51 protein-coding genes, 1 pseudogene and 1 riboswitch (1 of these 53 running past the window's edge) are annotated in these 57,671 nt (G+C 40.8%); of the genes and pseudogenes, 15 read left to right on the top strand and 37 right to left on the bottom strand.

All coding sequences use genetic code 11. The annotated features are described in order from the left end of the window. Positions 1 to 456: the start of a TRAP transporter permease gene (locus tag L2D08_RS13425; RefSeq protein ID WP_242234359.1), read on the bottom strand. The gene continues 1,545 nt to the left of window position 1, outside the view; 456 of the gene's 2,001 nt are visible here — the first part of the coding sequence; its start codon is at positions 454 to 456; the stop codon falls past the left edge of the window. A gap of 337 nt (positions 457 to 793) precedes the next feature. Here L2D08_RS13425 and L2D08_RS13420 point away from each other — a divergent pair. Beyond that, positions 794 to 987 (top strand): annotated as a pseudogene (locus L2D08_RS13420) (MFS transporter); the annotation flags it as partial. A 240-nt stretch (positions 988 to 1,227) separates the two neighbouring features. Here L2D08_RS13420 and L2D08_RS13415 read toward each other — a convergent pair. From L2D08_RS13415 to L2D08_RS13400, 4 genes are all read right to left on the bottom strand, one after another. Further along, the gene (locus tag L2D08_RS13415; protein ID WP_242234358.1) at positions 1,228 to 2,187 is read right to left on the bottom strand and encodes an aldolase catalytic domain-containing protein; all 960 of its coding nucleotides are present in this window, start codon (positions 2,185 to 2,187) and stop codon (positions 1,228 to 1,230) included. Positions 2,188 to 2,708: 521 nt separating this feature from the next. Further along, complete coding sequence (locus tag L2D08_RS13410; protein WP_242234357.1) at positions 2,709 to 3,350, bottom strand: NAD(P)-dependent oxidoreductase; 642 nt, start codon at positions 3,348 to 3,350, stop codon at positions 2,709 to 2,711. Between the two features lie 372 nt (positions 3,351 to 3,722). After that, positions 3,723 to 5,171 (bottom strand): DHA2 family efflux MFS transporter permease subunit, encoded by a 1,449-nt coding sequence (locus tag L2D08_RS13405; protein WP_242234356.1) that lies wholly within the window; start codon positions 5,169 to 5,171, stop codon positions 3,723 to 3,725. Between the two features lie 36 nt (positions 5,172 to 5,207). Next, entirely contained in the window at positions 5,208 to 5,786 is a 579-nt protein-coding gene (locus tag L2D08_RS13400) for a TetR/AcrR family transcriptional regulator (protein WP_242234355.1), read from the bottom strand. A 446-nt stretch (positions 5,787 to 6,232) separates the two neighbouring features. On the opposite strand from L2D08_RS13400, the gene L2D08_RS13395 reads away from it, so the two are divergent. Next, on the top strand, positions 6,233 to 8,620 hold the full coding sequence (locus tag L2D08_RS13395; RefSeq protein WP_242234354.1) for a glycoside hydrolase family 3 N-terminal domain-containing protein: 2,388 nt from the start codon (positions 6,233 to 6,235) through the stop codon (positions 8,618 to 8,620). 88 nt (positions 8,621 to 8,708) lie between these two features. Continuing rightward, a complete protein-coding gene (locus tag L2D08_RS13390) occupies positions 8,709 to 10,040 on the top strand; it encodes a prolyl oligopeptidase family serine peptidase (RefSeq protein ID WP_242234353.1) in 1,332 nt (443 codons plus the stop codon). A 662-nt stretch (positions 10,041 to 10,702) separates the two neighbouring features. Here the strand turns inward: L2D08_RS13390 and L2D08_RS13385 are convergent. From L2D08_RS13385 to L2D08_RS13345, 9 genes are all read right to left on the bottom strand, one after another. After that, on the bottom strand, positions 10,703 to 11,524 hold the full coding sequence (locus L2D08_RS13385) for a carbohydrate ABC transporter permease (RefSeq protein WP_242234352.1): 822 nt from the start codon (positions 11,522 to 11,524) through the stop codon (positions 10,703 to 10,705). Position 11,525: 1 nt separating this feature from the next. Further along, on the bottom strand, positions 11,526 to 12,410 hold the full coding sequence (locus L2D08_RS13380) for a carbohydrate ABC transporter permease (RefSeq protein ID WP_375337586.1): 885 nt from the start codon (positions 12,408 to 12,410) through the stop codon (positions 11,526 to 11,528). Between the two features lie 121 nt (positions 12,411 to 12,531). Next, positions 12,532 to 13,824 (bottom strand): ABC transporter substrate-binding protein, encoded by a 1,293-nt coding sequence (locus L2D08_RS13375; RefSeq protein ID WP_242234350.1) that lies wholly within the window; start codon positions 13,822 to 13,824, stop codon positions 12,532 to 12,534. Positions 13,825 to 13,956: 132 nt separating this feature from the next. Further along, the gene (locus tag L2D08_RS13370; protein ID WP_242234349.1) at positions 13,957 to 15,324 is read right to left on the bottom strand and encodes a response regulator transcription factor; all 1,368 of its coding nucleotides are present in this window, start codon (positions 15,322 to 15,324) and stop codon (positions 13,957 to 13,959) included. After that, positions 15,321 to 16,754: a sensor histidine kinase gene (locus L2D08_RS13365; protein WP_242234348.1), complete on the bottom strand. Its 1,434-nt coding sequence runs from the start codon at positions 16,752 to 16,754 to the stop codon at positions 15,321 to 15,323. The genes L2D08_RS13370 and L2D08_RS13365 overlap by 4 nt, the downstream gene beginning before the upstream one ends. After that, entirely contained in the window at positions 16,751 to 17,725 is a 975-nt protein-coding gene (locus tag L2D08_RS13360) for a sugar-binding protein (RefSeq protein ID WP_242234347.1), read from the bottom strand. Before L2D08_RS13360 ends, L2D08_RS13365 begins: the two co-directional genes overlap by 4 nt. Before the next feature lie 278 nt (positions 17,726 to 18,003). Further along, the gene (locus L2D08_RS13355; RefSeq protein WP_242234346.1) at positions 18,004 to 19,308 is read right to left on the bottom strand and encodes a CitMHS family transporter; all 1,305 of its coding nucleotides are present in this window, start codon (positions 19,306 to 19,308) and stop codon (positions 18,004 to 18,006) included. 168 nt (positions 19,309 to 19,476) lie between these two features. After that, entirely contained in the window at positions 19,477 to 20,166 is a 690-nt protein-coding gene (locus tag L2D08_RS13350; protein ID WP_242234345.1) for a response regulator, read from the bottom strand. Beyond that, positions 20,153 to 21,763, bottom strand: coding sequence for an ATP-binding protein (locus L2D08_RS13345; RefSeq protein WP_242234344.1), 1,611 nt, complete (start codon positions 21,761 to 21,763; stop codon positions 20,153 to 20,155). The genes L2D08_RS13350 and L2D08_RS13345 overlap by 14 nt, the downstream gene beginning before the upstream one ends. 500 nt (positions 21,764 to 22,263) lie before the next feature. Here L2D08_RS13345 and gntK point away from each other — a divergent pair, with 500 nt between their 5' ends. Next, positions 22,264 to 23,808, top strand: a complete 1,545-nt coding sequence (gene gntK / locus L2D08_RS13340; RefSeq protein WP_242234343.1) for a gluconokinase — start codon at positions 22,264 to 22,266, stop codon at positions 23,806 to 23,808. A 73-nt stretch (positions 23,809 to 23,881) separates the two neighbouring features. On the opposite strand, the gene tatC is transcribed toward gntK, so the two are convergent. The 5 genes from tatC to gnd form a co-directional block, all read right to left on the bottom strand. Next, positions 23,882 to 24,607, bottom strand: a complete 726-nt coding sequence (tatC, locus tag L2D08_RS13335) for a twin-arginine translocase subunit TatC (RefSeq protein ID WP_242234342.1) — start codon at positions 24,605 to 24,607, stop codon at positions 23,882 to 23,884. Positions 24,608 to 24,669: 62 nt separating this feature from the next. Continuing rightward, positions 24,670 to 24,882 carry a twin-arginine translocase TatA/TatE family subunit gene (locus L2D08_RS13330; RefSeq protein WP_050183140.1) on the bottom strand — a complete coding sequence of 71 codons (213 nt, stop codon included), beginning with the start codon at positions 24,880 to 24,882 and terminating at the stop codon, positions 24,670 to 24,672. Between the two features lie 28 nt (positions 24,883 to 24,910). Next, positions 24,911 to 25,453, bottom strand: a complete 543-nt coding sequence (locus L2D08_RS13325; protein WP_242234341.1) for a RidA family protein — start codon at positions 25,451 to 25,453, stop codon at positions 24,911 to 24,913. A 47-nt stretch (positions 25,454 to 25,500) separates the two neighbouring features. Then, entirely contained in the window at positions 25,501 to 27,123 is a 1,623-nt protein-coding gene (locus L2D08_RS13320) for a flavin monoamine oxidase family protein (protein WP_309241347.1), read from the bottom strand. Positions 27,124 to 27,387: 264 nt separating this feature from the next. After that, positions 27,388 to 28,287 (bottom strand): phosphogluconate dehydrogenase (NAD(+)-dependent, decarboxylating), encoded by a 900-nt coding sequence (gene gnd, locus L2D08_RS13315; protein WP_242234340.1) that lies wholly within the window; start codon positions 28,285 to 28,287, stop codon positions 27,388 to 27,390. 149 nt (positions 28,288 to 28,436) lie between these two features. Here gnd and L2D08_RS13310 point away from each other — a divergent pair, with 149 nt between their 5' ends. Both L2D08_RS13310 and L2D08_RS13305 read left to right on the top strand, forming a co-directional pair. After that, the gene (locus L2D08_RS13310; protein ID WP_242234339.1) at positions 28,437 to 29,282 is read left to right on the top strand and encodes a MurR/RpiR family transcriptional regulator; all 846 of its coding nucleotides are present in this window, start codon (positions 28,437 to 28,439) and stop codon (positions 29,280 to 29,282) included. A 332-nt stretch (positions 29,283 to 29,614) separates the two neighbouring features. Continuing rightward, entirely contained in the window at positions 29,615 to 30,166 is a 552-nt protein-coding gene (locus L2D08_RS13305) for a ClpX C4-type zinc finger protein (RefSeq protein WP_242234338.1), read from the top strand. Positions 30,167 to 30,248: 82 nt separating this feature from the next. On the opposite strand, the gene L2D08_RS13300 is transcribed toward L2D08_RS13305, so the two are convergent. The 3 genes from L2D08_RS13300 to L2D08_RS13290 all read right to left on the bottom strand — a co-directional run bounded on the left by L2D08_RS13300 (position 30,249) and on the right by L2D08_RS13290 (position 32,655). Then, a complete protein-coding gene (locus tag L2D08_RS13300; RefSeq protein WP_242234337.1) occupies positions 30,249 to 31,577 on the bottom strand; it encodes a GntT/GntP/DsdX family permease in 1,329 nt (442 codons plus the stop codon). A 493-nt stretch (positions 31,578 to 32,070) separates the two neighbouring features. After that, positions 32,071 to 32,352, bottom strand: coding sequence for an alpha/beta fold hydrolase (locus L2D08_RS13295; RefSeq protein WP_242234336.1), 282 nt, complete (start codon positions 32,350 to 32,352; stop codon positions 32,071 to 32,073). A gap of 30 nt (positions 32,353 to 32,382) precedes the next feature. Next, on the bottom strand, positions 32,383 to 32,655 hold the full coding sequence (locus L2D08_RS13290; protein WP_242234335.1) for a hypothetical protein: 273 nt from the start codon (positions 32,653 to 32,655) through the stop codon (positions 32,383 to 32,385). A 492-nt stretch (positions 32,656 to 33,147) separates the two neighbouring features. Continuing rightward, a riboswitch (cyclic di-GMP riboswitch) is annotated at positions 33,148 to 33,232 on the top strand. Positions 33,233 to 33,257: 25 nt separating this feature from the next. Here L2D08_RS13290 and sda point away from each other — a divergent pair. Further along, a complete protein-coding gene (gene sda / locus L2D08_RS13285) occupies positions 33,258 to 33,431 on the top strand; it encodes a sporulation histidine kinase inhibitor Sda (protein ID WP_255821954.1) in 174 nt (57 codons plus the stop codon). 1,184 nt (positions 33,432 to 34,615) lie between these two features. Here sda and L2D08_RS13280 read toward each other — a convergent pair. The 12 genes from L2D08_RS13280 to L2D08_RS13225 all read right to left on the bottom strand — a co-directional run bounded on the left by L2D08_RS13280 (position 34,616) and on the right by L2D08_RS13225 (position 46,257). After that, positions 34,616 to 34,816 carry a hypothetical protein gene (locus tag L2D08_RS13280; protein ID WP_242234334.1) on the bottom strand — a complete coding sequence of 67 codons (201 nt, stop codon included), beginning with the start codon at positions 34,814 to 34,816 and terminating at the stop codon, positions 34,616 to 34,618. Between the two features lie 289 nt (positions 34,817 to 35,105). Then, complete coding sequence (locus tag L2D08_RS13275) at positions 35,106 to 35,837, bottom strand: GntR family transcriptional regulator (protein ID WP_242234333.1); 732 nt, start codon at positions 35,835 to 35,837, stop codon at positions 35,106 to 35,108. Between the two features lie 182 nt (positions 35,838 to 36,019). After that, a complete protein-coding gene (locus tag L2D08_RS13270) occupies positions 36,020 to 36,802 on the bottom strand; it encodes a YitT family protein (protein WP_309241355.1) in 783 nt (260 codons plus the stop codon). A gap of 112 nt (positions 36,803 to 36,914) precedes the next feature. Continuing rightward, positions 36,915 to 37,643: a GntR family transcriptional regulator gene (locus L2D08_RS13265; RefSeq protein WP_242234331.1), complete on the bottom strand. Its 729-nt coding sequence runs from the start codon at positions 37,641 to 37,643 to the stop codon at positions 36,915 to 36,917. Positions 37,644 to 37,699: 56 nt separating this feature from the next. Then, a complete protein-coding gene (locus L2D08_RS13260) occupies positions 37,700 to 38,536 on the bottom strand; it encodes a PfkB family carbohydrate kinase (RefSeq protein WP_242234330.1) in 837 nt (278 codons plus the stop codon). A 47-nt stretch (positions 38,537 to 38,583) separates the two neighbouring features. Beyond that, the gene (locus tag L2D08_RS13255; RefSeq protein ID WP_242234329.1) at positions 38,584 to 39,351 is read right to left on the bottom strand and encodes an amino acid ABC transporter ATP-binding protein; all 768 of its coding nucleotides are present in this window, start codon (positions 39,349 to 39,351) and stop codon (positions 38,584 to 38,586) included. After that, complete coding sequence (locus L2D08_RS13250) at positions 39,329 to 40,003, bottom strand: amino acid ABC transporter permease (RefSeq protein WP_242234328.1); 675 nt, start codon at positions 40,001 to 40,003, stop codon at positions 39,329 to 39,331. The genes L2D08_RS13255 and L2D08_RS13250 overlap by 23 nt, the downstream gene beginning before the upstream one ends. 89 nt (positions 40,004 to 40,092) lie before the next feature. Further along, positions 40,093 to 40,887, bottom strand: coding sequence for a substrate-binding periplasmic protein (locus L2D08_RS13245; protein ID WP_242234327.1), 795 nt, complete (start codon positions 40,885 to 40,887; stop codon positions 40,093 to 40,095). A gap of 60 nt (positions 40,888 to 40,947) precedes the next feature. After that, positions 40,948 to 41,961 (bottom strand): SIS domain-containing protein, encoded by a 1,014-nt coding sequence (locus L2D08_RS13240; RefSeq protein ID WP_242234326.1) that lies wholly within the window; start codon positions 41,959 to 41,961, stop codon positions 40,948 to 40,950. 1,443 nt (positions 41,962 to 43,404) lie between these two features. Continuing rightward, the gene (locus L2D08_RS13235) at positions 43,405 to 44,400 is read right to left on the bottom strand and encodes a helix-turn-helix domain-containing protein (RefSeq protein ID WP_242234325.1); all 996 of its coding nucleotides are present in this window, start codon (positions 44,398 to 44,400) and stop codon (positions 43,405 to 43,407) included. A gap of 677 nt (positions 44,401 to 45,077) precedes the next feature. Next, positions 45,078 to 45,437, bottom strand: coding sequence for a DUF5388 domain-containing protein (locus L2D08_RS13230; RefSeq protein ID WP_242234324.1), 360 nt, complete (start codon positions 45,435 to 45,437; stop codon positions 45,078 to 45,080). Then, on the bottom strand, positions 45,430 to 46,257 hold the full coding sequence (locus tag L2D08_RS13225) for a ParA family protein (protein ID WP_242234322.1): 828 nt from the start codon (positions 46,255 to 46,257) through the stop codon (positions 45,430 to 45,432). Before L2D08_RS13225 ends, L2D08_RS13230 begins: the two co-directional genes overlap by 8 nt. Positions 46,258 to 48,453: 2,196 nt before the next feature. Here L2D08_RS13225 and L2D08_RS13220 point away from each other — a divergent pair. Further along, the gene (locus L2D08_RS13220) at positions 48,454 to 48,597 is read left to right on the top strand and encodes a hypothetical protein (RefSeq protein ID WP_242234321.1); all 144 of its coding nucleotides are present in this window, start codon (positions 48,454 to 48,456) and stop codon (positions 48,595 to 48,597) included. Positions 48,598 to 48,774: 177 nt separating this feature from the next. Here the strand turns inward: L2D08_RS13220 and L2D08_RS13215 are convergent, their stop codons facing one another. Both L2D08_RS13215 and L2D08_RS13210 read right to left on the bottom strand, forming a co-directional pair. Next, entirely contained in the window at positions 48,775 to 48,930 is a 156-nt protein-coding gene (locus L2D08_RS13215; RefSeq protein ID WP_242234319.1) for a hypothetical protein, read from the bottom strand. Positions 48,931 to 48,965: 35 nt separating this feature from the next. Further along, positions 48,966 to 49,193 (bottom strand): helix-turn-helix domain-containing protein, encoded by a 228-nt coding sequence (locus L2D08_RS13210; protein ID WP_242234416.1) that lies wholly within the window; start codon positions 49,191 to 49,193, stop codon positions 48,966 to 48,968. 1,272 nt (positions 49,194 to 50,465) lie between these two features. On the opposite strand from L2D08_RS13210, the gene L2D08_RS13205 reads away from it, so the two are divergent. The 7 genes from L2D08_RS13205 (at position 50,466) to L2D08_RS13180 (ending at position 56,653) form a co-directional block, all read left to right on the top strand. Next, a complete protein-coding gene (locus L2D08_RS13205) occupies positions 50,466 to 51,254 on the top strand; it encodes a ParA family protein (protein ID WP_242234317.1) in 789 nt (262 codons plus the stop codon). Beyond that, complete coding sequence (locus tag L2D08_RS13200; protein ID WP_242234315.1) at positions 51,238 to 51,585, top strand: hypothetical protein; 348 nt, start codon at positions 51,238 to 51,240, stop codon at positions 51,583 to 51,585. Before L2D08_RS13205 ends, L2D08_RS13200 begins: the two co-directional genes overlap by 17 nt. Before the next feature lie 286 nt (positions 51,586 to 51,871). Then, complete coding sequence (locus tag L2D08_RS13195) at positions 51,872 to 53,314, top strand: MBOAT family O-acyltransferase (RefSeq protein WP_242234313.1); 1,443 nt, start codon at positions 51,872 to 51,874, stop codon at positions 53,312 to 53,314. Positions 53,315 to 53,697: 383 nt separating this feature from the next. After that, the gene (locus L2D08_RS24480; protein WP_375337585.1) at positions 53,698 to 53,895 is read left to right on the top strand and encodes a hypothetical protein; all 198 of its coding nucleotides are present in this window, start codon (positions 53,698 to 53,700) and stop codon (positions 53,893 to 53,895) included. Then, positions 53,892 to 54,572: a GntR family transcriptional regulator gene (locus L2D08_RS13190; RefSeq protein ID WP_242234312.1), complete on the top strand. Its 681-nt coding sequence runs from the start codon at positions 53,892 to 53,894 to the stop codon at positions 54,570 to 54,572. Before L2D08_RS24480 ends, L2D08_RS13190 begins: the two co-directional genes overlap by 4 nt. Before the next feature lie 158 nt (positions 54,573 to 54,730). Then, positions 54,731 to 55,804 (top strand): tartrate dehydrogenase, encoded by a 1,074-nt coding sequence (locus tag L2D08_RS13185; protein ID WP_242234311.1) that lies wholly within the window; start codon positions 54,731 to 54,733, stop codon positions 55,802 to 55,804. 627 nt (positions 55,805 to 56,431) lie between these two features. Beyond that, positions 56,432 to 56,653: a hypothetical protein gene (locus L2D08_RS13180; RefSeq protein WP_242234310.1), complete on the top strand. Its 222-nt coding sequence runs from the start codon at positions 56,432 to 56,434 to the stop codon at positions 56,651 to 56,653. A gap of 256 nt (positions 56,654 to 56,909) precedes the next feature. Here the strand turns inward: L2D08_RS13180 and L2D08_RS13175 are convergent, their stop codons facing one another. After that, on the bottom strand, positions 56,910 to 57,596 hold the full coding sequence (locus L2D08_RS13175) for a C40 family peptidase (RefSeq protein WP_242234309.1): 687 nt from the start codon (positions 57,594 to 57,596) through the stop codon (positions 56,910 to 56,912). Positions 57,597 to 57,671 lie beyond the last annotated feature (75 nt).

Genomic DNA, 57,671 nt, shown 5'->3' with positions numbered 1-57,671 from the left:
AGGCAGACCAACCGTTCTCCTAGTTGCTTCCAATACAAGCACAATCGCTGTCACACCAACCGCAAAATCCAGCGGCTCGAGACGGCCGACACTCATGACCAGCTCTTCAAAACGGAGCGGCCAATACGCACCTACACCGATGCTTAGGATAGAGAAAATCAAGTCGTACCAAGCTACCTGAAGCTTTCCTTTTTGCCTCTTTTTTCGATTAGCCGGAAATAGAAGGAAAATCAAGGAAAGAGCAAAGCCTAAATGCACGGTGCGCTGAATTTGAGCCGTGAAAACACCAAAAACCGCTGTATAAAGCTGAAATAGGGAAAAAGCCAAAAGGCCAAAAAAAGCAATGTACCCTATCAGGCCGGTTAATTTTCGCGTTCCTGCTTCTGGATCATATTTTTCGAGCAGCTTCTGTTGTTCTTCTTCTGATAAATAGCTAGCTTCATGCTTGGTTGTCAATCCACATCTTCTCCTTTCATTCGTTTCACTATGAAACTTTTTAGTTGAAGTTCTTTGAAAAACAAAACATTTTTTACAATTTTAACTATAGATGAACCAAAATGCCCAAAGCCTTTTTTTGTAAGATTTTCTTCCATACTTTATAAAAAATGTTATTTATTTTATGCGCTTGTCCATCTAAATATTCCTCTGGCTTTTCATGTACGGAGTGAAGATGCCGTGCTGCTAAATGGAATTTTTCCAGAACATAAGAATGCTGCCTATCACTGTTGACTCTCCTCCTGGGGGAGGCTTTATAGTATGAATGTACAATTCTTGATAGAAAGGGCAGAATGAAATGCGAAGTTATGGAATGGTGTTAACCATTTTATTGATGAATTTGTTTATTGTGTTTTTGGGATCGGTCTTGTGGTGCCGGTAACGCCTCCTATTATGAAAGAGCTGAATATAAACGGAGCGATCGTCGGTTGTATGGTTGCTGCGTTCGCAGTAACACAGCTTATAGCCCCTCCTCCAGCAGGAAAGTGTGTGCTTATTGCTTACGAGTTTGATCCAGAAACGTATTGGGAAAGTTATCGTAAACTCGTGAAGAGGATCATTCAACAGCAATTTACCATCTTAAGCGATGTGTATGAGCTGTTTATGCCTATCCATTATTCACCACGGCGGTCCGAGGCTTATTTAGTAGAAATGAAAATTCGTATTTTAAATTAAAAAGCAAAAAGGCCGGGAAGCATTCTGCTTCCCGGCCTTTTTTATAACGTATAAAGATTATTTTGATGTCGGCGCAAGGCTCGCTTCCGGAGACGTGACATTATCGTAGAACTGAACATATTTATCACGGTCTTCACTGTTACGGTATGCCATTGCCACACGTGGATGTTCGTTTAAAACGCCTGAGATCATGTAAGGAATAATGTAGCCCCACTCCCATTTCTGGCGCATGTCAAGCATGTGGTCTTCAATCACTTTTAGGACAGGCTTCATTTCGTAGCTTGGTTTTTGAATATGGCTCACAAGAAGTTCTGTATTGCAGTTTCCTGCTGCGCGTCCCATGCCGTATACAGAAGAATCAAGGAACGTTACACCATTGCGCAGAGCTGTTAGCGTGTTAGCAAATGCCAGCTGCATGTTATTGTGAGTATGAATGCCAAGCTGTTTGTTTGGAATCATTGATTTGAATTTTTTTACCTGATGCTCAATGTCAGCAGGGTCAAGGCTTCCGAATGAGTCTACAATATATACTACATCAACCGGGCTTTCTTTCACCATTTCAAAGGCTTCGATTAGTTGATGTTCAGGCACACTTGATAGTGCCATAATATTCAAAGATGTTTCGTAGCCTAAATCATGGAACATTTGTACAAGCTCTAAGCCTTTATCTACTTCACGGATGTAGCAGGCTACCCGGATCATATCCAGAGGGCTTTCTTCGCGCGGAAGAATGTCATTCGGATCGACACGGCCAATGTCAACTAGCGCAGACAGCTTCGTGAATTTTTTCTCCGGTAGAATTTCTTTTAAAAAGTTATCATCAAGAAATCTCCATGGATTAGGTTCAGTCGCATTTAAAAGTCTCGCGGAATTTTTATATCCGATTTCCATATATTCAACACCTGCTTCGCTCAAACCATTGTATAGATCTTGAACAAATTCAATGCTGAAATCCCAGTTATTAACTAAACCGCCGTCACGAATTGTACAGTCGATAATCTTGCTGCGTTGTTCCATAGTCGTCGTTCCTCCTGTTTCTTCTGTTAAAGCATATTCGCTTTCGCGCTTTTATGCTTTTATGCTTTTATGTGATAAAGTATCTTGTTATGTTTATACCATGTTTTCCATTAGACTGTCAATGCTTTTTTCAACATTTGATACTTTTCGTCAAAAATCATCTGTTTTTTTCCTTTTTCCCCGTTTGTTTCTGCTATTGTATCCCAAGGGCGTTCTTCTGTACATAGAAAACGGGGAATTAATGGAACGAATTCTTTATCGCTGCCTCACCCTATGCTTTTAACTTCTCCAGCGATGTCCCAAAATAATCTGTGATGATATACTCCTTCAACAGCTGTAGATGGATGAGGACGTTCAGGCAGCCATTTCCTTTTTACTTCTGCTGTCTAACTCACTTTCGTCCCCATAGAAAAAGCACCTTCAAGTTGTTTCAGGGATTCCACACCTGTTTTCAACTTAAAGGTGCTCATTTTTTCTGCTTTGCAGAATGATCAGCTAAATGATGTTATTTAAAAAAGCGATTATTCGGATTCCCCTACAACAGAGAAACGTGCATTTACATGCTCTGGATTTTCTATTTCATCTAATACAGCAATCGCATAGTCTGCATAGCTAATGTAGCTTTCACCTTTTGCATTTAAAATCAGATTGTCCTGACCTTTTTGGTACGTGCCTGTACGCTTGCCTGCTGGGTCAAAGAATCCAGCCGGGCTGATGTATGTCCATGTAATACCGCCTGTGCGTTCCAGTTCAGCCAGGTTTTTTCCCATATTCACCGCTGTTGGAAGATAGGCTTCTGGAAAATCAGGTGTTTCGAATACCCGAACTGTTTTTGCTTCATTTACGAATAAGCTGCCGGCACCTCCTACGACAACTAATTTCGTTTTCGGCGCGCCTTTTAGCGCTTCAATCAGTACCTGGCCCGCTTCTACATGCAGATGTTCTTCGCCTGGAGCGGCATTAAAGGCATTCACTACTACATCAAATACCTTCACATCCTCTGCTTTCAAACTAAAAATGTCTTTTTCGATGACGGCTGCTTTTTCATCTTGTACGTTTGAAGCGCTGCGGACAATGGCGGTTACTTCATGTCCTCTTGAGACCGCTTCTTTTAAAATGAAACTTCCCGCTTTCCCACTTGCACCAATTACGCCAATTTTCATCTTTTTTCCTCCTGAGCTCATTGTAGTATTTGTAACAATCATTGTTACATTTAAGTTAAAAAAGAAACTGCATAACGCAGTGATTCATTCTATTTGTAACTATAAATGTTACAAGTTAAAAAGTCAACTCCTGCTCTTTCTTTTTTACATACAAATAAAATCATTTTACTTCTTCACATGTAAGGAGTACGGCTGTTTTGAGAAAAATCGCTCCATTCCTATCGGTTCTTTTTAAGAAGCGATATTTTCCGAAAAGTCTCCTGCCCGTTTTGGACAGTGAAAGCTCTTATAAAAAAAGACTGACGATTTTATCGTCAGTCTCAAAACGGTCAAACGGCCGCTTTTTGCGCTTTAGGAAGATTCATAAAGCATTTATTTGTTTGATTCTGCCTGCTTAAAGCCAGCAGTCTTAAGGAAGAAAGCAAGAACCAAACCAATAACAGCCAGGATCCAGCCGAAAGTAAAAGCATTCTGCACGCCTGCGGTTAACGCTTCTCCAATCACAGACGGATCCGTTGGGTCTTTTACATTCTTCATGAAATCAAGCTGTGCCGAAGACATAATCGTAATTGCCACAGCCGTACCGATCGCTCCAGACACCTGCTGTAACGTGTTCATCAGTGCGGTTCCATCCGGATACAGGTTTTTTGGCAGCTGGTTTAAGCCGTTTGTCTGGGCCGGCATCATGATCAAGGAAATGCCGATCATGAGAAGAGAATGCATTACGATAACCGCTAACATAGATGTTTCCGTTGTCACACGGGATAGGCTCCATAAGGTAACAATGACAAGAATAAACCCGGGAATCACTAATCCCTTTGGTCCGTATTTATCAAAAATACGACCTGTCAGCGGAGACATTAAACCGTTCAGCACTCCGCCCGGCAAAAGAACAAGACCGGCTGTAAAAGCTGCTAATCCCAGTCCTGTCTGCAAGTATAAAGGCAGCAGAATCGCGGAAGACAAAATCACCATAAAAGCGATAAAAACAATGAAAAGCCCAAGCGTAAACATCGGGTATTTAAACACACGTAAATCAATCATTGGCCGCTCCATCTTAAATTGTCTAAGAGAAAATAAAACAAGCGCCACACATCCAACCGCAAGAGCGATCATTACGATAGAACTCGACCATCCGTCTTCGCCGGCTGTACTGAAGCCATAAACAATGCCTCCAAAACCAAGAGAGGATAAAACAACAGAAATGGCGTCAATTTTCGGCTTTGTAATCGTGGATACGTTTTGCATGTACACCATGCCAAAAAACAGCGCAAACACTAAAAACGGCAAAGACAGCCAGAAAATCCAGTGCCAGGTCAAGTTTTCAATCAATAAACCAGAGATCGTAGGCCCGATCGCCGGAGCGAACATAATTACTAAGCCCATCAGCCCCATAATGGCGCCTCTTCGATGAATAGGGAAAATCAATAAAATCGTGTTAAACATGAGCGGCAGAAGCAGGCCTGTTCCAAGCGCCTGAACGACCCGTGCCACCATCAGTATGCTAAAGCTGGGTGCTAATGCCGCTATGAGCGTTCCAATAATCGAAAAAAGCAAAGCTGCCATAAACAGCTGCCTTGTGCTGTACCATTGCAGCAAAAGGCCCGTCACTGGAACTAATATCCCCAGTGTTAATAAGTAGCCCGTAGTCAGCCACTGGATCGTGGCAGATCCTACATTGAACTGCTGAATCAAATCTCCAAGCGCCATATTAAGCGCTGTTTCACTAAATAACCCAATAAATCCCGCGATTAGGAAGGAAATTAAAATAGGGGTCGTTTTCACATTTTCTTGTTGCTTTGCTGCAGTACTTGCTGCCATCTATCCATTCCTCCCTTTAAAGGCTAGGCCTCCAAATTACCCGCTTTTCTTAGCCAGTAACATCGGTATCTGCTCCGCGATCACACGAAGAGGCTTATCACTCTTGGCTGTAAGAGAAAGAAGAATGCCTCCTTCTATGACGGCAAGAATGATGATACCAAGATCCTCTGCCTGCTTTTCACTGTAGCCCGCCCTTATAAACTTTCTAGAATACGTTTCCTTCCACTCTTCAAATGCTGAATGACAGGCTTTTCGAATAGGCTCGCTGGTCGAATGTTTTTCAGATGCAATTGCTCCGATCGGAAATCCAACTGGCTCTTTTTCATCCCGCATTACCTCGACCAATTCGCAAATATGGTTCTGAACAGCTTTGATTGGATCTTCAGTTCGCTCGAACACTTCTTCAATAAAACCAATCACTACGCCCTTTGTGTGACGAATGGCTTCAACAGCCAGCCCTTCTTTTCCCTCAGGAAAATAGTGATAAAGCGATCCTTTTGGAATCCCGCTTTCTTTCAAAATGTCATTAAGGCCAACTCCGTCATATCCACGCATACGAAACAGCCTGGAAGCTGTTTCAATCAGCATCCCTTTCGTATTGAGCTTTTTGGTCATAGTTCACCTCTTCACGTATTAAACCGACCGGTCTAATATAATGCACTATTTTACATTTGTCAACGTGGAAAACTTCATTAACTTACTTATTACCTAAATGCTCAAGTCGGAGACAAACCGTTTATTTAAAATGCAGAAGAGGAATTTTATTCAAAGCTTTGTACATATTTGTTTGGAATGGCTGCTGTTTAACATGGAGTCACAAAACTCTTTAATCGGTTAACAGTTTATGAAGCATATAGCGAGCCTGCCCGTTCGAAACAACTAGAACAAAGCGGAAAAGCAGGCAATATATCCACTTCTTTTTTCCTAGCAGCTTAAAAAATTGCAGATAATCATAAGAAAGTTTAGAAAGGCTTCCTGTTTTAAAGCGCTACACTGAGAAAAAGCCAAGTTATCTTATCCAAGAAAGCGCTTCAAATAATAAAAATTGAGGGGGATAAATGGTGAAAAAACGTTCAAAGAAAGACACAGGTAATAAATTAGTAGTTGCTGTACTTGCAAGCGGGCTTCTTCTTTCTGGTACTAATCTTTATGTGTCCGCCTCTGAAACAATCTCTACTGATCAAATACAGCAAAAAGAAGGGTTTGTTAAAGCCGCAAATACGGTTCCAAAACTGGTTAATGCAGAGTCAATCGATGCGGTTATAAACGCTATGACCCTGCAAGAAAAAGCCTTTTTATTGGTAGGCGGCAATAAAGGAGGATTAACTTCTGAAAATGGAGAAGTAATCGGCGGCCAATCAACTAAAGTTCCGGGTGCTGCCGGCCAAACACAGGCCATTCCGCGTTTAGGCATTCCAGCTATCGTATTGGCAGACGGCCCAATGGGTGTACGGATTAGTCCAACGAGAGAAAATGATGCAAAAACATACTACGCAACAAAGTTTCCTTCCCCAACGGTTCTCGCCTCTACCTGGGATGCTGATTTGGTAAAAGAAGTCGGAGACGCGACTAGTGAAGAAATGAAGGCTTATGGGATCGACCTCCTTCTTGCTCCTGGCATGAATATTCAAAGTTATCTACTTAATGGAAGGAATTTTGAATATTTTTCAGAGGATCCGGTTGTTACAGGTAAATTAGCCACAGCCTTCGTTAATGGTGTAGAAGAAAATGGTGTTGGCACAACCATTAAACATTTTGCGGCTTTCAATCAGCGGACAAACAATAATGGAAATATGATCGTCAGTCAAAGAGCATTACGGGAAATTTACTTAAAAGGCTTTGAAATGACGGTAAAAGAAGCGAAGCCTTGGTCGATAATGGACTCCTACAACAAAATTAACGGCACATACGCAACCGAAAACAAAGAATTATTAACAGATGTATTACGAAATGATTTTGGCTTTACTGGATTTGCGATGACAGACTGGGAGTTTGCCGGCCGGAACATCGTCAAGCAAATGGAAGCAGGTACAAACTTGTTAATGCCAGGAAGAGCAGCGCAATCAGAAGCTATTATCGCTGCAGTTGAAAGCGGGCTTTTAGATGAAAAAATTCTAGACCGAAATGTTAAAGAAATTCTTCAAATTGTTGTGCAGTCTCCTACCTTCAAAGGAGCAGAGCCAACAAACTCACCAGACCTTGCAGCGGGAGCAAAAGTAGCAAGAACGGCAGCTGCCCAGGGAATGGTGCTTCTGCAAAACAAAAATCAGGCTCTGCCTATCAAAAATAATGTAAGCGCTTCTTTGTTTGGTGTCCCCGTTAGTGAAATCAACACAGGCGGAAGAGGAAGTGCTCTCGTTTATGCGCCTTATCAGCTTGGCATTGCAGAAGGACTGCGAAATGCCGGCCTCACATTGAATGAATCTCTGCTTACAAAATACAACCAATATGTAGCAGACTTACGGAGCCAGGATGCGTACAAAGGAACACCGGGCACTTTCGGTTCTGTTGGACCGAAGCTTCCTGAGATGGACATTACCACGGATGTACAAACAGCAGCAGCCAACACGGATATTGGAATTGTTGTAATTGGCACTGCCCCTGGTTCTTATGCTGTCGATCGCGCCAAAGAAGATTTTTATTTGTCTCCTTCACAAAAAGAAATGGTAGAAAAAGTGTCCAAAGCGTACCGCGATCAAGGCAAGAAAGTGATTGCCGTCTTGAATGTAGAAGGTCCTGTTGAAGTGGAAAGCTGGAAAGAAAAAGTAGATGGTATCCTTCTCTCCTGGCAGCCGGGACAAGAGCTTGGAAACGCTGTTGCAGACGTTTTGACCGGAAAGGTAAATCCATCTGGTAAACTAGCTCAAACTTTCCCTGTTGATTATACGGATCTTCCGTATGCGGACCGTTATCCTGGCTCACCGGATGGCTTTCCTTATGAAGAGGATATTTATGTTGGTTACCGCTACAATACTACCTTTAATGTAAAACCTTCTTATGAATTTGGCTATGGCTTGTCTTACACCACATTTGAATACGACAAAGTGAAAGCCACAAAGAAATTTAAAGGCACACTATCTATTAGTACGAGCGTAAAAAACACCGGAAAAGTACCCGGAAGAGAAGTGGTCCAGGTATATGTGTCTGCGCCTGACGGAAAATTGGAGAAGCCTTCTCTAGAGCTGAAAGCATTCACTAAAACGGCCGAACTGAAGCCAGGAAAAAAAGAAAAAGTAACGTTTGAATTGGGTGCAAAAGATTTAGCATCGTTTAGTGAAGAGATTTCTGCCTGGGTGCTTGAAAAAGGCACGTATACCATTCAAGTGGGCGCTTCTTCGGAGGATATTAAGGACACGGCCACTTTTACAGTTGCAGAAGACATCATTGTTGAAAAGGTCAGTGATGTACTGGATCCCGGAACAGCCATTGACCGTCTTTCAAAAAGGTAACGATTTTTTATAAAAGTAAGTAATCATTAGCAGCAGAATTTTCTAAAAATGCTTTCAAAATCGATACGAATAAAGGTGGCTAAAGGATATGTTAAAAAAGATGAAAACACAAGCAAAAACAGCTATGATCTCTACGTTAGCAGCAGGAGCACTGCTTTCTTACAGTACGGGAGCAGCGGCTCAAGAAGTAAAAACACAGCCGGCTTCTTACCAGACTGTTACAGAAATCAAAGATTGGGGAGCAGTCAACACAAAACTGATTGTAGATTTAGGAAGACCTGTTCCAAAAGGTTCTATCACACCTGATACATTTTCCGTGCATGTAAAGAGAAGCGATCACCGCTTAAAAACACCGTTTTTAGAGGAAGGCAGCCGGAAGATTACCAATGTTTACGTTTCAGATAAAAAAGGCAACCCTGCCGTTAAAACAGGCAGATATGCCGTTCTGGAAATGGAGGTAAGTCCAGCAAGCTCCTTGAGTTCTGCCCTAAACTACGATGCAGCCGGAACAGGGTTTAATGACTGGACAGAAAATAAATACACGGTTATGCAGCAAAAAGATATCCAAACAAGCGCTGGAGTTATTTCAGGCTTGGTTATTAACCAATTTGCGGGAGAAACAAAAGAGCTTGTAGAGGATTTCTCTACCGGCCAATCCACATACAATCATATAACCCTATCCTATGCGAACTATGCTCCTGAGAAAGACAAAGAGAAAAATCCGCTCATTATTTGGCTGCATGGCGGCGGTGAAGGCGGCACAGATGCTACGATTCCGCTGTCTGCAAATAAAGCAGTTAACTTCGCCACAGAAGATATTCAAGACCATTTTGACGGAGCATATATTTTAGCACCGCAGGCACCGACTTACTGGATGGATGGAATCACCAGCAGAGCAGATGGAACCTCCAAATATGAGGAAGCGTTGATGGCGTTAATTCAAGAACAGGTTGCTGCTAATCCAGATATTGATCCAAGCCGAATTTACATTGGCGGCGCCTCCAACGGAGGATACATGACTATGCTGATGACCCGGGATTACCCGGGGTACTTTGCAGCGGCATTCCCGGTATGTGAAGGGTTAAACGACTCCCTTATCTCTGACCAGGACATTCAAAGCATGAAACAAACACCAACTTGGTTCGTGACAGCGGAAAACGATACAACATTGCCTCCTTTCCTTAATACAGTGCCAACGTATGAGCGCTTCGTTGCTGCTGGAGCGGAAAATGTTCACCTGTCTTTATTTAATGACGTCCATGATACGTCTGGTTTGTACACGAATGCAGATGGTACACCGTATCAATATAACGGTCACTGGTCATGGATCTATGTGTTTAATAATGAGGTAGATACCGAAATAAACGGAAACACGACTACCATCATGGATTGGCTGGCTGAACAATCCCTTGAAAACTAAAGAGCAAACTTTGCGGCAAGATTCACTTTTTGTGAACTTGCCCTTTTTATGTTTTTCTTAAAGGTATACTATGCCTTAACAATATTCTCTTAACTAAACGTCAAAAAGGCTCATCAGTAATGAAGGCTGCCGCCAAAGCATGGTTTGCAGGACAGTAAAGAGAAAATTAAAAAAGCCACTCTTTTACTAGTGGCTTCAAGCTGTAGAAAATTATAATCAATGCCCGTACACATGAATGGGATGGATCGGCGGCGTCCAGGCAGCTCCGCTTTCCATGGGGCAGGCGCTGAGCCCGATTTCGCCTGGCGGCTCCACCGGTCTTAGCTGCCCGCTAGTCCCATAGGAGTCTGCGCCGCCTTCCCGCCGCCAAGTGGCTTGCGACAAGGTGGTATAGAGCGAATAAGGTCGTATTTTTCTGTTTAAAAAAGAGAAAATGTCTATTCAGTTCTTGCTTATTGGTCTTCAATCCCACTTAGTGAAGCCTGCCTGACGAAGACTCCTGCGGGAAGTACAGTGAGTCGGGAGACCCCGCAGGCGCAGCCGAGGAGGCTCCCGCACTGCCCTAAGGTGTGCAAAGTCCGGCAGGCTTCACTGATCCTTTTTTAAAAGCGAAAGACTTTGTCTGTATACTGAATCCGCTCTCTCACTAGCGGCTTTTCCTTTTATCCTTTTACTGATCCGGCCAGCAGGCCTCTCACAAAATACTTCCCAAGAAGAATATAAACCAACAGCGTAGGCAGTGCAGCAAGCAGCGCTCCTGCCATTTGAACATTCCACTGGACAATCTGGCTTCCGGATAAGTTTTGCAGCGCAACCATGACCGGCTGCTGATCAGCGGTTGTAATGGTAACCGCAAATAAAAATTCATTCCAGATGTTTGTAAACTGCCAAATGGCTACTACAACAAATCCTGAGACCGATAACGGAACCATAATATGCCGGAACACGCCAAGAAAGTTGGCTCCATCGATTTTGGCAGATTCAATCATTTCATCGGGAATATTCACATAAAAGTTTCGAAACATCAGCGTGGTAATCGGGATGCCGTACACAACATGAACAAAAATCAGCCCGGGTATAGAGTTATACAGCCCCGCTTCCCGTAAAAATTGAATCAGTGGAATCAAGATACTTTGATAAGGGATAAACATACCGAACAGCATAAGAGTAAACAAGATCTCCGACCCTCTAAACCGCCACTTCGAAAGTACATACCCGCTCATCGCCCCTAATAGAGCAGACAGCAAAGTAGCAGGTATAACGAGATAAAAAGAGTTCATCAAGTTTGGCGCAAGTTTGGAAAAAGCTTCTCCATAGCTGCTGAAATCCAGCGAGGATGGCAGCGTCCACATTTGGTCCAGCGTAATTTCATCCAGCGGCTTTAAACTCGTAATGATCATGACATAAACCGGCATTAAGAAAAATAAGCTGACCGCAATCAGCACGAAGTAGCTGGCCGGTTTTGTAAACGCCCTGATGACCATATTACGCTTCCCCCTTTCGGCTGTTTAGTAAGTATGGAACGATAAATATGGCAACACTGAGAAGCATAATAATCGCAATTGCAGCCCCGTTCGCATAATAATTACCTCGGAATGTAGTTTCAAACATATAGACACCTGGAACGTCCGTTACAAAGTTTGCACCGGGACCTGTCATCGAATAAATCAAATCAAAGATTTTCAAGGAAATGTGCGCCATGATAATAATGACACTCACTGTAATCGGGCGAAGCTGGGGCAAAATAATCTGCCGGTAAATCTGAAATTCAGAAGCCCCATCCATACGGGCCGCTTCTCTTGTTTCATCCGGGACCGCCCGAAGCCCTGCAATATACATAGCCAATGAAAACCCGGTCATTTGCCAGACAGCCGCAATCCCTACGGCAATCAGCGCAGCCGGCAGCCCAAATTCAATCTGTCCCCATTGAAAGCCCGCTAAAATGTTGGTATCTGTGTACCACTTAGGTGTAATCCCGAAGGTGTTTAAAAATAAGTTAATTCCCGTTGAAGGATTTAATAACCATTGCCACACGACGCCGGTTACAACAAACGACAATGCCATAGGGAAAAAGAAAATATTTCTGAAAATGGACTCTCCTTTTAGCTTCTGGTCAAGCAGAATAGCCAGTGACAGCCCGAATAAAATCACCAGGCCGATAAAGAGAATCGTAAAAAAAAGAGTATTGCGTAAATCGGCTTGAAAACGAAAATCGCTGAATAAATACATGTAATTTTTCAGGCCGGCAAAAGAGAAATCAGGAATAAGTGAATTCCAGTTGCTCAGTGACACATATCCTGTCCAGCCAATAAATCCATATACAAAAATGACAATCAGCAAAAAAGAAGGCAGCAAAAAAGCGAGCGCCATCCATTGATCAGAGGAATAGCTTTTTTTGGACGCTTTTTCTCCCTTGGCTGTTTCTTTTCTTACTGCTTCCATAGTAAATGCCTCCTTGTAAAGAAAACCCCCCTTACGGAGGGTTTCTGCTTTATTTTAATTCGGTTCCTGCTGATTGAAGCGTACTAACAAGCTGATCGACACCTCCCTGTGTAACAAAGATATTAACCGCTTGATTGACCTTCGTTACAAACCCTTCTGGTGCTGCTGAGCCGTGCGCTAAGCTTGGCACAAGTGCTGCAGATTTAAAATCTTCCATTGTGTCTTTTCCATATTGATCGTATTTTGATACGTCTGCGTCAATACGAGCTGGAATAGAACCTTTTAATGGGTTAAAAGCATCCTGGCCTTCAACCGATCCAAGCACACTGAGGAATTTTTTTACATCTTCTGAATTGTTTAACCCTTTCGGAAGACCAAAAGTATCCGTAATAACACCGAATGTTCCCTCTGTTCCAGGTGTGGGTGCATAGCCAAAATCTTTATTGACAGCCAGTTTCAAATCATTCGTAAAATATCCTTTTGCCCAGTCACCCATAACGTTCATCGCTGCTTCTCCACTTCCAACAAGCTGCGCAGCATCCTGCCAGTTGCGGGAACTGTGATCTTCATTTACATAAGTAAGCATCTTTTTAAACGTTTCGGCTGCTTTTTTAACTTTTGGATCGTCAAAAGCCAGTTCGCCTGTCCAAAGCTTTTTATAGTCTTCTGCGCCCAGTTCTCCAAGCAGGACCGTTTCAAATAAGTGTGTCGCTGCCCATGGCTCTTTGTCTCCAAGTGCAAGCGGCGTAATGCCTTTTTCCTTTAAAGTGTCTGCAGCTTTAAAAAACTCATCAAATGTTGTTGGAACAGCAAGGCTATTTTCCTCGAAGACTTTCTTGTTATACCAAAGAACATTCGCACGGTGAATATTGACCGGCACCGAATACATATTGCCGTCTTTACTGACAAGTTCAATTAATTCTTTTGGAAATTTATCATTCCATCCTTCCTGCTCATACAGATCATTAAGCGGCTCCATTTTATCCGCTGCTACCCAGCTGTCATTCAGTTCTGAACCGCCATGTACCTGGAAAGTAGCGGGCGGATCATTTCCCTGCATCCGGCTCGCCAATACGGCTTTCGCATTGGTTCCAGCTCCTCCAGCTACAGCAGCATTTTCAATTGGAATGTCCGGGTATTTCTCTTCGAAAAGGGCAAGAAGTGCTTTTAAGCCGTCTTCCTCACCTGCACCCGTCCACCAGCTGAAAATATCGAGTTTCCCTTTTTCCCCGCTTCCCCCGCTGCTGCCCTGGCTTCCTTCTTCCGTCTGTGTGTTAGATCCGCAGGCAGATAAAACGAGCGTTAGAATCATCATTAAGATAAGCCCCAGTTTTTTCTTCATGCCTTTAGCCCCCTTTTTTGTAAGCGTTAACACAAATAAGTATATCCCTCTTGATAAGGTGACTTTTCTGAAATCTTTTATGATTTTCTGTACTTTTTTATGCAAAAGAAAAACAGCGGCTTCAGCCCCTGCTTAAGAAAAAGATTTCCGGTATTCTTTTGGTGAACAGCCAGTTGCTTTCTTAAATACACGGCTGAAGTAATTCGGATCATTATACCCTGTGCGATCCGCAATTTCTTTCAGGCCTAAATTGGTGTGCTGGAGCAGCTTTTTAGCCGTTCGAATTCTATAATTGGTTAAGTAACCAATAAATGTTTCGTTCATTTTTTCTTTAAACAGTTTCGTGAAATACGTTGGGCTCAGCTGCACGTGATCAGCCACATCCTCCAGGCTGATTTGCTGATGAAAGTTTGTATGGATAAATGCTTTTGCTTTTGCAATCATTTCTCTTCCCTGCTTGTGCATAAAGACTCGGCTGGCCAATTCATTGCCAAAAGCAAGGCAGTCTTCAGTGGATTCCGCTTCCATAATACTCACATCATCAACGTAAACACCGATGGCGGCCATTTCTTTTTTGACATGTACTAATTCTTCTTTTAATTGATTAAGCGAATAGCGGGTAAAAAGAGTGTCTAAAGGATGGCGGTTCATAATCGCTTTTTCAACCGCATTATGCGAAAAAGAAGGGCTCTGATCCGCAAACCCATATGATGCCCCGCGTCCAGCTTTTAGCTGCTGAAAAGCAAGCAAGGCCTCAGAATAAGAGGATCCAAGCTGTTTTAAGGGGTAAGGAACGCTTGTGCCTACGGTGATTTTTCCGGGCCACGAGCGAACGATAGACTTGGCTAAAAGAAGCACATCTGACTTCCGGCATTCCTTGCTTAAAAATAAAACAGCCAGCCCGCCGGCCTGTGGATGAGCCGCCAAAAAAGGAAACGGGGAGTGCTCGTTAAGCTGTTCGATAATGTCTTTCCTTGTATTTGCATCTGGACATTCATACACATGCATAAAACCTACTTTTGCCTCGGGATGAAGCATCCTCAGGCGCCTGCACACTTCTTCGTTCATGTCCTGCTGCATTACTTTAGCAAGTACAAGCTGCCAAAGGGCAGCTTCTGAGACTTGTTCTTCCTTTACTTCCTCTTGTACTTGTAAAATCGTTTGAATCGTTTCATCTCTTTTAGCTGGTTTAACAAGATAGTGTTTTACTCCCTCAATCATCGCTTCTCTTGCATAATCAAAAGAAGCATACGCTGTCATCATGATAAAACGAATAGAAGGTTGCTTTGAGCGAATATGGCGAATGGCTTCAAGACCATTCATGCCTGGCATTTTAATATCCATCAGCATTAAATCGGGATGAAGCGATTCGGCAAGCTCAATCGCTAACCTCCCGTTCCCAGCCTCACCTACCACCTGTACCTGTGGAATATGCTGCTCAAGCAGCTTACGCATCGCTTTTCTTTCAATCATTTCATCATCAACGACAATCACCTTCATCCTATTCCTCTCCCTTCATAAAATGGTATACGAATTTGAACGGTGGTTCCCATACCTTCTGTCGATGAAATAGAAAAAGATCCTTTTTCTTTATAGAAGAGATGCAGCCGCTTTATGACATTTTCCAAACCAATTCCAGTCGAGTGTCCGGTATGTTCCGCTGCCTTCCCTCCTGCTCTTAGCTTTTGAAGAGTTTTCTCGTCTATACCCGCCCCATTATCTTTCACTTCAATAACAGCCTGTGTGCAGCTGCTCGTCACAACGACAGAGATTTCTCCGCCTTCCTCTCTGTTTTCAATCCCATGAATAAAAGCATTTTCCACAATCGGCTGCAAGATCAACGCTGGCATAGAAATAGGGAGACATTGTTCCTCTACAGATAAATGAAAAGAAACGCGGTCTGAAAATCTCGTTTTTTGTATGGCAAAATAACTCTCTACCGCCGCCATTTCATCCGCCAATGTAACAGATTTTTGCAAATCCCCAAGGCTGTACCTGAGAAGCGATGACACGGATTCAATCAGCTGTGTAGTCATGGGAGCATCCTCCAGGTAAGACATTTGCTTTACGGTGTTTAAAGTATTAAATAAAAAATGCGGATTGATTTGATTCTGAAGCTGCTTTAATTCCAATTCCTTCAGCCATTGGTTGAGCGCTGCTTTTTCTTTGATTTCTTCAATAAAACGGCGCATGTCTCTTCTCATCTGGTTAAAAGACTCCCCGAGCTGATGAATTTCATCTCTGGTTAGAACGGAAACATCCGGCCCATCGAGCCGCCCGGCAGACATTTCGGCTGCCGCCTTCGTTAACGTATGTATGGGCTTTGTAATCCCTCTTGAGAACCAAAGAGCCATGAAAACAGCAAGAAGCAGCGTGGAGACAAATAAACTGATGATAAAATGCTTAAAAGCTGTATTTCGCTTTTCCATTTGATCATAAAACTGCTGGTATTCATTTAATTCTAAGTTTAAATAGGCGAGCGTGGCTTCTTGTACATAGCCGGAGACATTCCGAACTTCACGTAAATGACCGGGGTATTCATCTACCGCCTCTACCTGAATCGCTTGAATCGTTTTATCGCTTTCTTCAACAAGAGTATCCATCATTTCCTGATACATGTTCATGGACTCGGGCTGAATATCGGCTGTATTGGTTGCTTCTATCCTCTCTTTGTTTTCAAGTAAAACCATTTGGGCCGCTTTTACTTTTTCTAAGGAACCCTTCTCCCGCTCAATCGCATATGAATTGACTCCTTCATACAGTGCAGCAGACTGCTGGGATATTTCATTTAGAAGCAGAAATCCTTGAAAGCTTTTATGATATTCATTCACAAGCTGCCGGCTGCTTACATAGATAGAATATGAAACTACATTAAATAAGACTACAAACACTAAAAAATAAAGAAGAAGCTTTTTCCTGATCGTAATCATGACCCGCTTTCTCCTTCCACAATCGGTAAATCCTCTCTTCGAATAATAGATGTATCCGTGTACTGAAGAGGATGGATATTTTCTCCTGCTTTCAGCTTGATTAATGACGCTACTGCATTGTAACCCATCTCATACGGATCCTGGGCTACGGTAGCCTGAATCGCCTGCTCATTTAAAAGAAACAGGGTCTCTGGAAGTGTATCAAATGCAATGACATAAATATTTTTTTTATTAAAGTACCGAGTTACACCGGCAATGCCGATCCCGTCTAAAGCACTGGTCCCATAAATAGCTGTGATATCAGGGCGACTATGAAACAGGCGGTATGTCGCTTCAATAGCGCCGATCTTTGTGATAGAGGACTCTTCAATCCCAACGATTTGAATCCGTTCATCTTTTTTAATCGCTTCTTTAAAGCCTTCTACCCGCTGCTTCTGATTTTCGGACTGAAACCGGCCCGTTACGATACCCACTCTCTGTGAACCGTTTGTATCCGCTAAGAGTGCCTGCCCCGCTAAAAAGCCTGAGTAATAGTTGTTCGTTCCTACATATGCAGCCCGCTCTGTCTCCGGAGCATCTGTATCCACGGTGATAACCGGAATTCCTTTGTCATGTGCTTTTGATATTAATGTCGTCAGCATTTCACTTTTCCCGCCCTGCATTAAAATACCGTCTACTTTACCTGCGATGGCCGTATCAAGTGTTTTTAAATGTTCGCTGTAATCGGCCTGCCGGGGACCTGCATACTCTAAATAAACACCGTACAGGCCAGCTGCATCTCTTGCTCCTTTTTCGACTAAACGCCAATATTCGTTATCCATCTCTTCCGGAATCAAGACAAAGTGGTACACAGATTTATCCTGCTCTGCTTCTGCTTTTTTCATATGAAATGTTAGTTTTCCATAGTAAATCATACAGGCTGATGCCGCGAGAAAAGCAAGGAGCAGGATGCCGTATGCAAGCCGCTTCATAAATCTCCCCCTCCCAGTAAGCGTTTTCATTATCAACGCCTTTATCTGTGTCCACCTAGCCTTTTCCTATTTACTTCTCTATGTATCGTTTTGTTTCCTTTAATCTTCCATTAAAAATAAAAGCAAGCAGCGTTTATCAGTCAATTAACAAACTTCCTGTTTTTTCTTTCCCTTTTTAATCACTCCTAGAATATCAAAACCTGACGATGTTTATGACAAAAGGCTGCTTTCGCGAAAGCAGCCTTTTGTTTGGATCTTATTCTGTTCACAGGCGTTTATTAAATCGAGATAATCCCAAAAAGTACGGCCGCTACTGTCATCACGGTTGTGGTGCCCAGTGCCCACTTAACTGCAAACCGCTGCAAGTCGCCAAACTCTGTTCCAACAAGTCCAATCAACAGGTGGGCGGCTGCCACAAGCGGACTGAGAACGTGGACAGGCTGGCCAAGCAAGGAAGCGCGCCCAATTTCCACAGCGCTAATCCCGTATGCTTCCGCCGCCTGTGCAATAATAGGCAGAACCCCAAAATAAAACGCGTTATTCGACATAAAAAATGTGAAAGGTGCGCTTAAAAAAGCAACGATCACCGGCAAAAACGGGCCGAATGAATCTGGAATAATAGATACAAGCGTTATAGCCATGGCATCAATCATTTTTGTTCCAGACATAATCCCGGTAAAAATTCCTGCTGCAATCACGATGGAAACAACAGCTAATGCATTTTTAGAATGGGCAGCCAGCCGTTCCTGCTGGTCTTTTAAATCTGGGTAGTTCACAAGAAGAGCAATACCAAAGGCGATCATAAATAAAATAGTCAAGGACATAAAGTCAATGATCAGAGAAGCCATTAAAACGATTGTTAACAATAAATTGAACCAAACCAGTTTTGGACGTTTGTAATCTGCATTCAGTGTTGTGGCGGCAAGCCCTGTGTTCTCCGCTGACTGATGGGCAGAATCAAGCTCAATTACACCAAGCCGTTTTCGTTCTTTTCGGCCCAGTAAAAAAGCGGCCGTAAGAACCCAGACAAGTCCAATGCCCATTACGGGAATCATAGGAATAAACAACTCAGATGCATCCAGCCCGAGGGAAGCCATAGCCATCGCAGAAGCCCCTCCCCATGGCGTCATATTCATTACCCCCATCGAGAGCATAGCGACTGTGGCTAAAATGAGCCGATTCATGCCAAGCCGCTTATATAATGGCAGCAGGGCAGAAACCGTAATAATATAGGTAGTCGTCCCATCTCCGTCAAGGGCAACCGTCATAGAAAGAACCGCTGTGCCCAGCACAATTTTGAGCGGATCACCTTTTACAATCTTTAAAATTTTGGCGATCAATGGGTCAAACAAGCCAGAGTCAATCATAATGCCAAAATACAAAATCGCAAACAAAATCATGATAGCGGTGGAGGCAATGCTTTCAACGCCTTCCTGCATCATCGGGCCCAGCTCGGTTAAAAAGCCGCCGAGAATACCAAATACGATCGGCACAAGCATAATGGCTACCAGAGCCGATAATTTTTTTGACATAATTAAATACATAAATACCGCGACCATCGAAAATCCTAATGCAGCTAACATTTATTCATCTCCTTTACTTCTCATATGTTGACAGCGCTTTCTTTAGAAAAGAGTATCAATCTTCTGATATTGCGTGTAGTTAAAAATTGTTTTTACTTTTTTAATTGTAAGAATCGTTTTTTTCTTATTTTTCACGACAAAAAAAACCGCAGCCTCAGCTCTACGGTTTTAAAGGGATTTGTATTTTCGTTCCGGCCGCCCGATGCTGCCGTAAATCACTTGTACCTCCATCTCATGAGTAGAGACAAGGTACTCTAAATAACGACGGGTTGTGGAATAGCTAATACCGAACAGCTGACTAAACTCATCCGCATTCAAGCTTTCCTCAACCATTTTTATTTTTTCCCTGACCAGCTTTAGCGTATGTTTATCGATTCCTTTCGGCAGCTGGGCGGTACTAGTGACAGATTGTTTTTTCAATTGAGCAGTACGAAACATGCGGTCTACTTTATCCTGATCGACTTTTTTCTGCTCATAAAGCTGTGATCGCATCTGCTTGTATTCCTCTAAGGTTACAATCAATTTATCAATCATAATCGGCTTTATTAAGTAGCCAAATGCGCCCCCGCGAATCGCCTGGCTGACTGTTTCGGTATCATTGGCCGCTGTAATTAAAATGACGTCAACTCCCCATTGCTGTTTCCTGATTTCTTTTAGCAGTTCAATACCGTTGGTGTCTGGAAGAAAAACATCAAGTAAAATCAAATGAGGCTGCACCACTTTTAACAAATCCAGTGCTTGTCTGCCTGATCCGGCAGTTGCAATCACATCAAAACCAGGCTGCTGGTCTGTAAATTGCTTATAAATTCCTGCTGCTTCATAATCATCCTCTACAATAATCACTTTAATCGTCTCCATCAAATTCCTCCTTTTTAGGTACGACAATGGTAAACCGGGTACCCCCAAGCTGACTTTTGCTTAAATAAAGATCTCCCCCAAGCTGCTGCAGAGCATGCTGGACAATCGTCAAACCAATACCGTGATTCTCTCCTGTTTTGGTCGTATACCCTTCTTGGAATATCCTCTCTTCCATATGAGCCGGAACACCCGCTCCATTGTCTTCAATATCAAACACTATTTCTTTTCCAAAGTCCGTAAATGACACAGAAACTTTTCCTTCTCTTCCTTTTTCGGTGCGTGCCGCTTCCAGCGCATTGTCTATAATATTTCCAATGATCGAAACCATCTGCTGGGCTTCTTGGGCGGTAAGTGAAACGGATAAACTACTTTCTTCATCGATGGTTAAGGATACTTGCTGTTCCTTTGCCCGATTCAATTTTCCCAGCAGACAAGCAGCGATCATAGGGTCCGCTACAGATGAAACCAGGAATGAGATGACATCCTGCCGCTCCTGGACTTCCTGGGAAATCAACTGCATCGCCCGCTCGTACTGCCCTAATCGCAGCAGTCCATACAGCGTGTTCAGCTTATTTAAAAATTCATGATTTTGTGAACGCATATTTTCAGAGAATGCTTTCATCTGAGACAGTTCCTCCGTCAGCTTTTCAACTTCTGACATAGGCCGGGCTGTCAGTACTACGCCTTCTGTCTGTCCATTCTTCAAAAACGGAGACAAATCCGCAATGAAAAGCCGGTTTTCAAATACAACCGGCTGGTTGATCCTCTCTTCTTTAAAAGTAAGCACTTCTTTTAAAAGGGTTTGAAGCTTCTTCTCTTTTATCACATATCCTTTTTGGATTGTTTGGCCGCCAAATAGCAGACGGGCTTTCCTATTCATCGATGAAACTTGATTCTGTGTATTGATCACAATGGTTGCATCCCGAATGGATTCCAGTGTGGCTTCTTTCTCTTTGAACAAATAGGAAATTTCCTCCGGTTCAAGTCCTAAAATCACTTTTCGAATCCTGCGTGCAATAATCATGGCCCCCACAGCTCCAATGGCTAACGGAATCATAGCGAGCTGGATAATTTTCGTTCGATAAACATCTGTCTGTTCTTCTACATCATTTAATAAAAACCCAACAGACGAAACACCAATAACCTTTCCGTGTTCGTTCCATATAGGCGTTTTTGCTTTAATTGCTGGACCGGATATGCCCGTATCTTTATAAATAACCGATTGCTCTCTTAAAAGAGAAGCGTCATTACTAGTAGCTGTATGTTTTCCAATCGAATCAGGATTCGGATTTGTATAGCGAATTCCTTTCGTATTGACAATCGTGACATAACTGGCCCCGGTTGTTTTGCGTATCGTCTCGGCAATCGGCTGCATCGTTACAGTAGGATTTTTTTCTTGGAAGGCATCGATAATTTCTTCATTCTGTGCCGCAAGTTTTGCGACAGTCATTGCCTGCTTTCCCATATAAGATTCAACCATTTCATCGATCATGGAAGAAAAAAGGAGACTCACCAAAAATGTACTAATGATTATGACTATCGTTAAAAGAAGGGCAATTTGAGTCAGCAGGCTCAACCGCACCGGTTTAAAAAGCATGATGTTTCTCCCACCTTTATACTGCTTATCTTCTGTTAAATCGCTAACATGTTTAGCTATAAAAAATGAAAATCTTATTTTTCTTTTTAAGTATACATGTTAGCAGAAAGCAGACAAGGTCTATTTCTCATTCTTATAGAGAGCGCTTTCCTTTGCATACGCCTTTTATGGTGTAAAAAAGGGTACATGACTTTAAACGTTCGGACCGAAACAAAGAATGCCTGTGTAAGGGCCATTTTCCTCCCGTTCCATAATCGGCTGATCCTCTTTAAAAAGGGTATACTAGCTATACGCACCAGAACATTTAACAGCTGACAAAGAAAGAGCAAAGTAACGTACACTCTTTTATGAAAACAGTTCCAAAACCATTTCTTTTCTAGTAGAATAATAAAGAAGAAAAAAATTTTCTTTCTTAAAACAAAAAAAATAAATAATTTTCATTAACTCATGTTTGATACACACAGCAAAGATCGGATCATTTGATAAAGGAGACTATGAGTATGTCAAAACAATCTTTTTATCTAGGCGTTGATATCGGAACGACCAGCACAAAATCCGTTTTATTTGGAGAAGCCGGCAAAGTGCTGGAGATGCACCATGTAGAGTATCCTCTTTACAGCCCCTCGCCGTCTATTGCTGAGCAGGATCCGGACGAAATTTTCCGGGCTGTGCTTGAAACGATCAAAACCGTTTTGACAAAAGGACATGTTGATCCGGCTCAGCTGAAGCTCGTCAGCTTTAGTTCCGCGATGCACAGCGTCATTGCAATGGACAAAAACGGCAAACCGTTAACACGCTGCATCACCTGGGCAGACAGCCGGCCGACCAAATGGTCCGAGAAAATTAAAAACGAAATGAACGGCCTCGAGATTTACAAAAGAACCGGCACGCCGATTCACCCCATGTCCCCTCTTTGCAAAATTGCCTGGCTGCGGACCGATCAGCCGAATGTGTTTGCAGCCGCCGATAAATTTATCGGGATTAAAGAATACGTGTTTTACCAGCTGTTTGGTGAGTATGTCGTTGATTATTCTATTGCTTCTGCGATGGGCATGTTTAATTTACATGAATTAGCATGGGATAAAGAAGCACTCGAAGTAGCAGGCATTTCGGCGGACCGGCTGTCAAAAGCGGTTCCGACGACCCACTTTTTAAAAGGCTTAAAGCCGGTATACAAAGAAGATCTCGGCATTTCTGATGACACACCATTTATTGTAGGGGCAAGTGACGGGGTTTTATCGAACCTCGGTGTGAATGCTATTGACCCGGGCGTGGTAGCCGTAACCATCGGCACAAGCGGCGCCATCCGTACTGTAACAGATAAGCCGGTCACGGATCCGAAAGGACGCATTTTCTGCTATGCGCTGACCGAGAACCACTGGGTTGTCGGCGGGCCGGTTAATAATGGCGGCATGACGTTTAGATGGGTGCGGGATGAATTTGCCTCAGCCGAAATTGAAACAGCGAAGCGGCTTGGCATTGATCCGTATGAAGTGCTGACCAAAATCGCTTCTCGTGTAGCGCCAGGTTCGGATGGTCTTCTATTTCATCCTTATTTGGCTGGTGAGCGGGCACCGCTTTGGAATCCAAACGCAAGAGGCTCCTTTTTCGGCCTCAGCCTGCACCATAAGCGTGAGCATATGATCCGCGCTGTTTTAGAAGGGGTAATCTTGAACTTGTATTCGGTTATGCTTGCCCTTCAGGAAGTCATTGGCGTGCCGAAGCAAATTCAGGCAACAGGCGGATTTGCCCGCTCTGAGCTGTGGCGTCAAATGATGGCGGATATTTTCGATCAGGAAGTGACAGTGCCGGAAAGCTTTGAAAGCTCCTGCCTTGGTGCGATTGTATTAGGTATGTACGCGCTTGGCGAAATTGATGATTTCTCTATTATGTCAGAGTGGGTCGGCAGCACACACAGCCACCAGCCAAATCTGGAAAACGTAGAGGTTTATCAGGATCTGATGTCGGTTTATATTCGCGTGGCACGTGCACTTGAAAATGAATACGGCCTTATTGCCGAGTTTCAGCAGAAATGGATCAAATAATAGTGCTTGAAAAAGAAGCGGCCTGTTCTCTTAAACAGGCCGCTTTACTTATTTATGTATTGCTGCTCTTCCTTTATGAAACAGATACTTCACTGGTCAGCCTTTTTCTGTACACCACCTTTGAAATTGTGATGCTTACTTCATATAAAAGCAGCAGGGGAATGATAACCAAAACGTCTGAAATCAGGTCAGGGGGTGTAATTAAAATGGAAACGACAATGAGGGCAAAATAACAAAGCTTTCTCGCTTTGGCCAGCCTCATTGGATTAATAATGCCGAGTCTTGTTAAAAACAGCACAACGAGGGGCATTTCGAATAAAAAGCCAAATGGCAGTGTTAAGTGCAGCATAAAACGGAAATAGCGATCCGCCGTAAACATCGTCTCAAAGTGGCCGGATGACAGCGCAGTCAGGTAGTTTAACACGATTGGAAACAAAATAAGATAGCCAAATGCAATGCCCGTAAGAAACAGCAGAAACAAGCCCGGTATAAAATGAAGGGCGACCCGGCTTTCTTCCTTTGTTAAAGCAGGAGCGACAAAGCGCCAGGTTTGATAGGCAGCAACAGGAATCGTTGCAGCAATCGCACAAACACCCGAAATGACCATATAGACCCATAGAATATCACTCGGTCCTAGGATTGCCAATTTTCCGTCCAGGTCTTTGATCAGCCAATTGTAAATATTCTCAACAAAAACAAAAGCAAGAATGAGAAAAAAGAGAAAGGCAATTAAAGTCCTAATAATCCGCTGGCGAAGTTCTTCTAAATGTTCGATTAGATGAGTATCCTTGTTTTTCATCCAACGACCTCCTATCTTTTGCTAAAAAAAGATGTAGACGAGTTTCCTCGTCTACATGCCTCTTATGAAACCGCTGATTTCTCTTTTTTCTCCACCGTTGTCAGCTCAGGCTTTTTTTCTTCCTCCTCTTCCACTAAATTTTTTGTGGCACTTTTAAACTCGCTCAATGTACGGCCAAACGCCCGGCCGATCTCGGGCAATTTCGAAGGGCCAAAGATTACAAGGGCGATGATTAAGATTAGCACTAAACCTGGAACACCGATATTTTGCAGCATGCAAATCTGCTCCTCTCATAAACATGTTTTATTTGTTTTTATTTTTGTAAGCCACAACCGCTTCAATTTCAATGAGCCAGTCTGAATTCACCAGGCTGTCGACACCCACAGTGGAACGTGCTGTTTTAATTGGATTTTCTTTTGTATTAAAAAACTGTCCGTACGCGTCAAACCACCCTTGATAGTCCGGTTTTCCGCCCTTATTCGGGTCTGATACTACATACACACGCAAATACGTTACATCCGCAAGCGTGAGTCCTTTTGCTTTCAGCTGCGTTTCTAAATTCTTTAATATACCGATAGCCTGCGTTTTGGTATCCCCGTATCGTTCATACATTGTTGCACCGTCTTTATTCAACAAAGGCGGAACAGTCCCGCTAAACAGCAGCTGGCCATAAGAAGAAGGAATAGCCACTGAACTGGAAATAGAGGAAGATGGGGTGCCAAAAAACGTTACTTCATTCGATTTTAACTCTTCTTTTTCACTTACCGCCGAGGCAATCGAAAATCCGGCAATAACGTTTGCTCCAATTACAACCGAGGCAATCGTGGTTTTTAGTGATTTTTTCATTTTTCTTCCTCCATTTATAAAAGATAAAATAACAGCCGGATCATTCATTACCCCGCGATCGAAGGTACTGGACCATTTTCTTCCAAAACTTTCCCGTGAATCTGGCTGACGACTGTTCTTGCCGATTCAAATGCACCAGCCATCCATCCCGTCATGTAGCTGAGGTGTTCACCGGCAAGGTAAATACGGCCTTGCGGCTGATTTAAAATTGGATAATAGTTTTTCAAATCAGAAGAAGAGTATTCTGCCCATCCACCTTCGTTATATTTAATTTTGTGCCATGCAAGTGAGAAAGAGGTTTCAAATTCATCAGCATACTGCTTATGTATTTTTCCACCCTGAGCCAAAGCATGCGATTGACGCTGGGCGATGGATCGGTTGCCCACATCGACTGCATTTTGACCGAAGTTATAATAGCCGACTACAATTCCTTTTTGTGTTAAAAAGTCAGAGGATGGATACCAGATCTGGGAGATATCCATGTTGGTTGTTGTAATGCCGCCAAGAATGCGGTCTTCCTGCTCCCAGAAACGATTTTTAAATTGAAGGCCGATTTTGCCCGTTGATGCGTAGTTGATGCTTTGGATTGCATTTTTCATTTCGCTTGTGAAATCTGCTTTTATATTTTTTAGAACAGGCAGCGGGATCGTACAGATGCAGTAATCTCCGCTTATTTCTTGTGTTTTTCCTTTGGTCTTGTACACCACCCGCGTGCCCTCTGGGGACTGCCGAATTTCCTGTACTTCCGCTTCAAACGTAATTTTGCCTGGAAGCTGTCTTTCAAGTGCTTTTGGAATCTGGTCCATCCCGCCTACGGGCTGGAACATCATAGGTTGTTGAGTGAAGGAGTATTCTGAGTTGAAGTTGTTCATCATTCCTGATTGAAGAAGTTCACTAGATGTATAGGGTGCGCCGACTGTTCCTGGCTGGAGGCCTGCACCTGGGAGTTCTGTATATCCGCGGCGGCTTGAGCCTTTGTAGATGTACTCGGAAGACAAATCACCTTCACGTTTCAGGTAATCCATTAATTTTTCCCTGTCTTCTTTCGTTAGCTCCTGGTCAAGTGCAGACTTATTGACTGCTTTTGCTAACAGCTCGGATACAAATCCACGTGAGTCTGCTTTAATGGCCTGCTTCCGAATTCTCTGGTTTGCGAGACCACCCACATTTTCCTGATAATAATAAGCATATTCATTTACGTTACAAAACACTTCGAGTGGAACCCCGAGCTCTTTACAATAATCCATGGTCACATGATGCTGGGGAATTCGGGCAGGGCCGGCGTTAAAATAAAGGCCTTTGTCAAATTTAGCTGTTTGTTTAACCCCGCCGATTTCGGTTTCTTGTGTTCCATTTCGCACGGTCCAGTTCCGTCCTCCTGTTCGATCTCTCGCTTCGAGAATATGACAATCATATCCTGCTTTTCCAAGTTCATAAGCGGCTGTCATTCCGGCAATACCGGCTCCGAGGATAATGACTTTTTTGCCTATTTTCCCTGACTGGGAAAGGTCACTTTTGGATGGAGGGCGATAGCTGCTGGCGCTTGCCATCACAGGAGAAGCAAAAAACCCTAAGGATTCCATTGCTCCAAATACGGCAACAGCTCCTCCTACTTTCCCTACTTGATTCAGGAAATCTCTCCTTGTTAAGCTTTTTTGTTCTTTTGTCACTTTGTTTCCCCCTTTAATCACTTGGAATAAGAGTATAATAGAGGTTATATTTTTCCATATCTACACATTTGTTAGAAAATATCACAATTTTTTTGAAAGTTATAATCATTATTAACAGTGAAAATATGTAAAACGGAGCACTTTAATGCTTATAAAATGAGTCCTAAATGAACAAAAAAAGAAAAAGCAATTCTCTTTAGAACAGAGGAAAAGCTTTTTCTTGTATATGAATATGGTTTTTATTCGCACATTTACTTTATGGGATTAATTGCTTTTCTCAACGCTGTGTCCGCCGAATTCGTTTCGCAAAGAAGCGACAACTTTTCCTGAGAATGTGTCTTCTTCAAGCGAGCGGTAGCGCATCATTAAAGACAACGCCGTAATAGGCGCGGCTGCCTGCATCTCAAGGGCCGTTTCAACTGTCCATTTTCCTTCTCCAGATGAATGCATAATGCCTTTAATGCCTTCAAGCTTCGGATCTTTTGAAAATGCATTTTGTGTGAGTTCCATCAGCCATGAACGAATAACAGAGCCGTGGTTCCACACTCTGGCCACCTGTTCATGATCATAGCCGAAATCGCTTTTTTCCAACAACTCAAAGCCTTCCGCGATCGCCTGCATCATCCCATATTCCACTCCATTGTGGATCATTTTCAAAAAGTGTCCGCTTCCGCTCTTTCCTGTATACAAATAGCCATTTTCAACGCAAATGTCCCGGAATACAGATTCTAACTGTTCAAAAGCGGACTGTTCACCGCCGACCATCATGCAGGCCCCATTTCTTGCACCGGACGTGCCGCCGCTTGTGCCGACGTCTAAAAAGTGAATACCACGCTTTGCTAACTGTTCTGCGCGCTGGATAGAATCTTTGTAATGAGAGTTTCCGCCTTCAACGACAATATCGCCTTCGGTTAACAGGGACGCTGCTTCATGAACGACTCCTTCTGTAATCTTGCCGGACGGCACCATGACCCAGACCACTTTCGGACTTGGCAGGCTGGCAACCAGCTCTTCAAGAGAAGAAGCTGTCTGTGCCCCTTCTCCACTCATTTTTTCTCTTGCTTCCTGGTTTACATCAAAAGCCGTAATTTCATGACCATGCTCCATTAAGTTCAACCCTAACTGAAAGCCCATTTTGCCGAGCCCGACTAAACCAATATGCATATGTGATAAGCTCCTTTGAAAATAATTTTCATACTTCTATTAAATTATATAAAATTTTTTTCTTGAATAAAACCCTTTCAAGAAATATTTTTTGCTTCTTTTCTTATGCTATACTGATGTTATAAAACAGTTTGTAAGGAGGGACCTCAGTGACACAACAATGTATGGCAAGAATTCGCTCCTATTATGCAAGGTTAAGCGCAAAAGAGAAAAAAGTAGCGGATTACATTTTACAAAACCCTGAAAAAATTATTCATATTACGATTAACGAACTGGCAGAAGATCTGCATGTTGCGGATGCAACGGTATTTCGGTTTTGCAAACGAATTGGATTTAAAGGGTATCAGGCGATGAAAATTGCCCTCGCTTCTGAAATTATGGAACCGATTCAACAAATACATGAAGAAATTTCAGAAAATGATGACGAAAAAACCATCACAAAAAAGATTTTTCAATCCAATATCCAGACGCTTGAAAATACGCTGCATTTGCTCAATGAAAATGCGCTTCATCAAGCAGTGTCCCTGCTCCTTCATGCAGAGAAAATAGAATTTTACGGTGTTGGCGGCTCTATGGTCATTGCCATGGACGCTTATCATAAATTTATCCGCACAGGAATTAAAGCGTTCTCATTCGTCGATTCCCACTACCAGCTGATGTCCGCTTCCCAACTGACAGAAAAGGACGTAGCTGTTGTGATTTCGCATTCCGGAACGAACAAAGATACGATTAATATTTTAAAAACAGCGAAAAAAAACGGGGCAAAAACGATCGGTATCACAGGCTATCCAAAGTCGTTTATTGGCCAGAATGTCGATGTTGCGCTATTCACAAGCTCTGAAGAAACGGATTTTCGTTCTGAAGCCCTTTCTTCCCGGATTGGACAGCTGAGCATTATTGATGCCCTTTATGTAAATATAATGGTACTGAACAAATACAATGCGAATAAAGCACTCGATAAAATCCGCGACTCCATTTCTGAAACGAGAATTTAACCGGCTTAGCAGACGGTTACTCAACCGTCAAAATGAAAGCCCTTTCCACGAGAGAGGCCATAAGAAAAAAAGGTGGTTTTTCTTTCAAACAACTCCACAGATAAAAGTGGTTTCTTTACTACTTACATTATGTACAGTGGTATTTGTTTTCATGCAGGAGCTTTGCATGCAACTGCGTTAAAAAGATAGTACTTTTGTCTGACCAATGTTTTGCTTGATCTCCATAACAGCTCTTTTCGCTCAAATAAGAAGGAATTTTCCCATTCACCAAGAAATAAATAGCTGTGTAAGCGATTCTGTTTGCACGATTCCTTGGGGAAAGGGCGGCTGAAATGGATCAACATATTCAAATGAACATGTTCCAGGGCACGGAAGTAAAAGCCACAGTAGAGGGATTGCAAATGCTGCAGCAATTATGTGAGGATGAAGCCGCTAAAAGCGAAGTGCCGGAAAGAAAATCTTTTTATGAAGGAATGGCGCTTGCCTACTCGACGATTGAGCAAAAGGTAAAGGGACATGCGGAGTATATACAGCCTGAATTTATTGAACGTTTGTTTGATACCATGACTAAAGCAGAAAATACACCATCAGCGAAGCATACTTACACGGAAACTTGTTCTTTTTGTGAAAAAAGCAGAAATGAAGTGGATGCGTTAGCATTAGGACCCGGAGTTTCCATCTGTATAGAGTGTCTCGATTTCGGCAAAGAAGTGATTGAGTCACAACCCCAGCCAGCTGTAGAAAACACGCCAGCAGCAAGCACAGCTTATACGGAAACTTGTTCTTTTTGCCAAAAAAGCATTAGTGAAGTGGGTGTATTAGCGGTCGGGCCAGGTGTTTCGATTTGTGCGGGCTGTTTGGAATTTGGCAAAAACGTTATTTAATCAAATTTATTATAGGTATGTAACATCATAAAAAAAGCCCTGGATTCCCAGGGCTTTTTTCGGTCTTCACTCTTCACTTTTATTAAACGAACATGCTGACGATTAAGACACCGGCAAATGCCGTAAAAGAAAGAACAGTTTCAAGAACCGTCCATGTTTTAAACGTTTCTTCGACAGTTAATCCTAAATATTCTTTTACCATCCAGAAGCCTGCATCATTTACATGAGAGAACATTAAGGAACCAGCGCCTGTTGCAATAACAAGCAGTTCAAGGTTCACATCCGGCATACCGGCAATGATCGGTGATACGATACCTGCCGCCGTTGTAAGAGCTACCGTGGCAGAGCCGGTTGCAATCCGGATTAAGCCAGCAATCATAAACGCCAGTAAAAGCGGTGACAGAGATAATCCTTGTGACATATCACCAATTGTTGCGCCTACTCCGCTGTCAATCAGAACCTGTTTAAACGCACCGCCCGCTCCAATAATTAAAAGAATAGAGCCAACTGGCAGAATGCATTCTTCTGTAAATCTCTTGATTGTATCGCGGTCCATCCCCTGACGGAAACCGAGAAAATAGTAAGCAGCGAAACAAGAAATTAAAAGGGCAACAAGCGGACTGCCGATAAAAGCTAAAATTTGTTCGGCTTGGCCAGGCAGTCCGGCATACGGCGCTGCGGTGCCAATGATCATCAAAACAACAGGCAGTAAAATAGATAAGAATGAAATTCCTACGCTTGGAAGAGAAGCAGGATCTTTTTGTTCTACCGTTACTAAGCTCGGCTCTCCTTTTGGCATAACCCGCTTGTAAATGAACTTTGCAAACAAAGGACCACTGATAATACCAGCTGGAAGTGCAATGATTAAAGAGTACAGCAGTACCTTTCCTAAGTCAGCGCCATAAATGCCGATTGCTGCAATTGCACCTGGATGCGGAGGCACAAGGCCGTGCACAACAGATAAGCCAGCGATCCCTGGCAGTGCAATTAATAAAATATTTTTCTTTGTAGCTTTTTGAATCGAAATGACAAGCGGCAGCAAAATTAAAATACCGACTTCAAAAAAGACAGGAATCCCAATGATAAATCCTGAGAAAAACATCGCCCACGGAAGTTTTTTCTCACCGAAAACCTTTACAAAATAGTTTGCAATCTGCAGTCCGGCACCGGATTCAGAAAGCATTTTCCCCAAGATCGTACCAAGAGCCAAAATACCAACTAAATGCCCCAGTACCCCGCCGACTCCTGTTTCATAAGCGCTTACAATTTTGTCCCATGATAAACCGGAAAGAACAGCTAAAAACAAACTGGCTACGGTTAAACTTATAAACGCATGCCATTTAAACCAAGAAACGCCGATAATAACGAGAACAATTGATAGCAGCGTTACAATTAATAAATAAGCGTCCATTGAAATACCACCTTTATACTGTAATACATTTCCAGTTGATAATGTAAGCATTTTCAACCGATGGACTCATTATACGAAAAAATATTTTTGAAATCAACAATAATAGAGAAAAAATATTTCTTTATTTTAAGCTTAAAGAGTGAAGCGATGAAAAATTTTTGGATTTCTCTTCTTTCTGCTGCCTGGATACTCAAGCAGCCGCAAAAAGCTGGTACAGTTTACAATCATTTTTTATTCGGCATTCCTCTAAGATGGTGAATGGAGCGTCTCTTTTCACTCGGAGTTCTACCTTTATTTTTGATCATGCTAAAAAGGCCCTTGCGTAATAAATATACGCAAGGGTCTTTTCAATAAAAAAGAGGCTTAGGTCGTTTGCTTTTCATCTGACAGGCTGTTCTCTGGATCAATCTGGTTATCTGCTTCACGATCAGCAATATCGTGTTATGAGCCCGACTAAAATGCGAGAGGCATATCGAAATCAGGTATGCTTATGCTATTTAAACGCTGCTTCCTTTAAAATGGTTTGGAGAATTTCATTCCATATCTGTTTTTCTTCTGTAAGAAAATGACCTCCACCCTTTACAGAATAGGGTGTAACAGTCCAAAATCGGCCAGCCATCTTTTTCCCTTCACTGACCGGTGACAATGTATCCTCTTCACCATGCCAAATATAAACCCGAACCTGAATATTGCAAAGGTGGCATCCACAGTTTTCCGTCAGCAGCCTTGTTTCGTATAAAGCACCTTCAACTTCCTGACGGTAGGCTTCTTTCAAATGAAGAATCGTACTGCCGAGTACCTCCTCTTACGTTAGCTGGCAGTTGTCCCATTCCGGCAAATGCCGTCCTCCTTTTTGGAGGACGGCTTTATACTTGTCAGGATTACGATCTATCATTTTTTCTGGGAACTGTTGATCCTTTTTTATATCCATGGAGCATGTTTGGACAGAAAAAAAAGCAATTTGGTTTTCTTTTGACATATTTTTAGGGGGGCTTACCCGCATGAAAAGGAATCGCTGATAAAACAAGTACACAAAATCGAGTTCGTTCAGGAAAGCAATAAGAAACAGCTGCTGCATAAGCTCCTCCTCCGAACATCCTTAAAACAGAAAACGTCTCTGTCTTTGAAAAAATTGCCAGTTCGGCTATATCGTCTGCCCAGTCGATAACACTGCGATGCTTTTTTGACCGGATAACCCGTATCCTGGCCTATCGGTCGCTATAAAACGGATACCAAGCGTATTCGCTATGTCATCATCTTTTAAAAACCAAATTATTGAACCCGGTGTGCCATGAAACAAAAAAACCGGAACCCCCTGTTTGTCCCCCCTACTCCCAAAAGCCAAGCTTTCTTCCAGCCGATAGAGTTATCATGTTCTCTTGCATTCCCTTTCTCCTTTCGCCTTATTTCTCTGCTCATTTTATCTTTTTTCCGGTACATATCTGTTAAAAGGTGAATCATTTACTTTTTTGTGAATTTTCATTTTAAAAAATGACATTTTGAAGCTGTTTTTGTAAAATGATAAATAGACTTTTGTTGATTTATTTTTGTTTACCTTTTTATTAAGAAAAGCAGAAAAAGGCAAACCAGTCGAAAGGCTGGGACGCAAAGTTTCAGATCTACGGTCTAAAGACTAAGATGGCTGAACTGCCTCGTAACCATAGAGGAGGAGCAGGCACATTGTGTAAAATAGACATTGCGGATGAGTATTTAATAGAAGCTTATATGGATGCATTACGTTTAAAATTAACGCCTGATTTTATTTATCTGCTTGAAACAGAAATGGCGGCAAGAGGACTTATTTTTATAGGCCCGCCCTCTTTGGAAGCTTATGCAGCGGTAACTAGCAGGTAGTTTGCCTTTTCCCTCTCACAAGCAGCCCACCTTTTCAGACAACTAAGAAACCTGGTTTGTTGCACTGTAAAGGTTTTAAGTCTATAAATCTATCAAAATTGTTTCACGTGAAACATATTTTAAGAGATTTATTATTTAATAGAAGAAAACCGTTATTGGAGAAAGGCTCTGCAATGGATAAAATGTTCATTCTTTAAAGATGAGATACGTTTTTTGATAAGGATTCATGGATTTATACATTATCTCGTCAAATATAGACAGAAAATACAGATCTTCCAGCTCCCCAATCTAGTATATTACATTTTAAAATATGGCTGTTCTTAATAGCCGGTAACATTGCGAACAGATGGTGCCTTTATGTAAGGGAAGGGCTGATCAAAACTTGATTGAAGTATATGTACTGTACGCGAATATGCCGACATGTTAACAAGTAATCAAAATTTCTTTTAAGCCATCGTAGTGTCATCATCCAATAAATATAGAGAAAATAAAGCGTTCCATACATATATACTCCTTACATAGAAGGAAACCGGCTATACCCTTTTTATTTATCCCATAAATCGATATCTTAGAAGAGGTCTGCCCCCCGGTCGCGGAAACAGGTGCTTGTAGCCCTGTTCCTCTTTCTCATCTTGTCGGTTTCGCAGCAGCTTTGAGAAACAGCTATCTTATACTGTCTTGTTATTAAAGGATAAGAATAACCTAGTACCGTTTTCATCGAAAAAATCATTCTTGCCTGCTGCCTGTTCATATCTCTTCTGCGTACAGTATGTAAAGCCGCTCTCTTACGCCGCCATGCACGATTTACTGGATACTGAAGACAAACGACACGCTCAGCAGAAAAAAGCTCTGATTAAATTACATTTTTTTACTTTCGTTAATGAGGGTCTCACGATGGGTCTTTTAGTAAATCAATGTTCTGACATTCCATTAAGCAGCGGAAAATTCCACTGGTTTACTGGCTGATCAAACGGAGGCCTTATGAAGGCAGGAGCAGTATTTTTTGAACTCCCCCCCACTTAGCAAGCTTGAAGTGGGGGTATTCTCGCCGAAGATGATAAAAAGTCTACGCAGTTTGTAGAAATGTCAAACCATGTAGCAGAAATGAAAAAAGCTGCAGTGGCTGCTGCAGCTTTTTTCATTTCTTTTAAATAAGAATGGTTTTGGATCACCTCTGTTTATTTTCAGGACAACGTATTTGGGGATCCTTTATCAATCGTTAACCTCTTCATATAAGGGAAATAGGGAAAAGAAGAGATGCTTCCTTCATCTCGTATATGGTTAGGTTTAACTACAAACTCTTTGTAGGCTTTTTTATTTATTGGTGCTAATTTGTCTAAGCCGTAACCGTTATAGTATACAGGCTTTTCACTGTGAACATTCATCGTACATCCCCCTATTATTTCAGCTTATTTCATTCATATGCCAGATTTCTATTCACTATTCCATTTCATTACAGCGGAGCTTCTTTTTTTGAACAATGATAAATATATGAAAAAAAGCCCCTGGCTAAATAGGAGCTTCTTTTCATATATTTATAGCGCCTTCAAAATCTACATAGATACAAATATACATGTATATGCATATACTCATATACAGGTATATTTGTATATGAGTATGCATGTATACGAAAGATTAAAATAGCGATTCTTTCTTGTCGGTCCTGCAGGCCGTTTAAGAAGGATTGGTCGGCTCTGAGTAAAATTCAACCAGATCTCCTCTTGCTAGTCCATTTGTGTATTCGATAATGCGGCCTGACATATCGTGGGTTGTGCCTTGAATCCATAAACATGGGCTTTCCGGTTTAAGCTGCAGCAGTTTGCTTTCAGATGAGTTAGAGTAGGAAATTTTCATGCGTTGTTTTTGTTTTTTCAATTGGATTCCATATTTCTGGGCTAATACCTCGTACAAAGAAGCATTATCCTCCATGTATTTCTCAATTCCTTCGCAGTATTTATAAGGAATCTGGCTCAATTCAATCGCAATGGGAATTTCATCTACGATTCTCAGGCGTTTCAAAGAAAAAACTTCTTCCCCTACATCAATATCAAGAACTTTTGCTAGATGTTCATCTGCTTTTTCGAAAAGCATATGTATTTTTTTTGTAGAAGGCTTAAACCCTTTATCAATCATTCCTTTTGTAAAGCTGTTGACGGTGATAAAGTTCCATCTGATCCGGCGGTTTGCCACAAACGTGCCGACCCGCGGACGCCGTTCGACAACCCCTTCCCTTTCTAAAAGGTCAATGGCATGGCGGATGGTCATTCTGCTGATTTTTAATGTTTCGGACAGCTCTCTTTCAGAAGGGATTTTATCACCGTGTTTTAACTTTCCGCTTTTGATTTCCTCGAGCAGCATTTCTCTTATTTGTTGATAATAAGGCGTATTCTCTTCTGATTTATTCAACATCTTTACCACCAACTTTGTCCATTATATAAGAATGACTTTCTTGTTATATCAGTATATATTAGATATAACATATTGAGAAAGAAAACGGTTTATTAGAAAAGGATAAGTGTTAGAAAAAAGCGGTTCCTTTGGAATAAGGAGCCGCTCTGCTTTTTCTTATGCTGGTTTATTCTTTCCCCTTACCAATTCACATGAAAACGGCCGAATGTTTTCCGGGTAGGAACAGACGTTACAAATGAATCTGCATCTACTGCTTTTACGACACGAATTAATTCCGACCATTCAATATTAATAATCACACACAGCAGCACCGTTCTTTCCGCATCACTATATGCCTTCCAGGAAGTGATGCCCCGGTTAAAAAGACGGTTTAATGTAGAAGAAATCTCATCCCCCTGGTCCGTCACAATCAACACTGTGCTTTTTTCAGCAATATTCAAAATCGCATCATATGTTTTCGTGCCGACAAAAAAAGAAATGATCGTATACATAGCCGACTGGGCATCGAATAGGAGCGCTGAAATCAGGACGATACACGCACTGAAAATCAGCCCAAACTTTCCTATCGTTATATTAAAGTACTTGGCCATCACCCGGGATAAAATGTCCAAACCGCCAACAGATCCACCCAGCCTCAAAATAACGGCAGCACCGGTTCCTGAAATAATGGCACCGAAAACCGCATTCAGCATGACATCTTCTGTCCATATCGGCTCAACCGGTATCCAATCAAAGAAAATGGAAGAAACGATCACAGAATAAATAGTATACACAATAAACTTTTTGCCAATATGAAGATACCCAAGTACAAGCAGCGGCACGTTGAATAAAAAATACTGAGTTCCAATTGGCCACCCAAATAAATGATAAAAAATCACACAAACACCACCCAGTCCGCCAGCCAGAAGTTCAGCTGGCGTCAACAGCTGATTGGTGCCGAATGCAAATAAGAAGCAGGCAATTGTCAGGCCTGTCAGTTCTCCTGCTGTTTTAAAGTGTCGGATCGGTTTACCGAAAAAATACAGATTTCATCGTCATGCCACCTCCTTTTTACCAAAACGGATTTACACTTCCTTATGGGTTTGAAGGTTCCGAGTAAAATTCCACTAAGTCTCCTCTTGCAAGCGTTTGTGAAACTTCAATCGGTTGGCCTGATTCTGTAAATGCCTGCCCTTCTATGGATATACAAGGACTTAAATCAGGAACTCCCAACAATGTACTTTCAGACTGGGAAGCCAGAGATATTTTCATATATTGTTTTTGGCGGATAAGCTGAATATCAAAATATTGATGGAGCACATGATAGAGAGAAACATTATCTTCCATATAATGTTCAATTTGAGGGCAGTATCGATAAGGGATTTGGCTGACTTCAATGGCTAACGGAGTATTGTCCACTTTGCGAAGCCGTTTCAAGTAAAAAAGCCGCTCACCTTCTGACACTTTTAATTGTTCTGCCGTCTGTGCGTCTGCTTCTCTTTCCTCCATAATTAATGTTTTGGTGGAGGGAGCCCGTCCTTTATCCTGCATGCCTTTTGTAAAGCTGTTAACGGTAACGGTGTTCCACCGGATTCGTTCATTTGTAATAAAAGTTCCAGCCCCCACCCTTCTTTCTACAAAGCCTTCTCTTTCAAGTATCATAACCGCATGCCGGGCTGTCATCCGGCTTACTTGGTAGATATCTGCAAGCTCTCTTTCAGAAGGGATTTTATCTCCGTAGCTCAATTTCCCGTTTTTAATATGGTTAATAAAGATTTTTTTTAACTTCTGGTAATAAGGAATGTCTGCTTCCTCGCTTTTCATGATGTCCTCCTTCCATAAAAGCACGGCTTTGCATTCTACTCACAGCATGTGTACTGTTATAAAATGTTTTCTGCTTCTTTTTTAGGAACCCCGTATCCGAAAGCTCCATAGAATTCACAAGTGGCGGCTGCAGCCTGAGCGGCTTTTTGTAAAGCGGAGGCCATATCCCGATTCTCGTAATAGTCAACCAATGTCATGGCAATAAAAGAATCGCCCGCTCCAAGTGTATCGACGACAGCTGCCGGGACGATTCCCTGCTTGTACAGCTTTCCATCTGCCAAAGCGATCGCTCCTTTTTCTCCTCTTGTCATGACACAAACAGCTGCGCCTAACTCGTTTGCCCGGTGAAGCAGACGAATGCCTTCTTCTTCTGTCAGCTCACTCCCCGAAAAAAATGCGTAAGTTACATGCGGGCAGAGAAGCTGCAGGTAGTCTTCTTCGTATTTAAATGAAAAATCAAACGAAACCGGAATGTGCCGGGATAGTAAAGCAATATCGGTTTCTGTATGACTATACATACTGCTATGCAGAATATCATGCTGCGCGATGCAGGCAAGATCCTGTTCATTAAAATTCAGTCTAACCGATGACTGAACGCCGCCCTTATTCGATCCGACAAATACCCGGTCCAGCTCTTCTGTTAAGGCAATGACGGATTCGCCATTTGGTCCACATACCTGCCGGACGGTCGAGATATCAATGTTTTCTGCTGTTAAGCTCTCCAATAAATGTGCCGCGGAGCGGTCATTTCCGACAATCCCCATATAGGAAGCAGCTCTGGCTCCATATCTCCTGGCCAGCACAGCTACATTCACTGCATTGCCTCCTGGGAAAATTTCCTCGCGGTCTTTGTAATAATCGACAACGTTATCGCCCACTCCAATAATTTTCATATTCAGCACCTCATTTTTTGATCATTCATTTAAACAGCTATAAATTATTACACAACATTTCTGGAAATAGTATTTAAAAATCGCTTAATCCGGTCATTGTTGTTATTGATATGGAAAAAAAGATGGGCCGGTTCATCCTGTACGATGACACCCTGGTCAATAAAAATAATCCGGTCGCCTACTTCCCGTGCAAAGCCCATTTCATGTGTCACAACAGCCATAGTCATTCCTTCATTCGCCAGTTCTTTCATTACCAGCAACACTTCGCCAACCAATTCAGGGTCCAAAGCGGAAGTTGGCTCATCAAAAAGAAGGATTTTCGGTTTCATAGCAAGGGCCCTCGCGATGGCAATACGCTGCTGCTGGCCGCCTGAAAGAGCATGGGGGTATTGATCACGTTTATCCGCCAGCCCTACTTTTTGTAAAAGGCGCTCCGCTTCTAAGATAGCCGTTTCTTTGCTGACTTTGCGTACGCGCATAGGCCCTTCAATGATATTTTCTAATACCGTTTTATGAGCAAACAAATGAAATCCTTGAAATACCATGCCTACTTCTGCTCGAAATTTGCTTAGCTCTTTTTCTTTTCTTGGCACTTTTTTGTTTCCAACGGTTCGATACAGAATCGATTCGCCTTCAAGCAATACGTCTCCTTCTGTCGGAAATTCCAGCGCATTCATCATACGCAAAAACGTACTTTTTCCGCTTCCGCTCGGCCCAATAATCACGACGACCTCTCCTTTTTGAATAGAGAGATCAATGCCTTTAATCACTTCTTTGCCATGAAAAGATTTATTAATGCTGGTTACTTGTAACATGGTGAGCCGCCCCTCTCTTTTCTAAATAATCCACAAACAAAGACAATGGATAGTGAAGAACCCAGTACACAATAGCGACCATCGTAAAAATTTGAATGTTTTGATACGTAGAAGCAGCCAGCAGGTTTCCATTATGCATCAGTTCCGTCACTGTGATAACCGCAGCAAGAGAAGAGTTTTTAATTAACACAATGGCCGAATTTCCAATCGCCGGAATCACATTTCGAATGGCCTGTGGCAGAATGATCCGGCGCATAGCCAGCGAGTAGTCCATCCCAATTGCCTGGGCAGCTTCCATCTGTCCTTTTGGAATTGATTTGATGCCCGCTCGAAATGTTTCAGCTAAATACGCACTTTCATTAATAGAAAGAGCAACAATCGCCGCTTGAAAAGCAGTTAAGGATATGCCGATATCCGGAAAAACAAAGTACACATAAAGCAGTTGGACAAGAAGAGGTGTGCCGCGGACAATACTAATATAGAAATTGCAAATTCGGTTGATGGTTTTATTATGTGTGATTTTACCTAATGCAACGGCAAGTCCGATGATCAAGGAAAAAATTAAAGAAATGGCTGTTAACTGAATTGTAATCAGGGTGCCCTCAAGCAGTCTGGGGCTAAAAAGAACAATATTTGACCAAATTTCCTGCATATCTATCCGCTCCTTTTATAGATTATGGAAGGCAGAACCCTTCCTGATAACAGAAAGGATTTTCCTGCTCAATTCCCATTTTGCTATACTTACGGCTGCTCCCATTCTACTCCCCATTTTTCATAGATGGAGGTCAGCGTTCCATCTTCTTTCATCTCTGCAATAGATGTGTTCAGCTTTTTAACAAGAGCGGTATTCTCTTTTGCCACGCCTAGCCCGATCTCACCAGATAAAGAAGGTACATACTCGTCTACAATGCGATAGGTCATGTTTGGATTTTGGCTTTTCATGTACGTAAAAGCCGGTTTATCGGCAAGAGCGGCATCAATACGTTTCGATTCAATATCTTTCAGCAAATCAGCCAATGTTTGGTAGGTTTTAACTTCGAGATTCAATTCCGGGCTTTGTTCTTCCAGCATGTCTTTAAACGATGTGCCCATTTGAACACCGATCGTTTTATCTTTTAAGTCTTCAAGAGAGGCAGTGGTTTTGTCGCCTTCTTGAACAATCAGCCCTTCTCCAAATCCAAAAACCGGATCGGTGAAGTTAATTTCTTCTTTTCGTTCATCGGTAATATACATGCCATCCACAATCACATCCGCTTTGCCTGATTGCAGAGAAGGAATGAGTGAATTCCATTCGCCTGTTACAATTTCCATGTCCATATCCGCCCGCTTTGTTGCTTCCTTGGCAATGTCAATCATAAACCCTTCTATCTCATTCGTGCTTGGGTTTGTTGCATTAAACGGATATCCGCCGGCTGTTGTAATAACTTTCAGCGTATCACCACTCGCTGATGCTTGCTCTGCTTTTTCTTCCGCATTTCCGCAGGCGGCGAGCATTCCGACCATCAATAGTAAAGAAGCCAAACGTACCTTTTTCATTTTCCATCCTCCTCTACATTTATATTCCCCACTTTGGTATAGACCAAAGCGGGAAAGTGTTTAATACGCTACCGTACGATAATAGCGGCGTGTTTCTAACGAATGCCCTCTTTGCTTTTCTAAATGAATGCTGACTCGCTGCAAAGCGGTGGCCAATACGAGCGGAGCTAAATATTTTCTAAATTCCTGGCTGATTCCGTCCAGCGGGTAATCAGCTGTATCAAAAATGCTCAGCTTCTTTGTATATTTCTCCGCGAACCGCTCCACGCGCTCCATTAATGGGCGTGTTTCATCTTCACATTTCAAAAGAATCATACTTAAGTCTTCTTCTACTAATTCGATTGTGCCATGGAAAAATTCAGCGGCATGAATGGACTTTGTACGAATCCACTGCATTTCCTCCAGCACGCACATCGCATAAGCATATGTACGGCCCCAGGCAGTACCCGATCCAACGAGCATATGATAGTCTTCATTTTTATAACGAGCTGCAAAGTCTGCTGCTTTAGGATCTGTTAATTCTTTTACTTTAATCAGCTGCTGTGGAATGGTTTGAAGCTGATCGATAAATGTCTCATATTGCTCAAATTCACCGTGATTATGAATAAGACGAAAAACAAGCATATACATTTGTAAATTAATTGAATCTGCAGCAAAATCGTTTTCTGCATAGTTGGCAATTGGATAATCCACAAGGCCCGCAAGTGGTGTTCCCATTTCACCGACTAACCCAATAGAGGTTACCCCATGCTGTTTACAATATTCTGCAGCGGCTACAGTTTCTTCTGTTGTACCAGATAATGAAGATAAAATAACGAGTGACTCTTTTGTAAACTGTTTATGGTTTTGAAGCATGAATTCTGAAGCAATTTCAGCATAAGAAGGAATCGTTGAAAGTGAGTTGAGCATGTATTCAAAAGGATACATGATAGCAATGGATCCGCCTGATCCAAGAAGAAAAACATTTTTAAATCCTTTTTTTGAAATCTCATCGGCAGTCTGCTCAACTTGGCTTCTTAAGGCAAGCGCTCCTTCCGTAACCTTTAAGTACCTTTCCTGACTAAAATTTAACATACTATCCACTCCTTTTATTTTCATTGGTATATACCAGAAAAATCATTTTGGTATATACCACAATCCCCATTTGAAATTCTTTGCTTCCGCTTTTTTAAGGAATACCATTATTATGCAGAGATCGCTAAGCCTGCACAATGAATTTGTCAGATTTACTGACGTTATTTCTGAAAATGCAAAACCTTTTAAAGGGCTTGGTGTTGAAAACATTATATTAAAGCGCTTTCTTTTTTGCAATATTTTTTTGTATAAAAGAAAAAAGAAATAGCTCAGAATGTGTATATATGTATATAGGTATACATATATACAAAATTACTCGTATACTTATATACAAGAATACTTGTAAATGAGTATATAGGTATTATTGTATATTAGTGAATAGAAAACGGGCGAATCCGCCTGGCTAAAGGACTGAGTCACTCTTGAGCTGCTATAGGAAAGTAACCTGCTGCCGGTACATGTACCCTTGGCATGCAAGCATGGCCGCTCTGCTTTTCTGATTATGTAGATTTAATCCAGGAACTTTCTTATACGGACGGAATCGGCATCCTCTCTTTTTTTAAAATAGACTGCTGCTTACCCCCTCTATCTCCCCTCGTCTCGAACGATTGAAAGAACAAAAAGCGGACGATCAGATATTTTCTAAACGAAAGAAAATCAAAAACCATTTATCATGATTAGCACACCATGGTCTCCATGCGCATACTATCCCAATCTACAGTGCAGCCTCAAGAAGGATCTTCTTCACCCCTTGTAGATAAAGAACCTGGTAAATACGACGCCCTGCCCCTACAGCCTGGCTTTGATTTTATACTTAAGTACAACAAACAAGGTCCGCGCCATATCTTGTTGAGTAATACTTTCCCTATGCTTATAGTCAAAGGGAGCGTTTTAAGAATCATCATTTCTTTACTAAGCAGGCAAGTCCAGCTTGTTTAAAAAAATAGCTGATCTCACGGGTCCTTCTGCTTTTGTCAGTAAATTTTAAACATAAATGCAGAATTTTTAGTTGAAAAATAACAGTAAAATATTGTATTCTAAATAAAGTAACTATTTAAAAAACTGTTTTTTTCTCATCAAAAAGCATGATGGGTTCCTATCTTATTTGCACCCTCAATAAACCTGCTTCATAGTAGGTGATAATAGAATGACGCTTTTTTATTACATTGTTTATAAAACACGGCCATATCCCCGTTTTCTCCAAAGAAAACAAGCGTGTACTACTCTACTGCAGACACAAAACTGTTTTATACTTCTTGCAAAAGTCAGCATTCTATTGAAAAGCAGCCACTTTTATTCTTATTTCACGATTAAAATGAGCAGCTGTAAATAACCATATGTTTTTCTCGTAAACATGCAGCCACGAATCACTTCATATGCAAACATATTTTCTCTGTTAAGAAACCATTATAAAAGCAAATAGTTAATTTCTACACTCTGCTTTTAGTAAGGAATTTCGTCTGGATGAAATTGAATACGCTGATCTTCTTTTTGCATCAACTGATTAATTTGTTCCTGCCAGCTTTGTCTGCTGACTTCCTTATGAGGAATTGTGCTCTCTTCCTCTTCTTCCAGCCAGTTAAAAATCGTCGGATGACTAATAAACGTTTCTTCGCGTTTTTTGTATGTAAACATGCGTACGAGAGTGCCATAGAAATAACCATTAAAATCTTTTCTAATTCTTCTTTGCTTATGAGCGAATACAGATTGTTTAAATGCTTCAATTACCATTTCTTCATAAGACTCAAGCACTTGAGAAAGATTAAACTTTTTATAAGCAAGTATGGCTTTGCCCCACAAATGGTAGATGTCTGCTGCTTCATCAAAAAATGGTTTTACAGCTTTGATAAATGTTTGCGGAACGTTTTTTGGTGTAAAGGTGGAACCAAGACGATTCTCCTTACGTAAGATCTTTAAAAGATTTTTATTAAAAGATAAATACTTGGTAGAAACTTTTTTTGTCTGTTCAGCCTTACTCTCACAAGGGATTTCAGCTTTTTCAGCTTGGAAATCAGCTTGGAAATCTGACAGTTGAAGAACTTGTTTCCAGTGATCGAAATAAGGATGGGCTGTGAATAAATGAATAGGTGCACTAAGACCGTTTTGTGTGCTTGAACGCCGGTAGATCGTTTGAATCACGCCATGATCCCGAAGTTTTTTCGAAATATTGCGGACCGTTTTATCTGTAACGCCATACCGGGCGGCCAGGTAGTCATCGCTGGCAAAAAAGAAGCCTTTCTCTGCTGCAAACCAGCACATCATATCGATCGCTTTTCTGGTCCCTTCTTTTAAGCGGTAATACCGATCACCGTAGATGGCTTCAACCATTTTTAAAAGTGTTAACTTCATATCCTGCTGTTCCTGATGTGTTTTAGTGAACGGAACATAATCGTTCATCTCTTTAAATTCACTAACTGAAATTACTACACTTGCAGTCATGCTATTTGCCTCCGTTTCCAGAAAACAAAAAGGCGCATCTACCGTTTATCGGTAAACACGCCGTCGATCTGCAACAGAAAGATACCTCTTGAAAATACCGTCTATTTATCGTAAAATAAACATATAAATAGAGGTATTCAAGAAGGTAAAAGCAGGTGTTTACCGTGGGTGGTTCACGGTGAATGGTTGTAAAGATGTTGGTAGCATCTTTGCAACACGCTTTTGCCTTTTTATTTTTTTAGTTTTCATTTTTGTAGATTCTCTGCTGCCCATTTTTTTGTTTGGTTGTGGACAACTGTTGATATTTCAAATTGTAAACAATAAAAACCCGCACTGCAATAGGGTTTTGGGCGGTTTTGCAATATGGTAGATATGTATACACAAATACATGTATACAAGTAACTATGTATATAAAATAGAATGATTGAAAAATGTATACATGTATACATTAAGACGCTTGAACCCTTGGTACAATAGGGTTTTTCGTTGTGGATAACTTTGCTCACCTTTTAACATTGTAGATAAGTCTACAAAAGTATAAGTAGATAAATCTACTTATCCACACATCTATAAATCTACCGTTTTATTTTTATCCACTTGTGCATAAAAAAAGACTCTTTTTTGGGCGATTTTGATGAAAAAAATAAAAGATACCCCCAGACAATTGGGGGTATCTTTTATTTTTTTCGGCTGGCATAGATGTCGAGTATTAAAGAATACTGTTTCTTTTGTTCTTTAGTAAGGTAGTTCGACTGGTATTCTTCTACTAAGATCTCCAATAGACTGTCGACGCTTTCTGCAATCCCTAAGGTAACAAGGCCATTCAGCTTTTCTTTTGTTGTCGTACTAACCCGAACGGTTGTCGTTCCCGGCTGTACTCTTTTTGTCTGCGTTTCTTTCTTTTCCGGAGGTGTTGGGTCTGTAGCGATGCTAGGTTTATTAAAACTATCATTATCAAGAGAAAAAGTCGTGTTAGGCGTAATTTGCTTGCCTCTGTTTAAGAGCTTATTGGGTTTCTTCTTTAATAAATCAGACATTATTAGTCACTCCTACTTCTTGTTCCCAGCGCTTAAGAAATTCTTCTGTTACTTCGCGATAGCTTTTCATGACTTTTTTGTCGTGCATGTCCTCATCTGAAATTCCAGTAATATCGTAGCGCTTCAAGCGTTCCATATTTTTTACGAGCGTTTCAAAAATATTATGCTCGCCGAAAATCTCTTTTGCGTTTTCAAGTGTAGCAATATCCACAGGCGCACCGTTTTTTAATAAAACAGGCAGGATACCAAGGATATCCATATGTGCATCGTAGTCATCAATCAATGATTGAAGATATTTTGTAAACATTTCAGCACCCTGTAAGCTGCGTTCCTGGGTTTGAAGAACAACTACTACGAAATCAGAAGCATAAAGAGCCGAATCCGTAATATCCGAGATCGTTGGCGGTACATCAATAAAGATAAAATCAAAATCTTTCTTTAATGGTTCTAATAATGTAGAAAAGTATTGTACACGATCTAAATTATTAGGGAATTTTTTTTCCAGAAACTTTGGATAAAGAGCAAAGTCACTGAAGCTTGGCAGCAAATATAGATTGTCCTTTACTTCTGTCACAATACTAGATAAATCTTCCGCTTGAATAGCTGTCATAAGAGTCCGGTCAAAAGAAACAATTTCATCCGATATAAGCGCTTTTGTACGCAAATAAAGGCTCGTTGCATTCGCTTGGGGATCCTGGTCGCTGAGTAATACTTTATATCCCATGTTTGATAGTGTGTAAGCAATCATCGTGCTGTTCGTTGTTTTTCCCGTCCCACCTTTAAAATTTCCAAAAGTAACGACAGTACATGGTTTCGACATTGTAGGCACTCTCCCTTTTTATCTACAATATACATGTAGACATTTGTTATAGTTAAAGTCATCATATCACTTTTTTATTGTTAAGTCTTGTTATAATTGAGTTTTTGTATAGTAAGCGGGATGCAAAAAAGCCATATATACATATCTACAAATATACAAAAATACATGTATACTCATATATCCATCTACTTGTATACGTATTTTTGAATGGAGAAATGAGTAAGGTCCCCTTCTGTACCGTGACCATAAACTACTGTTAGTCTGACTTCTATGTTCCTATGTTATTAAAATCTAAGTAAATTCAGGATGACTCACGTGCAGTTATAGAGAGGTGTCGTCTATCCTCTCTATAGCTGTACGTGTTAAAAGAGGTTGAGTCCGTTGTGTAAGAAAGCTAAAGCTGACTGCCAAAACGATTGTTAAGAACAATTACCTGAGCAGGAAAGGCGTAACCAGTCACTTACTGCGTTAAATACTTTATACAAGTGTATGAATCTAGAAGTGTTAAGAGGAGAAGCGCGAATAAAACTTTCTGCTAACTTCATAGTAAGCTCAGAAATATCGCGTATACAAATATACTCATATATCTGTATACACATATACATATTTATTTGTAGACAGATTAGGTGACTCTGATTAAATATTGATGGATCAATCCTTTTCTTTAAGCATGGCCTTGTACAATGACTTTTATGGGGAGACGGAAAAGAAACCCCTTATTCCCTTGGGCAAAGTAAATAGGTATACACATAGATGGATATACAAATATATATGTATATGCACATACGAATATACATTGAATTCTCCTTTTTGTTCTTTCTGCTCCCTTCTTTAATAGATAAAAGCGAATCACTAAGGAAGTAATAAGCAAGATCAAGTAGAACAGTTTGAACATTTGTATCGCATGTCGGCCATTCTTATACGAGAACCAAACTGGAAAATATAGTAGAGAGCCAGTAAACTCCACTTGCCAGATATCTTTATTTCTTTGAGTTGGAAAAAGTCTTTATGAATGTAAGGCATTGAATAAAGAGAGGTAGACAAAAAATAAAAATAACAGCCTAACCATAGAAGCTTCGCAAGTATACTTATATATATGTATATCCATATACATATATATAAGTATACTAATCTATTTGTATATGGATATACACGCTTAAAAGGAAAGCAAGTATGGGCAGAATCTTTTACTTTGCTTACAAACAACAGCCTTATCAGCAAATAAATAGAAAAGATTACGTAGTTAGTTCTTTGATATTACGGTAGTATGTTTCAACATTCAGCTTAACTCACTTTTATGTAGGTCTTTCTATATGTTCCTGGGCTGTTACCAGGCTGCTTGCTCCCCCTTCCCTTTCATAAAAAGCTAACGGAGTAAAGAAGACGGATCATATGCTCTATGGAGCCATTTGTTCCTTTACGAAGCAGGGTCCTGTTTAAAGGCTAAGAAACATATTTTTGTTCACTGGGAAAAAGAAACATGAGGGGATTAAGGAGTAAAACTGAAAAACAGTATAGAGAGGTGAACTGCTGGCAAGGATCTTAAATCCGGTTAAGAGGAAAATCAATTTCTGCTTGTGAAACGAACCATTCTTTATGCAGGTAATAAAGAAGATTCATCTTAATCATAAGCTAAGCAAATTATAAATATACAAGTATATATGTATATGTGTATATAAGTATAATTGTAAATAAGTATATACATATACATATCTATAAGTATACATTATAAGCGTGCCTACTCTATTTATCTCTTGAAGGAAAACATTTTATACATGCCACAGTTCTAAAACATTTTAATTTCTTCCCCGGAAGGCCTCTCCGTTCATGACCACATTTAGTGGAGTGATAAATTTTTAAAGCAAGGGGGTTGTTCCTTATCTCTCACCACTCAATATACCTCAGTTATCGTGATGAGAAGAGCTTACAGCCTTTTATATCACTCAACCAAAAGTTAAATCAATTGGGCAGCCCTTCAAGAGAAGATAAAAAAGCCTCCCTTTTACTTAAAAAAACAAGTAAAATGAACTCTTTTTATCTTCTCTATAGTTTGTTTTTGAAACAATCTTTTACCGTGTTTCTTCTATTATATAGTGAACGTAATGAACGTAGAGCGAATAGGAAGCAGTGAGAAAAAGTAAGAAGATTTGCTATTCGATAAAATCCAAGTTGCTTGGCTGCTTGAAGAGCTTTTCAATGACCAGCATATTGGTTAGAGGTAATTTCTTGTCTACTTCCTCTAAACAAAACCCATCTGCCCATACTCTTCCTTCTCCAATGAGTAAAACATCGAAGAAAATCGAGGCGCTTTGTTCAGGAACATTCAATACGATAGAATAATGATTTTAGTCAGTTGTTCCTTCAATTGGGCAATCGCTCATATTATCAAATGGTAGTGTGTCATCGTCTGCATTGTCTACCCGCAGCCAAACTGCACATTTTGTGGCATTTTTTTTTTAAAATAGCAGGACAATTTTAAACGCTTCCCCACAATTTGCCCGGCTTGAAAACCTTGCGTCATCGTCCCAAACTGCTACACGATTCTTCACTTTTTACGGCGAGCAGCCCGGCTTTAGTTCCTGTGTGAAAAAAATTCGTATCTATAGAAATGTCATATAGTTCGGGAAGTGAACCACTTAAATACCAGCCTTTAATGGAATCAGTCATACTCATCGCTTGTTCCTCCTCTTCGATCCATATGTTCTTCATCATTTGGCGATACTTTTCTGAAGGCAAGTTGTATACCTCTTTAAAGGTTCGCGTGACTGCTTCTTGTAATTGAAAGTGAAATAAAAAGCGATTGTACTAATGAGTTTCTCAGAATGCAATAATAGCGTTGCAGCCATAGCGAGCCGGCGAATGCGGATATATTCACCAATTGACTTACCTGTTTCTTGTTTAAAGACACGCAGTAAAAGATACGTAGAGTACTCCACTGGGTATGGAAAATAATTCAAGTTAAGAATATCTGTTAAGTTCTCTCAATGAAGGCAATGGCTTTTTGTGTAACCTCGCTATCATACATTCCACTCACCTTAAAACCATCTGGAGGATAATTGTTTGCTTCATACTGCTAAGAGCAGCTCTTCCGAAAACCGTGGTGTTAAATCGAGCGATACATCTTCAGAAAAACGAAATTCACACTTTACAAATTATGTACTTTTCGTGTATTAAAATGGTTTGTTTTCTATTATTATTGTTTTAAATATTAATATTAGTACTAATATTAATATTTAAAAGAAGGGGCTGACAAACTTATCATTAAGCTTATTTTCAGCACAAATCTAATATACACATATACACATATACTAATATACAAGTATTATTGTATATCGGTATATGTGTATATGAATGAAAAATATTCTGTAAATAAATCAATGTTGCTATCCGTACGTTTTCTGCACGTCATTCTCCTTTATTCTTCCGCTCTCTTATAAAATATTTACACGATCAAGGCTGGTAAAGCGAGTACCCATATCATCAGTTACTTTCCGTTTGTTTTAACGATAATCATTCGATTAAATCGCCATGTACAATAAGGTGCCAAAAGACATTTGCTTAAAGAGGATGGTTATATTCGATACAATGAAAATATTATGGTGAATGTCTAGGCTTATACTGATGAGTTCTTTCTATATAATAGGCGTCACAAAACAAATACGGAATTCACCTCCCATAAAAGCACTAACAATTCATATAATGGCTCAACTGAAATAAAAGTAAAAGCAGGATTGATATTGTTTCCCATACAAATACTTCTACTAATTAAATACGCAACTTGACTTCCACAGAAACAACTTTTCAATATTAGTACTAGTATCAATACTAAAATTAGTACTAACATAAATATGAGCAGTCATACTATGTTCATTGCCATATCTGTATCAAAAAAGATACGTACTTTATTTTTAAAGAATGTACTAAAAATAAATACTTCTTTAATCAAACCGCTTATTCAATGTAAATATTAAATGAAATAAAGAGTTTGAAATGAAAATGAAAACAGCCATCAATAAGGAATTTAAGCTTTGTACGGCATCTAGATTAGCTTTCATATGCATCACGACTCTCTTTTAAACATCAAGCAGCTACTGACGTTGAAATGTTTATTGCTATGAATAATGAACAGGCATCGCTAATAGAATATATATTAGTGGGTTTCTATATAAAAAGAATCAGCTTAAACAGAGAGAAAGGGTGGTTAGAAAATGAGAGTAATTGCTATCAACAATAATAAAGGCGGGTCTTTAAAGACGACGACAGCAACAAACCTGGCCGGTGTTTTGGCAGCCGAGGGAAAACGGGTGTTAATCATTGATGCAGACAATCAAAGCAATGTGGCTTTGTCGTTTGGGAAAAATCCAGATGAGTTTGAAGTTAGCTTGTATGATGTGCTAATCAATCAGCTGGAGCCAAAAAAAGCGGTTCAAAATGTCTATGAAAACTTAGATATCCTCCCAGCCAATGACGATTTAATTGGATTTGATTTTGAGGTGATTGGCAAAAGCAAAAAGTATCGCGCACCTTTCTCGATTATGCAGAAAACATGCAGCTCTTTGCAGGATGATTATGAATATATTTTAATTGATACGCCGCCATCTCTTTCTTTGATGGTTGGAAATGTATTTGCTTTTGCAGATTCGGTGTTAATTCCGTTTTCTCCAGAGAGTTATTCCATGCGTTCATTAGTAAAAGTATTGGGAACCATTGATGATTTTAAAGAACAGTTTAACCCAGAGCTGCGGGTGCTTGGAGTTGTTGGAACAATGGTTAATTTCCAGACGATTTTACATCAGGAAGTGATGCAGGAAACACGAAGATATTGCGCGGAAAGCCAGATTCATTTATTTGATTCCTATATTCCAAGAAGCATTCGATTTGCCAGCAGTGTAGCATACGAAAAAGTGCCGGCTACACTTGCAAAAAAGTCCACTGATATTGCGAAAAGCTACTTTGAATTATGGAAGGAGATTAAAGAAAATGAGCAAGCAAGGTAAAGGGTTAGCAGGATTCGGAGCCGTCGCTGCAACAGCCGGTGCAAGGGTACAGCCAGAGAGAGAAAAACAGCCTGAAGCTAGGGTAGAAGAGAACCACAGCATGGTAAATAAAGAGCAAATAAGAGAAGAAAAACAGCAAGATGCATTGAGTAATAGTGTAGGGGACATTCTCCATTCTGTTACTAAAAAGCCCAAGCCAGTTCTTAAGCGGCAGATCAGTGCTTATATTGATGAAGACGTGGCAAAGAAATTGGACAAGTTTGGGAAGGAACACGGGAAGGGAGCCAAGTCTGAGTTAATCAATAATTTTTTAAAAAGCGTACTAAAGTAGAAGTATACATATATACATATATACTAATATATATGTATATATGTATACGAGTATATTTGTATATGGAAGTTAGGGGATTATATACGGAAATGAAAAGCTGCTTTTAGAGAAGACAGCATATGCTGCCTGTTCTTAAGAGCAGTTTTTTTGTATTTAGCTCTATAAGAATAAAAGAAAATAATAAATATTTTTGTACATTTTCGTTAAAGTATTGTTGTTTGGGAACGGTTTAGATAGTATAGTGTAGGGGGCATTTGTACAGAACATTATTAACGGAGTGAGCTTCTTGATTTTTAATTCGTTCGAATTCATTTTTATGTTTCTTCCGGTTGTATTTATTGTTTATTTTGCTTTAAACAAAATTAATTTCACGTTATCAAAAACCTGGTTGTTTTTAGCTTCTTTATTTTTCTACGGCTGGTGGAATCCGATTTATCTGCCGCTGCTTTTGCTTTCTTTAACAGTTAACTATATTATCGGTACCAACCTTGGAAAAATGCATAATCAAAAGAGTAAAAAGATTCTGCTCACAGTTGGGATTTTGTTTAATATTAGTTTGCTGGGCTACTTTAAATATCATGATTTCTTTGTGGAAAATGTAAATGCCGTTTTTGGCACTGATTTTGTGATTTTAAATTTGGTTCTTCCGCTGGCGATCAGCTTTTATACGTTTCAAAAAATCCCTTATCTCGTTGATTCCTACCGTGGAGAAACAAAAGGCTACAATCCATTAAATTATGGCTTGTTTCTTACCTTTTTCCCGCAGCTGATTGCCGGACCGATTGTTCAGCATAATGATGTAATGGTTCAATTTGAAGATAAAGAAAATCGGAAAATAAACTATAACAATATTGCAACCGGTCTTTTTATCTTTGGAATCGGGCTGTTTAAAAAAGTAGGAATTGCAGATACGTTTGCTGTATGGGCGAATGCCGGATACAGCACGCCGGAAAACCTAACATTTGTGGATTCTTGGGTGACATCGCTATCCTATACATTCCAGCTTTACTTTGATTTCAGCGGATACTCTGATATGGCCATTGGGGCAGCTTTGTTGTTTAATATTGTACTGCCGATCAATTTTAATTCCCCATACAAAGCGCTCAGTATTCAGGATTTCTGGAGAAGATGGCATATGACACTTTCCAGATTTTTAACGAATTATATCTATATCCCGCTTGGAGGAAATCGTAAAGGAGCCGTCAGAACCTATCTAAACATTTTAGCTGTTTTTTTTATCAGCGGAATTTGGCATGGAGCCGGGTGGACATTTATTATTTGGGGTATTATGCACGGTGTAGCAAGTGTGATCAACCGATTGTGGAATCGGGCAGGCTTTAAGCTTCCTAAACTGCTGGCATGGTTTATTACTTTCCAATTTGTCAATGTGGCATGGGTGTTCTTCCGTGCTCCATCGGTGGAAGTCGCTCTTCAGGTTTTAAAAAGTATGGTCGGTTTAAACGGATTCAGCCTGCCAGACGATTTGCAGAACAAAGTGTTTAACACCTTGAACCTTCCATATTATGATTTTACGATTATGGATAGCTTCACAAAAGGAGCACTTCTGCTCATTATCGCATTTGGGATTGCTGTTTTTGCTAAGAACTCTATTCAGCTGAAAGATGCATTTAAGCCAAATTGGCCGACAGCTGTTTATCTGGCTGTCCTGGTTATTTATTCGGTTCTTCAATTACAAAATGTATCAGAATTTCTGTACTTTAACTTTTAAAAGGAAAAGCTGCCGATATGGCAGCTTTTTTTGATAGAAAAAAACATGGATGTGCCCGTCCATTATTTGTTTTGCGAACAGTGATTGACCCATATGTGATGACTTGTCATAATAAATGAAACGAAGTCATGAACATGGAATATGAATATGAAGACACAGGCAATTTCAAAAGAGCAGGCATGGGAAATCAGGCACGTTGTGATGTGACCTGAACAGGAACTCGAATATCTTCAATTAAAAGACGATGATAAAGGTCTTCACTACGGGCTGTACAGCGGTAATAAACTCGTTTCTGTTGTATCGTCATTTGAAAAGGATGCTGAAATGCAGTTCGTAAATTTGCGACCTTCCAGAAAGAGCAGGGAAAAGGGTATGGCAGCGAACTGCTTCATTTTCTTTTAAATGAGGCACAAAAGCGGGACGTAAAAAGAATATGGTGCAACGCAAGAAAAGAAAAAGCACTGATTGACCAGAAGTTCAGCTCGGTTGAGACAGAGCAATGTTTTCAACGAGATCGGAAAGAATACATGGTGATAGAAAAGGTTTTTTTATTAACAAATAGGAAACGAGTGAGAGAATGAACGATTTTTCAATTCAAAAGTCAATCCCATATTACGAGCAGTTTTATCATTCAATTAAAAAAATGATTTTTGAGGGAACATTCAAGCCGGGTGAGCGAATTATCGAAAATCAGCTGGCAAAAGAATTTGGAGTGAGCAAAAGTCCAATCCGGGAAGCCATCCGAATGCTGGAAAATGAAGGGTTAGTCGTAACAGATGAAAAATCAAGAGTAAAAGTTTATGAGCCGGCGATTCAGGACGTAGAAGAAATTTATTTTTGCCGAATGGCTCTGGAATCATTTGCGGTTGAACGAATGACAAGTATGGCAACAGAGGAAGAAATTCAAGCCATCCGCCAATTGCTTCAAGAAACCGCCGAGGCTATTGAAAATGAAAGATCAGCGGAAGTAGTTGTCACATTAAATGAGCGGTTCCATCATTTGATTATTGCATTTACACAAAATAAGCGCCTGCAGAAACAGCTGGATGGTTTAAAATCTCTTACGCACTTTTTTCGGATTTTAAATCTTGAAGGAGAAAACAGGGCTGAGGTCATTTTGGAACAGCACCATAAAATCCTTGGCTACATACAGAATAGAGAAGGGAAAAAAGCAGCAGAAGAAATGATCAGCCATCTCAAGCTGGATCTGGATCATTTAAAAGAGGTGCTGCCAGAAGAAACAGAAAATCAAAAATAAGTCTAGTTGGGTAAGCTGCCGGCCATAAAAGCCGCAGCTTTTTTATTTTTAAAAATAAAACGCTTGCATTGTTATAGGTTATTTTATATGATCATTTTATAAACGGTCGACCGTCGACCGAATAGACACTTAGTAAGATAGTGAAAAGGGGCACAAACATGAAAAAGCTGAAAATAGCCAGTATTCCAGGAGACGGGATTGGGAAAGAAGTAGTGCCAGCAGCAACCGATGTGTTGAAAACGATCGCAGAGATTCATGGCGGATTATCTTTTGAATTTAAAGAGTTTCCTTGGAGCTGTGAATACTATCTGGAGCATGGACACATGATGCCGGAAGACGGAATGGACAGACTAAAAGATTTTGATTCGATTTTTTTAGGAGCGGTGGGAAATTTACAGCTCGTTCCGGATCATATATCACTGTGGGGGCTGCTGATTAAAATACGCCGTGAGTTTGAGCAGCAGATCAACATACGTCCTGCCAAAGTTATGAAAGGTGTTCGATCGCCGCTTGCAAACCCAAAAGATTTTGATCTGATTGTAGTCAGAGAAAATAGTGAAGGAGAATATAGCTCGGTTGGCGGAAATATATACAGTGGTGAAGATGAAATTGCGATTCAAAATGCGGTCTTCTCCCGAAAAGCAACGGAAAAAGCGATGCGCTACGCATTTGAATTAGCTGCAAAGCGGAAAAGGCATGTGACCAGTGCAACAAAATCAAATGGCATTACATTCTCTATGCCATTTTGGGACAGCGTTTTTAAAGAGGTAGCCAAAGATTATCCAGATATTCAGCATGATTCCCAGCATATTGATGCTTTGTCTGCTTTTTTTGTTACACGTCCTGAACGATTCGATGTAATTGTAGCGAGCAATTTATTCGGTGATATTCTGACAGACCTGGGTGCAGCCATTATGGGCAGTATTGGCATTGCGCCAGCAGCTAATATTAACGTGAATGGAAAATATCCGTCTATGTTTGAACCTGTTCACGGGTCGGCACCTGATATCGTTGGAAAGGGAACGGCTAACCCGATTGGCCAGATTTGGACAGCTAAACTGATGCTGGATCACTTTGGAGAAGAAGAGCTTGGAGGTGTGCTGTTGGATGTAGTAGAAAGTGTGACAAATGATGGCATCTTAACGCCAGATATCGGCGGAAACAGTACCACAAATGAAGTGACAGCCGAAGTGATAAAGCGATTGAAAGAAGTTGACCGAAAAGGAAAATAAGATGATTTATCAAAAGGAAAAATGGAATGCCTTTTCCTCATACACAATAGGATTACGAAAAAGGCACTAAAATGCATCCCAATGGTTGAACAAAAAATCAACGATCGGGGTGTTTCTTTATGTGAAACTATTGTAAGTAAGGGAAAGCAAGCGGGGGGGCCTTCCTCCTTGATTCATAACTAGCTGGATGGCCTTCTTCAACTTAAACGTGCCATCGGAAACAGCCAGTCATATATAATAGAAGAAACTCGTCCATCTGAAGCGTGACACCCACTTTTTGTGCCTTCTTTCCTCCATTTGGTTTAATATCCTACATAATCTTGCAATATTATTTTTGCAGATATACTTATAGCCGAAGCAAGGAAAAGCCAAAAACTAACCGTTTCATTTGACCAGTTTAAAACGTTAATGACAGCAGGAAAATACGGAGTGAGACATATATTTTATCCTTCACGGAACGAAGGCACAAAGGATTCCATGTCTATAGAGGCAGAGTTTACAATTGTACCATAGGATACAAAATAACATAGAAGCAGTGAATAGTCGTTTTAATAGGAAACAACTTTGACACGCCACACAGTTGTATTTTTTGTATATTTTCTAATAGTAGAAAAGGAGGCGGTTCAGGTGTTAATCAATTTTCAGTTAAAGGACAAAGACGATGTACAAAAATTGAATAAAATTGCGCAAAGCCATTCATTCGATATATGGGTGCAGAGCGACAATCAGCTGTTTGATGCAAAAACCCTTCTAGCTTTGTATACACTTCCGTTTAATAAGCCGCTTCACATTGTAGTAGAAGACAATGTAGATACATCGCTGCTTCGCAAAGAACTATCCTCTTTATAAAGCGATTCACGCAAAAAACGTTTCAGCCTGCAGGCAAGGACTGCAGGCTTTTTGATTCTACACAATATAAAACCTTTATGCTGTTTCCTCCCCATATTTCTGCATCAATAAATTAAATTGCACGGTGGCAGGCATAAATCTGGCAGCAGAAACAACAGCAAAGGAGAGCGTAGATGATTGAAAGAACAAGCAGGGCAGAAAGGCTATGCCAGCAAAAAAAAACACCGCTTTTTCATTGAAAAAGCGATGCTTTTTGTTAATTCATAATTCGTTTTGCTCCAATGTAGCGTTTAGACCAGTAAGAATTGTCCATTGAGGAAATGCTTACTCCGTTTGAAGAAGATGTATGAATAAATTGATTTCCACCAAGATAAATACCGGCATGAGAAGCGCCTTTTTTATACGTTTCAAAAAATACAATATCGCCTTTTTTCAGTGAAGATACTTTTGTGCCGGTTTTATAGATTTCCGCAACTGTTCTTGGAATGCTGACGCCTGCACCCTTTTTGAATGCATATTGTAAAAATCCGCTGCAGTCAAAGCCGCTTGGAGTGGTTCCGCCCCATTTATATGGCGTACCCGTATGTTTTTTCGCTTCGCTGATCACGCTTGAAACACTGCCGTAAGAAGCAGATTTCACTTTTGATGATGTTGTTTTGGTTACACCTAATGCTTTGTATGTATTAGCTCCAACAATTCCGTCAGCCCGCAAGCCGTTCTTTCTTTGGAAATTCATAACGGCTCTTTTGGTGCTTTTTCCAAAATAAGCATTTCGGTAGCTTGAATTAAAGAAACCTTTCTTCTGGAGTAAGCCTTGTAATTGGATTACGTCTTGATGTTTCATATTTGCTTTTAGTGTTCGGTCGCCTAACGCCGCTTCACTGTTAAGTGGCCCGCTAAGCAAAATGCCAGTGACTGTCAATGCCGCTATCAATTTTTTCAAGTTTATTTTCCTCCTGGAATCCGTTTCTCATTTTTTATAGTTTAATATTTTGTTACCTTTATTATATTTTGGAAG

It is taken from the genome of Domibacillus sp. PGB-M46 (assembly GCF_022668875.1).
GTDB lineage: Bacteria > Bacillota > Bacilli > Bacillales > Domibacillaceae > Domibacillus.
Note: the sequence above shows the minus strand (reverse complement) of the source record. Positions and strands in the feature narration are given on the sequence as shown.

Bases quoted from the DNA above. Each gene is read 5' to 3' on its own strand.
- L2D08_RS13415 (WP_242234358.1), bottom strand. From the start codon at position 2,187: ATGGAACAACGCAGCAAGATTATCGACTGTACAATTCGTGACGGCGGT.
- L2D08_RS13410 (WP_242234357.1), bottom strand. From the start codon at position 3,350: ATGAAAATTGGCGTAATTGGTGCAAGTGGGAAAGCGGGAAGTTTCATT.
- L2D08_RS13405 (WP_242234356.1), bottom strand. From the start codon at position 5,171: ATGGCAGCAAGTACTGCAGCAAAGCAACAAGAAAATGTGAAAACGACC.
- L2D08_RS13400 (WP_242234355.1), bottom strand. From the start codon at position 5,786: ATGACCAAAAAGCTCAATACGAAAGGGATGCTGATTGAAACAGCTTCC.
- L2D08_RS13390 (WP_242234353.1), top strand. From the start codon at position 8,709: ATGTTAAAAAAGATGAAAACACAAGCAAAAACAGCTATGATCTCTACG.
- L2D08_RS13385 (WP_242234352.1), bottom strand. From the start codon at position 11,524: ATGGTCATCAGGGCGTTTACAAAACCGGCCAGCTACTTCGTGCTGATT.
- L2D08_RS13380 (WP_375337586.1), bottom strand. From the start codon at position 12,410: ATGGCGCTCGCTTTTTTGCTGCCTTCTTTTTTGCTGATTGTCATTTTT.
- L2D08_RS13375 (WP_242234350.1), bottom strand. From the start codon at position 13,824: ATGAAGAAAAAACTGGGGCTTATCTTAATGATGATTCTAACGCTCGTT.
- L2D08_RS13370 (WP_242234349.1), bottom strand. From the start codon at position 15,324: ATGAAGGTGATTGTCGTTGATGATGAAATGATTGAAAGAAAAGCGATG.
- L2D08_RS13365 (WP_242234348.1), bottom strand. From the start codon at position 16,754: ATGATTACGATCAGGAAAAAGCTTCTTCTTTATTTTTTAGTGTTTGTA.
- L2D08_RS13360 (WP_242234347.1), bottom strand. From the start codon at position 17,725: ATGAAGCGGCTTGCATACGGCATCCTGCTCCTTGCTTTTCTCGCGGCA.
- L2D08_RS13355 (WP_242234346.1), bottom strand. From the start codon at position 19,308: ATGTTAGCTGCATTAGGATTTTCGATGGTCGCGGTATTTATGTATTTA.
- L2D08_RS13350 (WP_242234345.1), bottom strand. From the start codon at position 20,166: ATGGAGACGATTAAAGTGATTATTGTAGAGGATGATTATGAAGCAGCA.
- L2D08_RS13345 (WP_242234344.1), bottom strand. From the start codon at position 21,763: ATGCTTTTTAAACCGGTGCGGTTGAGCCTGCTGACTCAAATTGCCCTT.
- gntK (WP_242234343.1), top strand. From the start codon at position 22,264: ATGTCAAAACAATCTTTTTATCTAGGCGTTGATATCGGAACGACCAGC.
- tatC (WP_242234342.1), bottom strand. From the start codon at position 24,607: ATGAAAAACAAGGATACTCATCTAATCGAACATTTAGAAGAACTTCGC.
- L2D08_RS13330 (WP_050183140.1), bottom strand. From the start codon at position 24,882: ATGCTGCAAAATATCGGTGTTCCAGGTTTAGTGCTAATCTTAATCATC.
- L2D08_RS13325 (WP_242234341.1), bottom strand. From the start codon at position 25,453: ATGAAAAAATCACTAAAAACCACGATTGCCTCGGTTGTAATTGGAGCA.
- gnd (WP_242234340.1), bottom strand. From the start codon at position 28,287: ATGCATATTGGTTTAGTCGGGCTCGGCAAAATGGGCTTTCAGTTAGGG.
- L2D08_RS13305 (WP_242234338.1), top strand. From the start codon at position 29,615: ATGGATCAACATATTCAAATGAACATGTTCCAGGGCACGGAAGTAAAA.
- L2D08_RS13300 (WP_242234337.1), bottom strand. From the start codon at position 31,577: ATGGACGCTTATTTATTAATTGTAACGCTGCTATCAATTGTTCTCGTT.
- L2D08_RS13290 (WP_242234335.1), bottom strand. From the start codon at position 32,655: ATGCAGCAGCTGTTTCTTATTGCTTTCCTGAACGAACTCGATTTTGTG.
- L2D08_RS13280 (WP_242234334.1), bottom strand. From the start codon at position 34,816: ATGAATGTTCACAGTGAAAAGCCTGTATACTATAACGGTTACGGCTTA.
- L2D08_RS13265 (WP_242234331.1), bottom strand. From the start codon at position 37,643: ATGAAAAGCGAGGAAGCAGACATTCCTTATTACCAGAAGTTAAAAAAA.
- L2D08_RS13260 (WP_242234330.1), bottom strand. From the start codon at position 38,536: ATGAAAATTATTGGAGTGGGCGATAACGTTGTCGATTATTACAAAGAC.
- L2D08_RS13255 (WP_242234329.1), bottom strand. From the start codon at position 39,351: ATGTTACAAGTAACCAGCATTAATAAATCTTTTCATGGCAAAGAAGTG.
- L2D08_RS13250 (WP_242234328.1), bottom strand. From the start codon at position 40,003: ATGCAGGAAATTTGGTCAAATATTGTTCTTTTTAGCCCCAGACTGCTT.
- L2D08_RS13245 (WP_242234327.1), bottom strand. From the start codon at position 40,887: ATGAAAAAGGTACGTTTGGCTTCTTTACTATTGATGGTCGGAATGCTC.
- L2D08_RS13240 (WP_242234326.1), bottom strand. From the start codon at position 41,961: ATGTTAAATTTTAGTCAGGAAAGGTACTTAAAGGTTACGGAAGGAGCG.
- L2D08_RS13235 (WP_242234325.1), bottom strand. From the start codon at position 44,400: ATGACTGCAAGTGTAGTAATTTCAGTTAGTGAATTTAAAGAGATGAAC.
- L2D08_RS13230 (WP_242234324.1), bottom strand. From the start codon at position 45,437: ATGTCTGATTTATTAAAGAAGAAACCCAATAAGCTCTTAAACAGAGGC.
- L2D08_RS13225 (WP_242234322.1), bottom strand. From the start codon at position 46,257: ATGTCGAAACCATGTACTGTCGTTACTTTTGGAAATTTTAAAGGTGGG.
- L2D08_RS13220 (WP_242234321.1), top strand. From the start codon at position 48,454: ATGACCAGCATATTGGTTAGAGGTAATTTCTTGTCTACTTCCTCTAAA.
- L2D08_RS13215 (WP_242234319.1), bottom strand. From the start codon at position 48,930: ATGAGTATGACTGATTCCATTAAAGGCTGGTATTTAAGTGGTTCACTT.
- L2D08_RS13205 (WP_242234317.1), top strand. From the start codon at position 50,466: ATGAGAGTAATTGCTATCAACAATAATAAAGGCGGGTCTTTAAAGACG.
- L2D08_RS13200 (WP_242234315.1), top strand. From the start codon at position 51,238: ATGAGCAAGCAAGGTAAAGGGTTAGCAGGATTCGGAGCCGTCGCTGCA.
- L2D08_RS13190 (WP_242234312.1), top strand. From the start codon at position 53,892: ATGAACGATTTTTCAATTCAAAAGTCAATCCCATATTACGAGCAGTTT.
- L2D08_RS13185 (WP_242234311.1), top strand. From the start codon at position 54,731: ATGAAAAAGCTGAAAATAGCCAGTATTCCAGGAGACGGGATTGGGAAA.